This is a genomic window from Anaerolineales bacterium (genome assembly GCA_015075625.1).
Taxonomy (GTDB): Bacteria; Chloroflexota; Anaerolineae; order Aggregatilineales; family UBA2796; genus UBA2796.
In genome coordinates this window covers 1,153,431-1,211,101 of the sequence record JABTTZ010000002.1, presented here as the reverse complement: position 1 = coordinate 1,211,101, position 57,671 = coordinate 1,153,431, and the positions used below count along the sequence as shown (strand labels likewise).

Genomic DNA, 57,671 nt, shown 5'->3' with positions numbered 1-57,671 from the left:
GCATAAAAAAGACAATGAGCGTTTTTTGCCCTTTGTAATTGCTCAAGGAGACGCGCTCGCCTTTGTCATTGGAGAGGACAACCTCTGGCGCAGGGGTTTGGGGGTGCAGTTGATCATTGTTCGTCATAAAGTCTTTCCCCTAGGGTCTTATTGCTGGATCAATGATCTCAAAAGGGGCGGCTGACTGCCCATAAATAACTTGTAAAAGTCACCCCCGTGACGTTTTCATAGGCGGATTAAGTGCGTGCGTCTCTCTGCGTATGTCCCCGGCGCTTTAGCGTCGGGCTAAAAACAAGGTTTAATCTTTCCCTGATCTCAGCCCCGCCCATTAGGGCGGGGATCATCATGGTACGGACGCTCTAAGCGTCCCTCTTTGCCGCACGCACGGCGGCAGCCGCATCAATCACGCCGGCGTTTTGGCGCTGAACAGGTATGTTGGGGAGCGGCGCTGCCGTCGCCATCAGAATCTCTTTGATTGCCGTTGGTGTCAGACGAGGATTTGCCTCAATCATGAGCGCCGCCACGCCCGCTACCACCGCCGCCGAAACAGACGTGCCATCCACATGCTGATGGGTGGAATCGATGATTTTGTGCGCGTTGATCCGTGCTTGGAGCAGAGCGTAGGTCTTTTCATCGGGCTTGAAGGCTTGCCCCCGCGAAAGGCTGAGATCGCCATAGCCAGAGAGGAGCATCTGATCGATGGTCGCCTTGTCCCGCGCCCGCAGCATCATTGCCAGCCAACGCGCCTCCCGCGCCATGCTGGAACCGGGTAGGATGGGCGAGGCAACCCACGCCGCCAGCGCGGAAACTTCCGGTTTGGCGGTCTTGTCGTATGCCGTCCCATAGTTATGGTGGTAGAGCGTCCACTGCGTCCGATCCAATTGGTTGTGGTCGTCGTAACCGCCGACGGTGATCGCTTCGGGGGCGCTGGCGGGCGGCACTAAACTGTGGGCGTTCGCGTTCCCCGCCGCAATCGTGACGACCATCCCTGCCTTATGCAGATCGTGGACGGCACGGTGAAGGGCATAATCGGGATCATCATTCGGATCGTCGCCGCCTACCGAGACATTTACCACCCGCACCCCAAAGCGGGCATGATGTCGCAGCAGCCAACGCATCCCCCGCAAAATGTCCGGCTCTTTGATCCGCCCTTGCAAGTTGCTCACTTTGATCAGGATTAATTTTGTGTCGGGGGCAATACCCCGATAGAGCCGCCCTTGCGAGGTGCGCCCATCGCCCGCCGCGATCACGCTCGTCATTTGCCCGTGCCACGAGAAATCGCGGTCATGGAAATAGCGTGTGCGCTCGATGATCCGCTCCGTTGTGGCGTCTACATGGGCAAGGACGCGATCCAAAATTTCTGGGTGAGGGGAAAAGCCAGAATCGATGAACGCCATGACCACGCCTCGTCCGGTGAATTCCGGCGGGGCGTTGATCCTTTCCACAACGGGGTGCAGGGTAAAGGTGCTGTCGGTGTGTGGGTAATTAGGCTGAAACATGGGCAGGGTAATGATGATCTCACTTCTCGTCTTAGCCGTGTCGTCGGGCAATCACAATTTGGTTCACGCCAAGCGAACGAGGGGTAAGCGTTGTCTGGGTAAGCACCTGAAGCAGCGCCGGCAGACCAAAGAGGGCGAATTGGAGTTTTGTTGGAATCCCTTTTACGTAGGGGACATCCCACAAACCATCGCCAAAGTGCCGCAAAATACGGAAGCCCGCGTCCTTTGTCCATGTGCGCCATTCGGCTGGCGCTTGCACATTGATATGGGTGGGGTCTTTGCCGATTGCATCAGTGAAGGGGTCTTTCAGACGGCGCAGCGGGTAAATTGGGTTCGGCGTGGCATAGAGCAGCAAGCCCCCCGGCTTGAGGATGCGGTAGACCTCGTGGAGCGTCTGCTGGGGATCGGGCAGGTGTTCGACAAGGTGTAAGGCGACGACAACGGCGAATTCGCCATCTTTGAAGATCGAGAGATCATCGGCGCTTTGCACCATAGCGCGGGCGCGGGGGGCGTTTTTGCGCGTCTCGTGGACGGCGTATTCGGCAAGGTCTATCCCCACGCAGTCGAAGTCATCCTGAAGCAAGCCGATCAGGTGACCCAACCCACAGCCCATCTCCAGCAATTGCCCGCCCCCCTTCGGCGCATAGCGGCGCACTAGGGCGGCATAGTAGCGGCGGGCGAACCAATACATGCTAAAGCGCCCCAAGGGGCGATCTGCGTAGTTATGGCTTTGGAAGTAATGCTCGCCGTATTCCTCAATCGGGATACGGGGATTGCCATTCGGTGTTATCTCGCCCATCATGCTCATTCGTTAGCTCTTGCCTGTAGCCTTGTAAGTACGAGTCTGCGTCCGCCGCTAAAGCAGCGGGCTAAATGGATCACCCCTTTGGGGCTTGGTGAGATGCCCACCCCCTTGCCACGCACCCCGTAGGGACGCTCCTTGGGCGCCCGTCTGACCTTTATCATTGGGGACGGATTGCACACACAGCCTACTCAAAGCGGATGCGCGGGTCAAGCCATGTGTACATGACATCGACCATGATGTTCCCCAAAATGAGCAGCACCGAGTAGAAGATAGTGACTCCCACCAAAAGGGTGTAGTCCCGCGCCGCAATGGAATCGACAAAGGTGCTGCCCAAGCCGGGTACGGCGAAAATCCGCTCCACGATGAGCGAACCCGTGACCGCCCCAGCAACCAGCGGACCCAAAATGGTGACGACGGGAATCAAAGCGTTCTTCAGGGCGTGAAGGTAGATGACGACGCGCTCTTTCAAGCCCTTTGCCCGCGCTGTGCGGATATAATCATCGCGCATCACTTGCAGCAAACTGGCGCGGGTCAGCCGCGCTAAGCCGGTTGCCAGCCCCGTCCCCAAGACCATGATCGGCAGAATTGCCCGGCTGAGAAACTCTGGGTCAAAGAGATTCGGATTTCGCCAAACGGTGGGGTTCACCCCCGGCAGGATACCTAACTTGTTCACGAAGATGATGATCAGGGCGGGTCCTAAGATGAGCGTTGGAATTGCCCCGACGACGACGACCAAAAAGGTGATGGTGTAATCCACCGAGGTGTTGCGGTAGACGGCGGTCAGCACGCCAAGAGGGACGCCAATGAGGAAGCCGATGAGGACGGAATACATCCCCAAGCGGAAGGAGGTGGGCATCAGATCGCCAATGATTTCCGTCACAGAGCGGAACTGCTTGTTCGCCGCCATCGAGGGACCAAAATCTCCACGCATGACGTTGTTCAGATATTGAAAAAACTGGCTGCGGAACAGATCAGAGTAAAGGACGTTACGGCTTTCTAAGCAGCGCGTTGCCTTGCCCTCGAACTGCTCGGTAGATTCCTTCCGTTCGGTGACGCCGCGCACAAGCTGCCAGCCCTCGTAGACATCCTCAATCGGCTGCACCACTTGATCGGCAGGGGAAACGCCGCGCCGCAGCATCTCGCAATCGGGCAGCGCATCGGAGCGGACAACTAACGTCTTGCCATCGTCAGGGCTTTTCCCATCGCTCGGCAAATTCAGCAGAAAGGGCATATCCAGCCCAAAACGGGCGTTCAGCAGGGCGATATCCCGCGCCGAACGGCTTTTTGATCCCGTGTTATCGAACGGTCCGCCGGGGACGGCACGCATCAACCCATAGTTGATCAGAATAATCCCAAAGAGGACGGGAAGGGCGACCAAAATTCGGCGCAAGACAAACTTGATCATCCCTACGCCGGTGAACAATTTGAGCGTGGAAAGCAGCCCACGCAAGATCGAGTCGATCATGGCGCTAACTCCCTGCCTTCAAGGTACTTTCCAGAAGGTAGCCTTGCTGAACCCCGCAGGCGACCTCAACATAAACGAGAGGGTCGTCGTCGTCAAACTGGTTGCGGGTCGATTTCAAGACGGTCACCGTGGTGTTTTCTTTACAATCGCCTAGCGGGGCGGTGCTGGCATCGGGGACGCTGTAGAGTGGCGCTCCCTCGCTTGCCGACACCGAGGGTTTATCGCCGCGCTTGTATTTGGCAAGGTTCACTTCGGCTGCCCACCCCTCCCCCTGACACTGTACCTTGTAGTAAATCAGGGGATCGGAGGGGTCGCTAGGGTTCTTTGAAATATCCAACACTTTCACATTCGTATTGGGGAAACACGTACTGGCGCCGGGAATCCCTGGACGGAACGGACCCGCTTGGGGCGGCAGGGAGACGGCAACCATTTCCGAAATGTTGATCAGAACGGCGGTATCGCCAATCTTGAACTTCGTATCGAGGGCAAGCGGGGTGGGCGTTAGCGAGGGGATGGGCGTGTCTGTGAGGGTGATAAACAGCCTGTCGTTGGCAGTACAGGCAAGAATCGCGCTCAGCAGCATTGTCAGGGCAAAGGAGAGCGCAAGGGTGGCTTGGTATTTCGTTGGTTTTAGAAACAGCGGTTTCAAGAGCATCGTTGGTTAGCTTCCCCGCAGACTTGGATCAAGAGCATCACGCAGACCATCACCGAGGAAATTGAACGCCAAAACAGTTGCTACAAAGACCAACCCAGGCGCAAGGATCAAATGGGGCGCAGAGCCAAAGCCCCGCGTTTGGGCGTCTTGGATCATCGCCCCCCAACTGGGGGTTGGCGGGTTGATCCCAATTCCTAAATAGCTCAGCGCCGCCTCGGTGAAGATAAAGCCGGGAATGGCTGTGCAGGCAACCACCACAAGGGGTCCCATAATGTTGGGCAGCACGTGAAAAATGATAATACGGCGGTTTTTGGCGCCCATCGCACGGGCAGCCTCCACATATTCGCGGTTTTTGGCGGAGAGCGTCTGCCCCCGTGCCAGCCGCGCCACCCCGATCCAACTGAGCATCCCAATGACGATGAACAGGAAGAACAGCCCGCCCATCGAACGGTCAAGGGCGATTAACCCCCGAAAAATAGGCGATGCTTTATCCGGTTCGGCGGCAACCGATTTGACAAAGGTTTGGATCAAGATGATGAAGGCAAGGTCGGGAAAAGCGTACATAAAATCGACAAAGCGCATCATCAGGTTATCAATCTGCCCGCCGTAATAGCCGGCAATCAAGCCATACATGACGCCGAGGAACATGCTTGTTGCCGCCCCAACCAGCCCCACCGCCAGCGACACCCGCGAGCCATACACCACACGGCTAAAAACATCCCGTCCCAAACTATCCGTTCCGGCGACGAAACACCACTGGGGGTTTAGACGGCGAATGTCTTGGGTGCAGGTCATGGGGTCGGCGTAGGACATCCCCTTCCCCTTGTGCTGAAAGATGGGGTCGTCCACAAAGCCCACTGATTTCAGAAAATCTGCGCCAATGGAGACCGTGAGCAAAAGGACAATGAAGATGAGCGACAGCACGGCGAGTTTATGGCGCTTGAACTGCTGCCATGCGTCACCGAGGGGGGTTCGGGTCTTGACTTCTTCCTGACGAAGTGAGACGGGTTTTGCCGAGGATGCCACCGCCATAGGGCTGCCTTTCCATTAGACGAACACGCGAGTCGAACCAGCCAGCAGGTGGGGGGTGATCCGCATCCGATGCATTGGTTAGGGTGCGGATTGCCCCCTTGTGATTAAGGATAGTGGCTTAGGATGCCAAATGGCAAGCGACCCAATGCCCAGGCGCAACCTCACGCAGTTCCGGCTCATCGCGGAAGCACGATTCGATGGCGACGGGGCAGCGCGTGTTGAAGTTGCAGCCAACGGGCGGATTCGCTGGACTTGGCACATCCCCACGCAAGATGATCCGCAGCCGGTCTGCCTCCGATTCGGGATCGGGAACGGGGACGGCGGAGAGCAGCGCCTGTGTATAGGGATGGCGCGGGTTGGAGTACACCTCGTCGGAGGGTCCTATCTCGACAATCTTGCCTAGATACATCACCGCCACACGGTTACAGATGTGGCGCACCATACTCAGATCATGGGCAATAAAGACGTAAGTGAGGTTGAATTCTTTTTGAAGGTCTTGCAAAAGATTGACAACCTGCGCCTGAATCGAGACATCGAGGGCGGAAATCGGCTCGTCAGCGACAATCAGCGAAGGACTGAGGGCAAGGGCGCGGGCAATCCCAATACGCTGGCGCTGCCCACCGGAAAACTCATGCGGATAGCGATTGACGTAATAGGGGTTCAAGCCCACTTTTTCCATCAGGAATTGAACGCGATCCATGCGTTCCTTCGGCGTCCCGATGTTGTGAACAAAGAGCGGCTCAGAGATGATCCGTCCAACAGACATACGCGGATTCAGGCTGGCATAAGGGTCTTGGAAAATCATCTGCATGTTGCGGCGCATTTTGCGCAGTGTCTCGCCCTTCATCGTGGCAAGTTCAACCCCATCAAATTGGACGCTGCCCGCTGTTGGGCGGTAAAGCTGAAGGATGGTGCGTCCGGTGGTTGATTTTCCGCAGCCGCTCTCGCCCACCAAGCCAAGCGTTTCACCTTTGTAGACATCAAAATCCAGCCCATCAACGGCTTTGATCGCGCCGACCTCGCGCTGGATGATGAACCCTGCTGTAATCGGAAAGTGTTTCTTCAATCCCCGGACGCGCAGCAGCGGCTTCGTCCCTTCCTCAATCGGGGGGCGTGTGGTGGTGGTAGGTGTTGGGTTAAGCACGGCTCGGAACTCCCTGTCGAATATCAACGTGGCACGCGGCGAAATGGTTGGCTTTCCCGCCTTCAACAGGCAAAAGGAGGGGCGTCTCGGTTTCGCATTTATCAACTTTGAACACACAGCGCGGGGCAAAGGGGCAGCCCACAGGCTTCTTGCGCATATCCGGCGGCGAGCCTTCAATGGGCGTCAGCCGCTCACCGCGTTTGTCAATGCGCGGGATCGACCCCCGCAGCCCAAGTGTATAGGGATGACGGGTGTCTTTGAAAATTTCGGTGACGGGTCCGCGTTCGACAATCGTCCCCCCATACATAACCTGAATGGTATCTGCCAAGCCCGCGATCACGCCGAGGTCATGGGTGATCCAAATCATCGCCATCCCCAATTTATCGCGCAGGCGCTTCACAAGGTCGGTGATCTGCGCCTGAATGGTCACATCCAACGCCGTTGTCGGTTCGTCGGCAATGAGCAGTTGGGGGTTGCACGAAAGCGCCATAGCGATCATCGCCCGTTGGCGCATCCCGCCGGAAAATTGATGGGGGTAATCGTCAAGGCGTTTGGCGGCAAGCGGAATACCGACCATCGCCAAGAGTTCGGCGGCACGGTCACGCGCCTGTTTGATGTTCATACCGAGGTGCAGTTGAAGCGCCTCGGTAATCTGTTTACCCACCGTCAGAACGGGGTTGAGCGAGGTCATTGGGTCTTGGAAGATCATGGCGATCTCTGCGCCGCGTACCTTGCGCATTTCCTCTTTGGAAAGTTTTAGCAGATCGCGCCCACGAAAGAGAACTGTCCCCGCTTCAATTTTTCCCGGTGGGCTTGGGATCAGACCGAGGATGGAGAGGGATTGAACGCTTTTGCCGCTGCCGCTCTCTCCTACAATGCCGAGGGTTTCGCCTTCGTTTAGGGTGTAACTAATCCCATTAACGGCGTAGACTTCCCCCTCTTGGGTATGAAACCGCGTCGTGAGGTCTTTGACCTCCATCAAAACAGCCAATGTAACTACTCCTTGCTGGATTGCATGTAGCGACTAAGTATGAATACTTTTAGAAACATGCAGGAATTACCATTTCGGATGGTTGGCGGATTTTAATGCGCCCCGCCATACCCCGCAAGGGGTTTCCCGAAAAGGGCGGTGAACAGTAACTGTTTACGGTGATTGGCGAATTCTCTGCATCCTACCCCTGAATGAGGTACATTTAGAGGCGTTTTCGGCACATTTTTGATAGGAAAGAAGATTTTTTATGGTCAATCCAGCCCCGCACGACCCTACCCCCCGCGAGGTGCTGCCCGATTTGCGCATTGTCCCCATCGGGTCGCTTGTCCCCCACGAAATCCACGACGATCAGCGCTCCGCGCCGTTGATCAAACGGATTGAGGCAAGCGGCGTCTGGCTCAACCCGCCCATCGTCGCCCCCATGGACGATGAACGCTACGTCATTTTGGATGGGGCAAACCGCCACCACTGCCTCAAAACACTTGGTTACCCCTATATCCTCGTCCAAGTGGTCGATTACGAATCGGGGTTTGTCAAATTAGAGACGTGGCATCACATCGTCAGCGGCATGTCGTGGTTCGAGTTTCTGCGGCGGCTGCGTGAAGTCCCCGCCCTAACGCTGAACGGGATGGATTTGCTCACGGCGCGGGCGGCACTGGCGCGGCGAGAGGTCTTGGCGTATACCGTCCTTGCCGATAACCGCGCCTATACACTGGCAGCAGAGGCAGTGACCCTCGCAGACCGGACGCGGGTTCTCAACGAGATTGTCGATGCCTATAAAACACGCGGGGTTCTCAACCGCATCAATACCGATCAGCTTAGCACAGCGCGAAAGCTGTACCCCGATGCAGTGGCGATCATTGTCTTTCCCCGCTACGAACCACCAGAAATCGTCGTGGCGGCGCGGGATGGCGTTCACCTTCCACCCGGAATCAGCCGCCATATCATCTATGGACGGGCAATGCGTCTGCACTACCCGCTCAGCGCACTGCGTGACGATGGCGAGACGTTAGAGGCGAAAAATGCTGCCCTTCAACTGTGGGTTCAAGAGCGCACCGCCGCCAAACGCATCCGCTACTACGCCGAACCGACGTACCTGTTTGATGAGTAATCTCGCTGTCATTAGGCAAAGAAAGCACGATGAACATTTCGTTTTTTGATCAGCACGATGTCCCCCAAGCCCGCAGTGCGATTCGCATTGAATCCCTCACGGCGACGCCCTACCCTGATGGGTGGCGGGTGAAGATCACCCTCAACGTGACGCCCTTTCAAGAGCGCCCCAGTCTTGAGCTTGAGGTATGGCGGGGGGAGGATCGTATCGCGGAGATGAGCATCATTGAGACGATGCATAAGGCGATGGAATTCACCGTTCACATTCGGGGGGTCAGTTCCCCCTTTGGGGACTACAAGGCGGAGGCGGCGCTTTACTACGAGGATCGCCTTGCCCCGCAGCACCGCCTTAGCACAGCGTTCACCATCTCGCCGGAGGTTTTGGCGGCGCTCAGACCACAATCAAGCGCAAGGCAAGACGTCGAACCACCAGAGGACGAGGACGGTACGCCCTAGCCGTCGATTAGGAAGAACCCCTATCCGCCATTCCCCACAGGCGGGCAAATGGCGGATACCGTGCGCCCCTACAGGATGCCGGGAATGGGGCGGGGCGAAAGCCCACGCGCTAGGACTAGCCGCCCTTTCGGGGCTTGGAAAAACAGACCACTGTTATTTACTCACCTTAGGCACAGACCCTCACCCCCTAACCCCCTCTCCCGCCACGCGGGAGGAATCTGCACTTTTGGCCCTCAAACTGCCCCTTTCGACGAATACGGGGTGAACAAACCCAACTGCGTAAGGTGAGTTATTTATCCTAAGCCCCAACGGGGCGGTCAGCACTAGCCCGCTGCTTTAGCGGCGGGCTAGTGGGGGAAAGGCTAGACTACCTGCGAAAGCGCCCCCAACACCACCGGCAGAAGTTGCTTCTTCCGAGACACCAATCCGGGCGCGTCCAACGTCCCATCGTCCAAGCGGACGTAAGGCAGCGAGGCGATCAGCCGCGACGGGGCGGCGACGATCAAACGGCTGTTGCCGCGCACGACATCGGTCACCATGAGCATACTCATCGCCAGTTCTCGCGTTTGGCTCAAATCCTCTAGGGCGCTGCGCAGCGCGGCAAGGTGATCGGCAATCTCGCTGAGGTTTGCCGTCTCCACCTGGGCAATGCCCACCCTGCCCCCGCCCACCTCGTAAAATTTTAGATCAGCGTTGATCATCTCCGCCGCCACCCGTCCGCCCATGCCAGCGCCCGCCGCCAACATCGCCTCGCCCAAGTCGTAGATCGCTGTCTCGCCGCTCAAGCCCGCCATTGCCGCCAGTTTTCCAGCGGCGGCGCGATCCCGCTCGGTGGTTGTGGGCGAACGAAAAACGAGTGTATCGGAGAGAATCGCACATAACAGCAAGCCGGCAATCGGGGCGGGAAAGGTCAGCCCGCGCTCCAACCCCCGCTCAGCAACAAGGGTTGCGCAGCAGCCGACGGGTTCGATCAGGAAACGGATGGGCATCGCCGTCGGCATCGTGTCCAAACGGTGGTGATCCAACACCTCCACGATCTCGGCGTCCTCTAAACCCGGGACCGCCTGCCCAAGTTCGTTATGATCGACCATGACCACCTTCCGGCGCGGCGGGGCAAGCAGCGCCGATTTGCGGCACATGCCAGCATAGCGCCCTTCCTCATCGGTGATGATGAATTCATCCTGATCGGCACGCATTGCTTGGGCAATCACATCGCGGATGCGTTCATTCGCCTTCAGCATGACACCGCCGGGGTCAACGGTCTGCTCCGCCGGACTGCCTAGTGTGTTGGCGAGGGCGATCACCGAGGTAGAGCTAAGCGCTTCGGCAAGGCTGCCAAACAGCCCCGCCCCAGAGACAATGCCGACGGGGATGCCCGCCGCGTTATGAATCGGGACAGAACGCCGCGTCTTGGCAATCGTCTGAATGGCGGTCAGCAGGGTTGCCCCCTCGTCAAGCGGGGGAATTCGCTCAATGATTGCCCCCACCCGCCCCCACACATCCCCCACAAGGGGCGGCGGCTCTACCCCGAAGCGTTTCAAGACATACGCCGTTTGCGGGTTGACCTCGCCCGTTCGTCCGGGGCTGTAACGCCCGCCTTCGCCCCCGTTCAACACCCACGCATAACCTACCGCCGAGGCAATGGCGTCGGTGTCTGGGTTGCGGTGTCCAATGACCAAAATCGGCTCGCTGCTCAGCGGTTTATCCACAATGAGTTTCCTACTTTCTCCCTATGATTGAGCAATCGCCCTACACATCCTGATTGGCTTAGGCTATGATTCTAATCTGAGATGGACGAAAAAGGATAGGATTGCCACACGGATGAAACGACTTGTCTTAGCCGGACTCCTCGCTGCCCTTCTGATTGGGACATTCGCCCTCGGCGGGGGCAGATACCCCACACAGGCACAATCCCCCACGCGGGATCGCTGCCGTGACGAGTTGGGAAACGAGATTTGCACCCATTTTCTAGAAATTGATGGACGGGTGAATCCGGCGGACGCGCTGGCAACCATCGCGGGCTACTGTCGGGCGGGCGGGTCGGTAGAGGTGTGGGGCATTTACGCCAGTGTTGGGCAATACCTGTTCACCGCCTCCCAAGCGCAAATTGTCGATGCATTGGCAAAAGCCCAGGGGCTAGGGACGCCGATCACCGTGAATGCGCTGAATGGGCGTTCCCTCTCGGCGCTGCCATCGGCTCTGCTCCAACTCTACGGGGATGGCTATGCCTATACCTTTTCGGGAGAACTCTGCGGGATTCCCGTCCCCCCACCTTCAAAGAATACGTCTGGGGTGGTCTTTCCCCCACAGGAGACACCGCTTCCCCCGAAAGCCAATGTGACGCCGCTGCCCACCCTTCCGGCAACGTCCTTCACCTACTTGCGCTCACTGGGGGGACAGCCAATGCTGGTGCTGCCGCCGGATTTCAAACTGCGGACACAAAACTACGTCCTGCTCAATTACCGTTCCCAACCCGTGATTAGCCAAGAAACCTATTTGGGGCAGATTCCTTCTGGAACGGTGCTGCGTGTCTTGGCGCGAGAGGCAACGGGCGCCTGGCTGTTTGTCCTATATGAGGGGGAATACGTGTGGGTGGCGCGGGCTTATACGATGATCCCCGATGAGATCGCCGCCTCGATTCCACTCTTGGTGGTGGAAGAACCTAATTAGGGCGATCTGATTCCCCCCCGCCCCCGTGCTAAAGCGCGGGGCTTAGAAGGAAATTTTTTTGTTACACCCTAGCGCTACACTTGGGGTTCGGTGAAACCCTCAAGATACTGCTCTAATTCTTCGCGGGTCACTGGTTTTTGAATGTAGCCTGTAGCGCCAGCAACCTTTGCCCGATTGCGTTCGTTATCACGCATGAGGGCGCTAAAGAGGACAATACGCCCCATATACCCACCTCTTCGCAGCCGCGCACAGGTTTCGTAGCCATCCTGAAGGGGCATCATAATGTCTAAGAGAACCAAATCAGGTAAAAGTTCATTGGCAAGGCGTTCGCCCTCTACACCATCTTTTGCCTCATAAGCTTCACATTGCATGTTTTTCAACATACGTTTCGTCACAAGGCGGATTGCGGGGTCATCATCGACCACAAGAACACGTCGTTGCGTCATAGCATATTGCCCCTAGCTGTTCGCGTTGCTGCTGTGCTACCAGAATTGTACCCTAATTCTACCTTCAAGATACCCTAAATCGTTCGGTTTGAATCTCCCAAACATATTTCAGGAGTATAGAGGTTTCTTAACAAGTGGAAGAACACACGGCGTTCGCTAACAGTGTTCTTACTTGTGTCCGCCTCTATGTGCGGTTAAGATACCTAAACTTCACGGGCGCGGTAAGGACGCCCCAATGACGCTCATGACGCTTACCTATGACGACGCCCTTGACTACCTCTATGGGTTGATCAATTACGAACTCCAGCGCCCAGATCGTTATGCGCCGGATGTCGTGAGCTTGGATCGCCCCCGTGCCTTGTTAAGCGCCTTTGGCAACCCGCAAGAAACCTTCCCTATTCTGCACCTCACTGGCACAAAGGGTAAGGGGTCGGTCAGCGCCATGTCTGCCAGCGCATTGGCAATGTCTGGGGTGCGGGTGGGGTTGTATTCCTCCCCCCATCTGCAAGATTTTCGGGAGCGCTTTCAGATCAATGGCGCATTGATTCCCCCCGCCACCCTTGCCGATCTCGTCACACGGCTGCGCCCGGTGATTGAATCGATCCCAGGGTTGACGTGGTTTGAAGTGATCACCGCCATAGCTTTCCTTTATTTTGCCGAGGCAAAGGTCGATGTGGCAGTTATTGAGGTGGGTTTGGGCGGGCGTTTAGACGCCACGAATATCGTCCGTGCGCCGCTCGTCAGCACAATCACCAGCCTCAGTTACGATCACATGCATCTGTTGGGAAACACCCTTGCCGAGATCGCCTTTGAGAAGGCGGGTATCATCAAAGCCGGCGTCCCTGTCGTCAGCGCACCCCAGCCGGAAGAAGCCCTGGCGGTGATCCGCCGTATTGCCGCTGAACGAAACGCGCCGCTCACCGTCGTTGGCGATGATCTTCTTTTTTCTCCAACGGGCAGCGATGAGTATGGGCAAGCCTTCACCGCCAACCGCCCCGGCAGCCCACCAACACCCTATTGGACGCCGCTCTTGGGCGCACATCAGGCGTTAAACGGCGCGGTGGCGCTGGCGACACTCTCTCAATTGGGCGCTCTGTCCCCTTCACCAGAGGCGGTTCAGCGCGGCTTAGCCCTTGTGAACTGGGCGGGGCGTTTAGAGGTGGTGCGCCGCACCCCCTGGCTTGTCCTTGATGTTGCCCATAACAGCGCCTCGGCAGACCGCCTGCGTCATGCCTTGCTGACGAATTTTCCCAACGCTAAACGGCGGATGCTGATCTTTGGGGCGCTTAAAGATAAAGATGTGCGCGGCATGTTTGCCCATTTACTCCCGATTACAGATCATCTCATTGTGATGGAGGCGATCACGCCCCGTGCTTTCGCTACCGCCGATTTGGTGGCGTTTGCCCGCGAAAGCGGCTTTACGGGGACAATTGAATCCCGTTCGGCGGCGGCGGAAGCGTTGGCATATGCCGAGTCCCTCGCCACTCGCCCCGACGATTTAGTCTGCGTCACCGGATCCCTTTCCGTCGTTGGGGAGGCACGCACTGTCCTAAAGTTGACACCTGCTCGTGCGTCCTATCTTGATGAACCCATTGTCAAAACACGGCAAAACACAGCACGAATCACGCACGACGATAACAAGGTAAGGTAGCGCCATGCAGCGACCCGAAATGAATGATTTTCACAATATTCGCAATGCCAAGCCCGATAAAGACGGCTTCATTGAGGCAATTCTCGTCCCCTTACGTGGGCTGGTTCTCTACCCGAATATGGTCACCCCGCTGTTCATTGGGCGCGAACGCACCTTAGAGGCGATCAAAGAGGCGCAGAAACAGGGGAAAACCGTCATTGGTGTAGGGCAGCTTGACCCCGACCAAAACGACCCAACCCCCGATGATCTCTACTCCGTAGGGACAGAGATTGCCCTTGGACGGCTGATGAAGATGCCCGATAACTCGATCAGCGTCTTGGCGCAGGGGCGGCGGCGGGTAAAGGTTGTTGAAATCACCAAAGGCGAGCGCTTTCTGATGGTGAAGGCACGCCCCATCCAAGGGCGCGTCCCCCGTTCGCCTGCTGTCGATGGGCTAATGCGGGCAGTGACAACGATGTTCGAGAAATGCATCCAGATCAACCGCAACCTCCCAGAGGAGGCGCTGATCTACGCCATGAACATCAGCGAACCGGGCTGGCTGGCAGATTTGATCATCAGCACCCTCAACTTGAGCCTGGACGAACGCCAAGAATTCCTCGAACTCTTTGATTCCCGTGATCGATTGGCGCGGGTGAGTGAAGTTTTAGGGCGAGAATTGAACGTCCTCGAAATTGAGGAGGAGATCAACGCCCAAGTTCAGATGGAGGCGGATCGCAACCAACGCGAGGCGTACCTCCGTGAACAAATGCGCGTGATCCAAAACGAATTGGGCGAGGGCGACCCTTTCCAGCAGGATGTGGACGAACTGCGTCGCAAGATCGAAACCGTCGGGATGCCGCCGGATATTCAAACGAAGGCGACGAAAGAATTGGATCGCCTTGCCATGATGCCCCCCATGGCGCCAGAGGTTGGCATTATCCGCACTTATGTCGATTGGCTGGTGGAACTCCCCTGGACAAAGGCGACGGAGGACAAGCTCGATATAACCTACGCGGCGAAAGTCCTTGAAGAAGATCACTTTGGGCTGCCGAAGGCAAAAGAGCGTATTCTCGAACATATTGCCGTGCGCAAACTTGCCCCTGAAAAGATGAAAAGTCCCATCCTCTGTTTTGTCGGACCCCCCGGAACGGGGAAAACCTCCTTAGGGCGCAGCATTGCCAAAGCGCTAGGGCGGGAATTCGTCCGCGTCAGTTTGGGGGGCGTCCGCGATGAAGCGGAGATTCGCGGACACCGCCGCACCTATATCGGGGCGCTGCCGGGGCGTGTTTTGCAAACCATCCGCCGCGCTGGGACGATCAATCCCGTGTTCATGCTCGATGAGATCGATAAACTTGGGCAAGATTTTCGCGGTGACCCCGCCTCGGCGTTATTGGAAGTTCTTGACCCAGAGCAGAACTACGCCTTTTCCGATCACTACCTCGAAGTCCCTTACGACCTCTCGAAGGTCATGTTCGTGACAACGGCGAACTCGCTTGATCCCATCCCCCCCGCGCTGCTAGACCGGATGGAAGTCATTGAGTTCAGCGGCTATACCGAAGAAGAAAAGCTAGAGATTGCCCGCCGTTTCATCCTCCTACGCCAGATGGAGCAGCACGGGCTGCCCGAAGGGGATGTTCACTTTGAAGAAGCAGCGATTCGGGGGATGATCCGCGAATACACCTACGAGGCGGGCGTCCGCAACCTGGATCGGCAGGTGGCAACCATCTGTCGCAAATTGGCGCGGCGCCTGGCAGAAGGCAAGCGTATTCCCAAAAAAATCACCGCAGAGACGCTCAGCCGCTATTTGGGACCCGCCGAATTCTTGGGCAGCAAAGCGGAAGATCACGATCAGGTTGGCGTCGTCACCGGTGTGGCGTGGACAGAAGGCGGCGGCGACATCATGCCAATTGAGGTCACGCTCATGAACGGCAAGGGGACGCTCACCCTCACCGGACAGCTTGGGGATGTCATGCAGGAATCGATCCAAGCCTCGATGAGCTACATGCGCAGCCGCGCCAAAGACCTCGGTATCAAGGAAGTTCGCTTCGATAAGACCGATATTCACGTTCACCTGCCGGAAGCTGCCGTCCACAAAGACGGACCCTCGGCGGGTATCACGATTGCGACGGCGCTTATCTCCGCCTTCACCCGTCGCAAGGCGCACAGCAACCTCACCCTGACAGGGGAAATCACCCTGCGTGGGCGTGTCTTGCCCGTCGGCGGGATCAAAGAAAAACTTCTTGCCGCCCACCGCGCCGGCATTCGGCGGATGATCATCCCCGAACGGAATCAGAAAGACCTTGTTCACATCCCGAAAAAGGTCTTGGCGGAAATGACCATCTTCCCCGTGACGACGATGGATGAGGTCTTGCGCTATGCCCTCTATGTGACGCCCGACCCGGCGCCGCTGGAAAAGCCCGCCCGCAAGCCGCGTGCGGCAAAGAAACCACCGACAAATGGCGAGAAAAAGACGCCCGCCACAAAACGCACGCCGCGCAAGCGCCCGCCCGCCACCCCTCCGGCGACGGCAGAAGGGTAGCCCCCTTGCCCTTGCTCGGTATGATTCTCCCCAAAGGCAAAGGGCGATCCACGCGGATCGCCCCCGCCCACACTCCGACGGGGCGCAGCCAACGCCCAACGCTGCCCACCCTGTTTGGGGCGGCGGCGGCGGTAATGCTCGCCTTGTGCGCCTGTAATCTGATGGGCAATGGGGCGGTAGCGGTGCTGGTGACGCCCTCCCCGCTGCCCACCGAAACACACCCCCCCACGCTCACCCTGACACCTAGCCAGACACCAACGGCAAGCCGCACCCCAACCGCCACCCTGACGGCAACGATCACGCTCACACCCTCGCCCTCGGCAACGCCCACCGCCACCCTGACGCCAAGCGCCACCTTCACGCCGAGTCTGACGCCCACAGTCACAAACACGCCCTTTCCCACCGTCGCCCCCCAAGCAACCGTCGGGTTGGCGATTGATCAATTCGCCCGCGTCACCATTGATCCGGCTGTGGTGAACGGCATTGGGCAGCTATGGCTTGCCTTTGCCAACACAAGCCCCAAAGAGGGGACGCTTCAACCTGGGACACCTGTTGCTGGCAGCAATGTGACGACGGTCAACATCGCCTCGCCCGATGGTGGGCAAATCTACACCGTGACGGAACTTCCGGCGACAACCAGCGGGCGGATTTTCTGGTCGCCCGACGGGGCATATATCGCCTACTTTTTGGAAGAAACGGGGCGCAGCGGCTTGTATGCGTTGGACATTCGCAACGGGATCAGCATCCGCCTTTTTGCGCTGGAGACGCTCAATCCGCGCAGCATTTTGGACGAGCCGTCATGGTCACCCGATGGTCGGCAGATCGCCCTCGTCTTGCCCACCGCCTACGATGTTGATATTTTTGCCGTCGGTCCTGATGGGACGAATTTCCGTAATCTGACACAGCACGGGGCGTATGATTTTTGGGGGCGTTTCTCCCCCGATGGGCGCTACCTCGCTTTCGTCTCAGATCGCGCCTTTTGTCCAACGTGGACGCCCAACGCGCCCGGATCGTGCTATACGCCCGATGCTTTCGCCCCCGATGGGGGAAACCCCTACCTGCTTGATCTTGCCAGTGGGCTGATCATAAAACTGGCGGATGTGTGGGTGCGCCAGCCGCCAACGTGGATCAATAGTGCGATGCTCTCCCTTGTTGGTGGGGATCGCAGCACCCCCTCGTCGGGGTCTACACTTTACATTGCCGATGTCCAGCGCGGCGTCACCCGTCCAATCACCAGCACCGCCCCCAACGGCATTCAGATTGCCCGCGAAACATGGACAGCCGATGGTAGTTACGTTGTCTATCAAGAGTTGGGAGCGGATTCGGCGCTGGTCGTGCGCGATGCCAACGGGACGGAAATCGCCCGCACAACGGCATTTGCCTTCCCGCGTTTTGCTTTTGCCGCTGCGTGGTCACCAGATGGATCGCGTCTTGCCCTTGCCGGACGGAACAGCGCCTGCCCCTTTGGCTTGATCAGCCTTGAGCGCTCTTTGCAAGGGGTGACACGCCCGCCAGCAGCAAATCCGGGCGCGTGCAGCCCGTTCATCTCCCCTGATGGCAGCATCATCGCCTTTACTGGGGTCAGCGGCGGCACGGGCAATACCGATGGACGCTTTGATGTGTATTTGGCAAACAGTCGGGGAGCGGCTATCCGCAACCTGACCGGGCGCTTAGGTGGACAGGTGGTGCTGCTCGGATGGATCAATGCAGTACCCTCACTGGTTGGACTACAACCAGCCTTCTTACTAGAAGGACGGGCGTCGTCCGTTTTCCCTTGATCACCACCGCCTGCCCATCGGCACGTATATTGTGATAAGCGGGGCTGTCAACCACTGAGGGGGTTAATCTCGTTGAAAAATGCTGTAAGCGCAAATGCGGCAGAAACGTCGGAAAAAAGCCGTCCCGCAGCGCGTGGGGAAGGGGTATCCTCGCCCGCGCTCTCAAAATCGAAGCCAAAGGGTGGGCGTCCGCTGCTCAGCAGTATTCAGATTGTCTTTGGCTCCATCTTGGCGATTAGCCTGCTCTTGGCGATCAACTTCAGCGGGCGGATTGCCGCTGGACGGAACATCACACGGGAACGGGCAGAGTTGGATCGGCAGATCAAGACGTTGGAGGCGCAAGCGACGGCACTTCACGCCGAACTTGGCTATGTCAGCAGCGATGCTTATGTCGAAGCGTGGGCGCGGCAGCGCGGCAATATGGTGAAAGCGAATGAACGGCTGATCATCCCCGTCCCTCCTAAACAGACGGCTGTCCCCTTTGCCACCCCCACCCCGCCCGCCTTTGAACTGACCCGCGAGCCGGACGTTTCTAACGTTGATCTGTGGTGGGGGCTGTTCTTCGATTCGCCCGCGCCGGGGAATTGATTCCTATTGCAGTACCCTCACTGGTTGGACTGCAACCAGCCTTCTTACAAGAAGGACGGGCGTCGTTCGTTTCCCTTGATCGCCACCGCCTGCCCATCACCAAGTATATCGTGATAAGCGGGGCTGTCAACCACTGAGGGTCAATCTCGTTGAAAAATGCTGTAGGTGTCCGTCACAACGATTTGTAAAAGAACCCCAAGCCCCAACAACCTCGAAGTGAATTACCCCCGCAGGGTGGCAAAAACGACGATCCGCTTGTCATCAACGCGGTAGGGGTAGCAGGAAATGAGCGTCACTTGGCGGACGGTGGCGCTAGAGCTTAACACCCATGTATCCGTTGGCAGGACAATCGTATACCCCCGTGCATCCGCGCCAGACTGAACCACATAGGTGTAATCTCGCGTCCGTGTGCTGACGATGATTTCATCGCCAACGGAAAGTTGATCAAGGTGGCGGAAAATTTCCCCATAAATATCATTGTGGGCAGAAAGCACCATGTTCCCGGCTTGTCCGGGATTAACGCTGCCCAAATGATGCCCCACACCTAATTTGAGCGCCTCCCAATCATCGCCGGCAACAACAGCACTATCGACATTCAGTTTTGGAATACGGATGCGGATTGGCGCTTCGGGGCTTGGTGTGGGGCGCGTCACGGGCAGTTGTGCCGTGTAGGAGGCAAACTGATCGCGGTAAGCGGCGGGGACTTCCTCTAGGTTAAAAATGGCTTCCCCTTCGCGGAAAGTATGCCCCGTAGGGAGGACAACGGTGGCAATACTGAACACAGAGGTCGGTGTTGGGGGAATGTATTGGGCGCGTGCCGTTGCCTCATAATCTTGCTGAATTGCCGCCGACTTCGCCGTGATGTCTTGAAAGCTCTGGAAAAGCCCCACAAAAAGGGCGATCAAGCCGATTACCGCCGCTACCTCCACCAGCAGCAAGCCGCGATTCCACCACACGCGCCAATTAATGTCCGGCGGTGACTCATCCAGCCATGCCTCTACATCATCCTCAAATTGGGGGGTGTCCTCGGTTTCCTTTAGGGGACGGCGGCGACGTTTGGGCGGTGGGGGGGGCGCTGCCGCATGTTCAGCCGCACCGTCATCATAGCGGGGCGTATTCAGGGCGAGATCAGGGGCAAGGCGTTCCCGCTCCTCGTCTTCCTCAACAGGGCGCACGGGTGCGACGCGCCGTGCCGCTCGCTCCCCTTGCTGAAGACGATTCAACCGCTCCTCGCGCTTTTTGAGGGCGAGGACACGCTCTAACTCGGCAATCGAAAGTTCATCAACAGGACGTTTATCGCGCACGAATAACCTTCAACAACACGACCATTGATGGGAAGTTTACCCTGTTGGGGTACTTCCTGTCATGGGGGGTGTTGGCGTCAGCGCCGATGTTGGCAGCGAAGGCAGAATGGCGTACATTGGCGGCGCACTGACCACTGTCGATCCCGAACCCGATGCCCCTCCTGTGGGTGTCTCTGCCGAAGCGGGCGCAACTGCCGAGGGTGCCGGATGTCCGTTCGCCTCTTTTGCGGACTCGTTAGATACCTCTTTGACGGAGGCGGGCGCAGCAGCCGATGTTGGGGTTGCACTTATGGCGTTCACGGCGGCAACGGGCGCAGACGACGGCGCGGCAATATTTGCCGTAGGGATGGCGGGGCGCGGTGTGCTAAGGGGCACGTCCGTAATCGGTACAACAGGGACGGTGCTGGTTGTTGTTTTGACCACCCCAATGCCCGTAGGGAGCGTGGGTGCGGTGGCGGGCGTCCGTGCGCCGCGATAGGGACGCGGACCGTATTGGTCAATGACCATCTGGCGCAGCAGGGTCACATCGTTATCGACGGCTTGCAAGCGCTTGAACAGTTCCATAAAGCCGTGTGGTTTGACAAGGAACACATCAATGCCCACACCAAAGGCACGATCAATTAGGGTGCGGTCATCATGCATCGTCGCCATGATCAAAATGGCTTCAGGGTTTTCGTCGCGCATTTGCTGGATCAGATCAATACCGAGGGCGTCGGGGAGTTCCTGATCGACAAGGGCGAGGGCTAATTGGGGTACTGCTCGCGCTTTCGACAGCCCTTCAGCCGCCGTCCCCGCGCCAAAAACCTTAAATCCCGCCATTTGCAGCAGGCGTTCTAGAAAATCACGGTTGGCGGGTTCATCATCGATGACGACGGCGTACCCGGCTTGAATAGTGATCATCGGTCTCTCCAAAGAAAGCGTTTGAACAATTTAACTATGCGTTTTGAAAGACAGTTCCAAGACACCTCAATGGGCGCGTTTTCATTATTTTGCCTGTGCTGAGGGACACATCGGTAAGAATGCGTCCCATATCAAAAGAACTTACCCGGGCGAAGCGGGGCTTTCTGGCGCTTTCACTTCAATCTTTTCTGATTTCGGTGCGTCGGTGGCTGTTGCCACCACTGGCGATACAGATGCCACTGGCGGCGGTGCTGGTGCAGCCACTGGCTCTGGGGTTGGCGATGCTGCAACAGGGGGAGTCACCTCTGAGGGTGGTGTCAGCGGTGTTGGAACTGATGCTGCGGGCGCTGGCGTACCTGAGGCGGCGCTGTTCTCTCCCGCTATAGTTGGCGTTGTTGGCGTTGGCACAGCGGCGGCGGGCATTGCCGTCACAGGTGCAGCGGGCAACTCACTCCCCGTTGGCGGGGGGGTGGCGGACGGCGGCGTGGCAACCTCAGCGGTTGGCGCAGCAGGGGGCGCGGCGGCGGCTGTTGGCGTTGGGAACTGCTTGGAGGATGGCGCGGCGCTGCGGGTCGTAAGCGGACCCGTCCCCCGCCGAGGGGCGGCGTTCGTATCCCCCTGAGGGGCGTCCCCTTGCGTCTTTAAAATCGCCTCATAGCGTGCCAAGAGCGCGATGAAATCCGAGATCGGCAGCGGCTTGGGCAGATAGTCGTTGCAGCCTGCGGCAAGGCATTTATCGCGGTCGCCCATCATGGCGTAGGCAGTCACGGCGACAATGGGCGTCTTTAAGCCGTGCGAGCGCAATTGACGCACAACCTCCAGCCCATTGATCACCCCCGCCAATTCAACATCCATCAGGATGAGGTCAAACACCTCGCGCTTGAGCGATTCGAGGGCAATCTCGCCCTCCGTGTAGGAAACGACGGAGTGATTCGCCATTTTCACAATCCGCTCGACAAGGGCGAGATTCGTCGGGTTATCTTCTACGTAGGCAATTCGCATGAGCCTGTACCCCGTGTGACTTCCGATTCTCAGCCTTGCTGGGCAGCGACGGCTTCCGGTTGGTAGATGGGCAAAGTGAAATAAAAAACGCTCCCCTTGCCAAGTTCGCTCTCCGCCCAGATTTTGCCATTCATCAAATTGAGCAGTTGTTTAGAGATTGCCAAGCCCAAGCCTGAGCCAGCACGTCCTTTTTGGCGTCCTGCCGAGCCTTGCCGGAATTCCTCCCAAATCTTCCCAATATCTTGGGGGGCAATGCCGATACCCGTGTCTCGTATCCAGACGAGGACGTTGCCATCGCCGTTATCGCGTGCGCCTAAGGTAACCTCCCCAGAATCGGTGAATTTGGAGGCGTTGCTCATCAGGTTCAAAATGACCTGCCGAATACGGAGCGGGTCCGCGAGGACATCGGGTAGGACGGAGGGCGTTTCCCGTTTGATCTGGATGGGCTTGCCTGCCACCAACCCTTGCGCCGTTTCCAACACACCGCGAAAGACCGTATCAAGGGAGACGGGTTCGATCTCAATATCGAGTTTTCCGGCGTCCACCCGCGACAGGTCGAGAATGTCGTTGATCAGTTGGAGCAAGTGCTTGCCGCTGGTGAAAATCTGGGTCAGGTCGGTGCGGTAGGCATCAGGGAGCGAGGTATTGTTGTACATCATCGGGAAGTTGAGCATCGTCTCGCTAAAGCCGATGATGGCATTCAAGGGCGTGCGCAGTTCATGGCTCATGTTGGCGAGGAACTGCCCTCGGAAGTTCTTTGCCTCAATCGCCGCTGCCTTCGCCGCCTCAAGGTCAAAATTCAACTGCTTTAGGTCGTCGGCAAGGACTTTCTGGCGGATGTAGCTGCGCTGGACTTCTTCTTGGGTATCAAACAACTGCTCTTTGATCTTGCGCTCCTTCCCATAACTGGCGAGCGCCCACTCGGCAATCCCGTAAATTTCCCCTGCCGTTTGCAGTGCCAACCCCGCCGCCACAAGGATCAAGACGACGGCGAACGCCTGATGCCCCTCCATCCGAAAGGGTGAGCCAAGCGAAGGGATGATAATGACGATAGCCAGCGCCAGCGCCAGGGCTATGAGCGTGCTGCGTGCTGAAAGGAGCAGCCCCACCAGCAAAATGACGATGGGCAAGATGAAGGGGATCAGATCGCGGCGGATGGCACTAGGACCCGTCGGCGGGAGGATCATAAGTGCCACCGCCGCCATAATCCCTAGTGTGTAAACCCACCCCGCCACATCATAACGCCCCCGCCGTAGGAATGTTCCGCACAGCAGCGAGCCGCCAATGACAATCCCAATCGGCAGCAGCACTTCAAGGACAACTGCCTGCTGCAAGGCGGACATAATCAACGCCAGCCAGAGGAGCAGCCCCGCCCCGCCCACAGTCACTTTCCACAGGATGGAAAGGCGGTCTACCCGTGTTTGCTTGGTAAAATCGTAATCGTGAGACGCGCTTTCATAAGTCATAATCGTTGCTCTTGGGACGCGAAGCGCCGCCTATAAAATCCTTAGCCCGGTGACAATAGTATAATCGATTTCTGAAGGGACTGTTATGCATCTTGCCGAATCTTCGGGAAAATTTCATAGATCAAAACTATCCAAAATGGATCTGAGATGGTTTTGTGATTTGGCACAAACGAGTTTCCAACGCCCTTAAGACGGAAACCCGACCTATCGTAAACCCTTGATCAACAAAGGAGTCTGCCCTGAATGCGCGTCTTTATTGCCCACGCTCCCGGTGATAACCGCAGCGCCCACCGCTTGGCGCTTGACCTGATGAAACGTGGTTTGGATGTCTTTGTCGAAGCCCCCGACACAACGGGCGAGCTAACCCCCGAACAACGCCGCGAGGCAATGCGTGAGGGGATGCACAATGCCGATTCAATTGTTGTGTTTGTCTCGCCTGCCGCCCTTGTCTCGCCGGAATTTCGCGAGGAAGTGGAGCGCGTCCTCGCCAGCGGGAAGCCGCTTTACTGTGTCAGCCGCCAAGAGGTGATGCTGACGAAAGCCTTTGCCGAACTGCGCAAGCACCCAGAGTTTCGCATTGGGCTTGCCGATTACGAAGACGGCGTGACAGGGCTGCTCAGCGTGTTTGGCATTGACCCCACGAAGATCGTCAAGGATATTCTCTCCGAATATGATGTCGATTCATGGATGCCGGGGAAATGGTTCGTCAAATTCTACAATCCCAAACATTACATGAGCGGCATTGCCGAATACACCTTTCAGCCCAACCGTGACGCTGAGGCAGAAATCCAGATCAGCGATTTGACGGGGCTTTGGGTACACATGCACATGCATGGGAATTGGTCCTTCAGCGGGGATCGGCTCAGTGTTGCTGGCGAATCGAAAATGGCGATGTTCATTCAGGAATCCCCCCTCCCTCGGCAAATGCCTTACGTCCTCTCGTTGAAGATTCTCGAACTGACGCGGGAGCGCTTTCAGGGGGTCTCCACCGCCGGAGATCGCGTCTTGTTCTACCGTGTTGCCGAGGACGAGCAAGACGGCGAAGAGGACGGCGACCTGTAACACCGCCCTTCACGGCAAGGCATTCCTCGGTGTATCATGACGACGCATCGGCAGCCTTTACCGAGGGAGACTTTCCGTGTCATCACAAGCGATTACCCCGCGCAGCGAGGATTATTCCCGCTGGTACACCGACGTGATCCAGCGCACCGATCTTGCCGATTATGCGCCTGTGCGGGGGTGCATGATCATCAAACCCTATGGCTATGCCCTGTGGGAAAACGTCCAACGCGAGCTTGACCAGCGCTTCAAAGACACAGGGCATCAGAACGCCTATTTCCCCCTCTTTATCCCAGAGGAATTCATCACGCGGGAAAAAGAGAACTTCGAGGGCTTCAGCCCCGAATTGGCAGTCGTCACCATTGGCGGCGGTGAACAGCTTGAACAACGCCTAATCGTCCGCCCCACCTCGGAGACGATCATCGGGCATAGCTTTGCCAACTGGATTCAGAGTTACCGCGATCTCCCGCTGTTGATCAACCAATGGGCGAACGTCGTCCGTTGGGAGATGCGCACGCGCCTGTTCCTCCGCACGATGGAATTCCTCTGGCAAGAGGGGCATACCGCCCACGCAACCGAGGCAGAGGCAGAGGAAGAAACGCTCCGTATGTTGGGCGTTTACACCGATTTTGCCGTGAACGAAGCGGCGATCCCCGTCATTCCGGGGCGCAAGAGCAACCAAGAAAAATTTGCCGGCGCGCTGCGCAGTTACACGATTGAAGCGATGATGGGCGACAAACGCGCCCTGCAAAGCGGCACCAGCCACAACTTGGGGCAAAATTTCGCCAAAGCCTTCGAGATCAAATACACCGATTTGAACAACCAAACGCAGTACTGTTGGACAACCTCTTGGGGGCTGTCCACGCGCATCATCGGGGCGATCATCATGGCGCATGGCGATGATCAGGGCTTGCGCCTGCCGCCGCGCCTCGCCCCCATTCAGGTGATTATCGTCCCCATCTACAAGAGTGACAGCGAAAAAAGCGCGGTAATGGCGGCGGCAGATGCCGTCTTTGCCGAGTTGAAAGCTGGCGGCGTGCGCGTGAAAATTGACACCCGTGAGGAATTGACGCCCGGTTTCAAGTACAACGATTGGGAGATGCGCGGCGTCCCCCTGCGCTTGGAGGTGGGTCCGAAAGATGTGCAGAACAACACCGCTGCCCTTGCGCGGCGCGATGTGCCGGGGAAGGCGGGCAAACAATTCGCCCCGCGTGAGGGGCTTCTAGCGCGGGTGAACGACCTTCTGCGTGAGATTCAGGCGAACCTGCTGGCACAAGCGACGACCTTCCGCAACGCGAACATCCACACGGTGGAGGGCGATTATGGGAAGTTCCGCGAAATCTTGAAAGATGGTTGGGCGTCCACATGGTTCAGCGGCGATGCCGACGCCGAGGCGAAGATCAAAGAGGAAAATCAGGCGGTGTCGCGCTGCTTCCCGCTGGAACAAGAGGGCGGGTCGGGTCCGTGCATTGTCACTGGCAAAATGACGACAGAACGGGCGCTCTTTGCCAAGGCGTATTAGGGTCTTAGAGGGCTTAGAGGGGGCTTAGGGCTGTCTGCGAAGGGCAGCCTTCAGAAGAGGGTCTTTCCCCCTCCCCCGCAAGGGGAGGGGGTTGGGGGTGAGGGCAAACAGCGTACCATCGCACTAAAGAAAAGATAGGCATATTAGGCAAAAAGGGAGAAGCGTAGGACGTTGAAAGGGAAGGGAAAGAGATCAAAGGCGTCGGTGGGATTCGAACCCACGAATAAGGGTTTTGCAGACCCTTGCCTTACCACTTGGCGACGACGCCGTGCAGCCTTTTCAGGTACGTCATGGGATTTTAAGCCCCTTCCTTCTCTTTGTCAATATCATCCCCTTTGTCAATATCATCCCCTTTGTCGTCATCCCTTTCGGGGAGGGGGGTAAGCGATCCAAAGGTAGCGGCAAAGGCGTGTCCGGGGTCTATAAATTCCCGCAATGTACACTCTGGACATAGACCATTTATGCACAACATCTCCACACCGCAGACATAACACACAGTTTCTATGGTCATTTTCTTCTTCCCTTCTGCTCTTTGTCAATCCAGTCCTCCAATGGTATCGGGGTGGTGAACCAGTCTTCCTTATCGGGAATGAAGTTCATCACCCCCACCTTTACCTCACCATCCTCGATGATCAAGGCGACGGGTAAGCCGTCCTGACGTTCCGCCTCGGTGATCAATTTGAGGATTACCTCATGATCAGACTCAAGGGCTATCTGGTCTATGGTGTTCACTGAGACTCCTTATCGGGCTAAATTTGGCATGGAATTCGGCAAGTTCAGGTTCGGTGAACACCGCGTAATAGTCCGCTGTGACACCAATCCCGCTATGCCCCAATAACCTACTCAATGAGGACAGATCACCCCCATTCCTCACATATTCGCGGGCAAACCCATGCCGGAAACTGTGTGGGTTTACACGCCCCTGTACACCCGCCTTTTCTTTGAGCCGTCCTAGAATCTTTGCAAGACCCGAATAGCTTAGGGGCTGCCCCCGACGCTTTTTCAGGCTGCAAAATACAGCGCCTCCAGCAGGGCGCATCTCAAACCACTTGATGAGGTGGTAAGCGGTGAACGTGCTGAACGGCACGATGCGGGGGCGATCCCCTTTCTCTACAACCCGCGCCCGTAGGTGTTGCAGATCGCAATCCTCAACGGTGAGTCCCAGCAGCCCACCCGCTCGGCAGCCTGTATCGCACAGAAAGGCGATGAGCGCCCGGTCACGGAGACCTTCTGGACTGTCATCGCAGGCATTGAAAATCGCCCGTAAGTCATCCAGAGAGATTGCTTTTGGTTCAGGGCGCGGACGTTGGGGCAGCCTCACCCGATCCATCGGGTTCTGGGCAATGTCATATTCCAAACATGCCCACCGCCAAAAGCGGCGCAATGCTCTCATATAACCGTGCAAGGTATGAATTTTCACTTGCCCCGACCCATGCCCGGCTGAGAGTTTTTCCCGCCCGCGCAAGACGATGATCCATTCCCTTATCATGCTTGTTGTCACCTCCTGAATGTGAAAATCACCTCCCACATGCGATACGAATTTTGAGAGACGAACGCGATACCATGCAATGGTGGCGGTCTTTAACCCATCCGCTGCGTTCGCCACCTGAAATTCGTCTACCGCCGTTTGGAGGGTGAGCATGGCTTACTTGAAAAACGCTCGTTTCGCTTTACTCACCACATCCTCGCCGCTCGCGGGCAACGGTGGTGCGATCATCGCCGGAGCGGGGGTGGCGGCGTTCACCGTTGGGGAGATTACCGCCGCCCGTTGCCCGCCCATGTATGCCCGCAATGCTGCTCGGATGGTTTCGCCGACGCGGTTAGCTTTCGCCGCCGCTGCGAGGTACTTAATCAAGTCCGCGTCTACCTCATCTTTCAGATAGACTCCAAAATGTTTCAGCATCATTACCTCCTCGTCCATCGTGGTGTCCGAACTTCTGTCTGGATCATGATCAGCCTCCGATCAAGGCGAAACCGCCCAAGACGTTGGCACGGCGTGGGTTTGGGGCGACGATCACCGTGAGGGGTACTAAGGCTTGCTCCAAGCCCGTTCGCAAGACCTCAGCACCACCGCCTGTAAGGATGATCCCTGTCAAGTTTTGCCCGGACATGCTACGGGTGATGAATCCGGCGACTCGTTCTACCAATTGGCAGATCGCCGTCGCCCGGTGTTCGCCGATGGGATATGCCCGTCCGTTGATAGTGATCGCGTCGCAGGTGAGGTAGGGATCAATGTCTTCTGGGCGAACCTCGTTACCCGCCGCCGCGTGCAGCTTGCGCGAAACCGCCGCTGCAACATATCGCATTCCCGCCGCCGCGTCGCTCACCGACAAATCTGGTGCGTAGTCGCCGTCACGAAAGGCGATCACGTCAAAAGTGAGGTAGCCCCCATCCCCCACGTACCACAATCCCGATTGCACGATCTGATTTTGGGTTGCAGTGGCAATGTATGACCCCGCACCCTCTGGGATGATTTGGAGATTCCCATCTTCGATTTTTACTCTGAGTTCCGATCCCCGCGTCGTACCGATCTGGTAATCGCCCGCAAGGGATTCCTTAACCCGCTGCACGACATCTTCATTGGCAAAAATGCCCGCCGGGATCGACAAAACCACGCGGGGGTAGAAAATGCCCTCGCCTAGCCGCACCCCATAGGCGCGATGAAGAGCATAGGTGAAGAGGCGCTTGTACCATTCGCTGAAGTAACGATTCGTGGCGGGGAAGTCTTCTAGGGAGCGTGCAGCGTAGGTATAAGCCCCCGCTCCGAACGCCCACCATACGCCGCTGATATTGATCACGTCATCAAATGGGAGATCGTTGAAGCGAGTGGCGTCTGATAGCCGCCCCTGAACGGAGCGCCAATCCGCTGATATGCCCCCATCTGCCATGAGGTTGCAATACCCATTTCCGAGATCAAGGCTGATAGCCTGAATTTCGGTAGGATGGGGAAGGGTTCTGGCTGCCGTCTGTTTCTTGCCCATTTCGATTACTCCTGTCATATCCTGTGACACTATCCGACAATCTGTGACACGCCGCGCCATAAGGCGTAGAGTGACCGGGTTGATCCCTTTCATACGTCCCTCGTTTGTTTAGTCCGCAGCGTCCATGCCCGGCTGCTCACCGAATCCGTTTGCCCATAAGAGCATCGCCCGGCGTTCGGCTTGATCGTCCTCGTCAGCCTCATAGCGGTCATACGGGTTGGCGAGGTAGGGGTTGGGCGTGGGCATGTCTGCAATCGACACCAACACCGCCTGTCGTCTCATGATTTCGGACGGCGAGGGGTAGGCGATCTCACGACCCGAACGGCGCTCCAGGACGCGCCGAATCCACGCGCCCCGGTTGGCGACCTGCCCGCGCTCCGATTCGTTGATCACCTGAGTCACATCCTCAGGCGTCCACTGTTGAGCGATAAGGTCGGCTTCTGTGGCACGGACTCCGGCTTGTTTGAGTGAAACGAACACTTTGTAGCGGGCGCTCATGAGGGGGTCTGATGAGGATTTTGATGGGGTTGCGCTTGAGGGGTGCATTGATTGCGGCGCGGGGGGCGTCGTGAGAGAGGGTGTTGAAGGGGATGTGAGGGGGATGAGTTGCATCAGTTGACGGGCGGCGGATTGCCCAGCAAGGTCATACCACAACGGCTGACCCCCGGCGCGGCGGGCAACCGTCGCCCGCACCCACGCGCCCACTGATGATTTGATTTTGCCCTGCTGATCGAGTCTGTTTGCGTCGGTGATCGCTGACTCGATGGTTTGGGGGTGGTACTGGACGGCGATGATCGCCGATTCTTTATTGGTGACGCCGATCTGTCTCAGTTTGCGATATAAGACTTCCTGCGTGCGGGTGTAGGTTTGGGATTGAATTTCTGCATTGGTTTCTACAGGGAGTGCGCTACGCGCATGGTTGGTTGGGTTCACATCTTCATGACTCTTGTTCTTGAATCCATGACTCTTGTTTGCGTCGAAGTTTTGTCGTGACCCTGTAGCGAAGTTTTGATCTGATCCTGTAGCGAAGTTTTGATCGCGGTAAGAATCAACCCCGAAAACAAAGATATTTCGGGGAACGTGAAAGCGCCGACTCCGTTTGTTGTGGTCAAAATCCCAAGATACCAGTCCAGCGCTTCTCAGGCGCTTATACATGTAGCGGCTGCCCGACGCGCTGGCAAGTCCCACCTCTGCCGCGCTTGTCCACGATCCCGGGTGACACTCGCCGTTTTTGTCGGCACGAAAACCCAAGAGAACCAACGCTGCGATCATTGCCCGCGTCACCTTGAATTTCCTATGTCCCTTCGCCCGTTCGGTGGCGACGATCCCCCGAATAAGATCGCGCAAGCGCCGGGGGTACACTTTTACGTATAAATCTTCTGGGTAGGAGTCCACAAATCCTAAGAGGCTGCTCACAGCACGTTCATCTGCGAGGGGTAACTCCCCGTCGGGATTTGATGATGTGGTATAATCAGTCATAGTGTTTCCTTGGTTGCCCGGCGTTTGCGCACCGGGCGGTTGTTCTGTGCTAGTTTTCAGTTTGTTGTTTTTGGGCGCGGAATTGTTTCAGATTTCGTCGCCAATTCGCCTCGTTTGCGGCGGTGCGTTGTCCCCCGCGCCGCCCGCAGATCGGGGCGGATCGTGATGAACATCCAAGTTGCGGGAAAACTTCCCACAACGCGGGCAGCGGGTATGGTTCATATTTCCTCCTCCAATGTTGCCATCTCCGATACCCTGTTCAGCAAAAGAACTTCGTCCAGTTCAAGGCTTGCATCCGCACGATACAGGACAAATACAACGTTCACCGATGTGGCATCCATACATTGGGAGGTATGGATGATCTGCCACCCGGATTCAAGCCGATCACTCAGTTCGGTTGCCCGAATTTGGATAGACTCTTGAAAACGTTCGTCAAGCACCGGATCGAGTGTCGCCGTGATGGTTTCGTGATGCGACATTTTCCGAAATGTGGGTAGTAAAAGAATTTCGATTGCCATATTTCCTCCATTCAACGATCTGATACTGTCCAGAACCAAACCAACAAAAAGACGTTCAAGCCGATCCACCATACGATTAAGGTGAGCATCGATGTAGCATCAGCTCTTGGGGTTTCATGAGTGATCTCCGAAAATATGGTTCATGAGCGAGAGGGTCATCTGGCAATCGCCAAGCGCGGAATGGGCGTGGATCGGTGGCAATCCCATCTGGCTTATTGCCTCAGTCAGCTTGTGCCATCGATAATTTCGGTGATAGTGGTTCCAATCGCCTCTGAATTCTGCGTATCCCAACATCGCACATTCATAGTGCGCTATGCTGATCCACCCGTTTTTGAGTCCGCAGACCATATCGGAGGATTGCAGCATCTCTACATCGTATTTGGCGTTGTAAATGATCACATCGCGATCTATCAGCGCGTCCTTCACCTCACCACAAATTTTCTGCCACGACGGGCAATCAGAGACATCCTTATCCCTGATTCCGTGAATTCGTGCGGCGTCCTCAGGGATTCCGTTCTGTGGGCGTATACGGCCATTGAGGAGGATGTTTCCCCGGTAGTCTATGATTGCGATCTCAACAATTTCTGCACCCCAACCCAACCCCGTCGTCTCTGTGTCCAGAACGACGAAATTTTGTGCATCCCACAAGAGTTTCAAACTTTCCAGTGACATCAATCCTCCTAACCCAATTCACAGGGAAATGAAAGCGGTCTTCTTGCCTGAAGTGACGCTCTGTTGACAAGTTGCCATTGCGTCCGTTTGGGTTTTTCCTCTCCGAAATCAATCTCTATCGGAAGATCGATCTCCCCCATCACCGTCTTCGGTGAACCAGTGATCACGCTTAGGCATCTCGCTGAACGCCTTTCTGAATACCGAGAAAATGCGTGAGACGATTATTAGTCCAAGCGTAATACCTAGGCTGACAATGAGCGGAGTTAGTATGATTTGTGGTAATATCATTCCTCGCGTCCATTCCGGCGCGGCGGGCGAAATAACACAAGTCCATATTGATCGGCAATGGACGCCGCCGCCGCCGCCGCTCGCCGCCGGGCGGATGGGGGCGTATGGACTGGATCGCCTTCCTCGTAGTGTTGTGTGAAGGTGTAGCCCCGATACTCCCATTCTAAATGAATCTCAGTGTCAGGCATCGCCTCCTCAATTTCCTTTTCGGTTGTATCGGGTAACTCTTGGTTCATAATCTGCTTTCCCTTTCACATGATGACCGACTAGTGGGGTGCTATCGGGTTGTCCTCGCCGCGATCCTTGCCAGTAATTCAGTTCAAGAAGTAGCCCATTGCCCCGTAGGTGTGCTTTGACTATGCCTGATTTGTTAAGGTTGCCCGTCACGGTTATCCCTCAAATGCGCCCCCGCAAGCCCACAAAACGCCCTCACCCTAACTTCGTTTTGCGGGCTTGTGGCGGCTCATTTGTCCTCACCGGGAATCATTCCTTCACCCCGTTGCACGGTTGCCACGCGCCTGTAAACGACCCGTAGCCCGCGCCTTTTCATGAAGTCTTTCACTGTGTTGTCTGCGACGTTCAAGACCAACGCCGCTTGGCGAATTGAGCCATATTCCTCAATCAGTGCAGAACATCCGCGCTGCGGTTCGTGGCGAGTGTTTCCGTCCCTTTGACGATCATGAAGTGTCCTTTGAAATAGACGATCTCGGCGCCCTGATAACGCCAGTCATGTCCCCAGCGCTCGGCATATTCCTGCCCTAATCGCAGCATTGTTCGGTTCAATTCCTTAGTTTTCGTAGCCATTTCCCTCTTTCCTTTATGAATCCATGCCAGCCCACAAACCCCCTCACCCGTGAGGCTTGTGGGCTGGTGTCGACTCACATCCACAGCACAGCGAGAATAAGCACTAGCGCGGTCAGCAGTGCGGCAATCAGAGTCCAATAGATGCGTTTCAATGAGTGCCGCAGGTGGTTCATTTTTCTGATCCAGATTCGTTACTTTTAGTAAAATACTCATCCAAAAAAAACATGATAGCACTGCGCAATACCTCTGATTCCCTTACTCCAAGAGATTCAGTGATACTGCGTATTTTCATCCGGGTGGCGGATGGTAGACGCACCATCACCTGTACCATCCGCTCTGTTTTTTTCATCTCCCGCAACGTCAGGACTTTCATCTTATCTCCAATTGTTACATTCAGTAACATAATACGATTTGTTTCAATAAATGTCAACTATCTGTAGTTCACTTTATAGATAGAAAATCGTATACTTTTCGTAGGAAAATGATGTAATGGTATGTATGGACGCAACTGAGTTCTTGAGGGATAGGCGCAAACTATTAGGGATTAGTCAAGATGAATTAGCGGCACGTCTGTCCAATTCGGGGCAAGAAACAAGCCACGCACGGGTCTCACATTGGGAAACCGGACGAAACAAAATGCCGCTCCATGATAAAGGCTTTCGGGTAGCGCTTGCAATTGCATTGGAGATGGATACGAACGAACTCATGGAGGCATTGGGCTACGTCATTATAGAGGACGAACGTAGCGATAAGGCGCGTTTGGCAGCAAACCTTGTGGATCAACTCCCTCCCGATGTACAAGATGTTGCAATCGATCAACTCACGTCGCTGTATAACAGATTTGCGGTGAAGGCGGGAAGATAGCCATGCCAACCTTGATCGAACGGATCGCAATGGGCATTGGGCGGGCGTCCGAAAAGATCGCCCTTGCCGAGGATGAAACGGATCGTGCCTATTGGGTAGGGGTGCGGGCAGGACTAGAAGCTGCCCTTAAAGAAATTCGCCGCCCACAATCGGATACCTCAGAACAAACTGCCGCCCCCATCCCTCAACTACCCCGCCCTCACGCCATTTTTACCCACAAGTCACGATACTTGAAGGGGGAACGAGTCATCCCCACCCCCCCCGAACCACCTTATATCGTGCCACCACCGCAGCGCTGGGAAAAAGAGAAAGACGCTTACCTGAGAGACAAAGAGCGAGAAAATGATCGCCTAAGCGAGATACACAATGGGCGCGTTCGGGATGCACGGCAAAAGAAGCGGTAGGGGCATTAACGATGCACGTCAGACTACGATCCATCGGTATATGGTCTGCTATGCGGGTAGGGTGCTTTTTTCATGCCTTGTTCCTGTTACTGATTGCCTTTCCTGTGTCTGGATGGGCGATTGTGTCCTTTCAAGATAATCGGGCTGGGGAATTGATACTCCTGGCGGTGGCGGTGGTCTTAGGTGGGGGGCTGATTGGGGCGCTTGTTTTCGGCGCGGCGGCGGCGTCCTACAATTGGGCGGCGGCAATGGTGGGGGGAATTGAAGGTGACTTGCGGAAAGTGAGCGCCCGTGTGGAGGTGACAGAGTCATACCGCCCGCGTTCGTTTCAGACCATCATCCCTATGGACACGACGATCACCCCACCACGCAAGATGAAGGTTGCCCCTCGTGATGGTCAAGCACAACCCGAACCACCTATGACGCCAGAGGAACGCCGCAAGTTTCATGATCGTCTCTACCGAATCGAACGCTACTATCGGATGCAGCGGCGGCGGTTGGAAATTCGGGATGAATAAAACGCAGCGAAAGTAACCCGCAGTTTAATATACCCCTAAAATTACCCTCGCCGCGTTTTCTTATACCGCAAGGCTTACATGTTTCGGGAAACGCCCCTCAAAACCCCGTTTACCCGCAATGTACGATGATTAGTAAGTTGCAGATGTTCCGATAATATTCCTCATCGGGAGATCACTCCACAGTAGGGCGGCGGCTTGTGAACCCACCCGTTGGTAGGTCTGAGACGGACGATCTCGATTGACGCGGCACGATCCGATACCTGCATAGAAGGTATGTCGGCAACGCCCCAAAGATCAGCGGATAAAGACACATCACCGCAAAGACGAGAATTTCATTCATGACTCAGCCCTCACTCACATAGCCTGACGCCACAGCCAACGCATAGACATCCACCGCGCCCGCGTCCCTGAGCGCCGCCGCCGCCGCGATCATCGTTGCACCCGTCGTGATCACATCATCCACTAAGCAGACTCGCCGCCCACGCACGAGATCAGGGATTGCCCAAAAGGTTGCCGTTGCCGCCGTCCGGGACTCTTTCGTCCGCTTGCGCTTTTGCTCAATCCCCACGCCCATACGCTCCAATGCATAGGACGCACAGGGAATACCGGACTCTCGACTTGCAACAGCAGCGAGAAGGTCAGCTTGGTTGTACCCCCGCGTGCGGTACTTTTCTTCTGAAAGTGGGATCGGGATGAAGAGGTCAACATTCCATGCAGCGCGGCGAAACTCATCAGCAAGCCGTCGCCCTAGCCATTCTGCCCCGGTGGGATCGGTTTTCAACGCCCAGATTGCATCGGCAACATCATGATCCCGTTTATAGATCGCCGTTGCGCGACGTTCCGTGATCCCCGGTAAATCGCGCCCGGTAGTTTCGTCCTGTGTTGCCTGTGCCGGGGCGGGGACGGGCATATCCACAACCCGCCAGCCGGAATCGGTGGGGTCGGGGTCGGTAGCGGGGGGAACGGGCGGTATATCTTCAATTGTGCTATGCAAGACAAGGCGATAGCCACTGCCTTCCCGTTTCACAGAGTAGATTGCCCGCCCAACCTGAATAGGCGTGTCAGTTTTGACGATTGTCTGATACACGTCTTTAAGGTGAGTTTCAGTCAGGGCAAAATCTCGGAAATAAAATAGATTGCCCCGCGCCGAAAGTTTCCCGTCGCAGTGGGTGATCGTATGGCGGATGATCCCATCCGCCAGGGGGACAATGATCAGCCCGTCAAGGCGAATCAACCCGGCATGTTTTCCACAGGCAATGGCGACGGCATGTTGCACATCGGCGTTCGTAATCAGCGGCGCTTGAAAGTCCTGACGGTTAGAGTCCACCGCAAGGATCATCCGCCCCGGCACATCATCTATCAAAGCAGCATGGCTTGTGGACAGAACGATCATAGATGCAACAATGGAATCTACTTTGCCAACCATCCGTGCCATGTTCGCTTTTAGTTCGGTGGGCATCACCTCTTTTTTGGGGGTTTGGGTAACGGCAATCAAGTGGACTCCCGCCGCTCGCCCGGTGTTGCCGATTGCCACCATCAGCGACTGTGCTTTTTTAGCCGCCTTCCCCGCCTCGATTCCCAGCAAGCGGGCAAGTTCCTCAATGACGATCACGATGCGGGGCAACCGGGCGTCGGGGTGCAATGCGTTGTATTCGCTGATATTCTTCACCCGATCAGAGGCAAGTAGTTCCGTGCGTCGATCAATGAGGCTAAGGGCGTCATGCAGGGCGTCTATCGCCTCATCAACTTTGTGGATGATCGGACGCATGAGGTGCGGCAGCCGCTCATAGAACTGGAGTTCAACAATCTTGGGATCGATCATGATGAATTGAATATCCGCCGGGGTGAGATGTATCGCCCACGACGCGATGATTTGGTTCATCTCGTTTGACTTCCCAGAGTTCGACGCGCCCGCAATAAACCAGTGGGGCTGTTTCTGCAATGAAGAGGTAAGAACAACGGAATTTTTTCCAACGCCCACGATCAACGGTGCATCTAGCAGCTTATCCACAGGGAAATATTCGCGGATCGCCTCGTATTTGATCAGCTTAGGCAGTACGCCCGCGCCCTCTTGCCTATAGACAATCAACCGCGCCCCCTTTGTCGGGTTGTCATTTGACTTGACGACGCGCTCTAGGGCAAAGCCCAATTCCTCTAGGGTTTTCTCGGCGACAATTTCCGCCGCACTTGTTTTGTAGGGGAGCATATCGCGGGAACGCATAAGACCCCTCCGCCGCACCAACAGCTTGTAAACGATCCGATATTCGTCAAACCTGACCTTTTCGATCTTGACCTTCACGACGCGCCCACGCCGCCGTGCCTGTTCATCATTGCCCCGTGATTGCCGGGGATTCCAGCAAAAACCCATTCGTGCCAACGACTCAACAATGATCCCCTCATACAAACGTGCCTCTTTGTAAATTTCCGCCCGACGGAGGGCATAAACCTTTTCCCGCTCAAGGCGATCAAGAGTAGCCCGCCGCCGCTCCATCAGGCGACGGGAAGAACGCCGGGGAAGGATGATTCCCAGAAAGGGTGAAAGGGCGATCATCCATCCCGGCATAAGGCGAACGCGGGCGGGCGCGGTGGTCATGCTGTGATGTTAACAATCTCCGATTTCAGGGTGTCAAACCACAGCACCGCGTCTGAGGGTGTGGGCGCAATGAACAACCATGACGATCCAGTGTTCAGGTAGTACCCTACGTCTGGGGGCTTGCGCCGCATACGTCTAGCAATCATCAGGGAGTCCTTTATTCCCTTTTGATCTCGATCCTTGAGCCATTGTTCACGGGGCAATACGAGAAAACGTCCATGATCCGGCACATCGTCACCGGGATCAAAGAATTTCACAATGGGTTGATCTGGTAGCGGATCGTCGGGATATTTTGCTGCCATGAAATCTTTGTAGGCGGCAACGATTGTGTCAATGTCCATGTCCATATGTGACTCCTTCATTCAATTCCACGAGATAGATCGCCACTTCGTAGTAATCGCCGCTCTTGACGGCGATTCGTTTATTAGGATAGTGGGTGAGAATCCGGGCGATCTCGGATTTTTCATCCCGGCGAGACATCGGATTGAGGGCAAACATGAGCCATGCCCGGCGGTAGCCTTGCGCGGGCAGGTCATCAAAATCATCTTGATGAAACTTCATAGCGACTTTTGTCGTTTCAGTGAGGGATTGATTCAGGTCTGAGGCGTGCGGACGCAAACGATAGGGATACCCCTGTAGGTAGTAGCCCAGATTGATTGTCGTATGAACGGCGGTGTTGTAAATCACATCCCCCATCTCCCATTTTGTTCTGACGGGTTGTACCCATGAGCGCCAATCATCACGCCCCGTCACCGCGTAATGGGAGATCACCCCAATGATCAGCGCGGGGATAAGGATCGCCCCCATGACGCGGCGGTTTCCCCGTGACAAGTGGTGCAGAGCATATGCCCAAACGAGGGCGATCAAGACCGCGCTGGGGAGGAGTCCCCGCGAAAGATAGATCGGTTTCCAAACCCATGACAACACCGCCGCCAGGAAGGGCGCACCGAAAATCGCTGCAAGGATGATCAGTCCACGCCCGCGAAACAACCATCGCCGCGAAGCATAGATGCCGATCACCGTCGCCATGAGCGCCCCGCCATACAGGTGAATTTGGAACATATCGGCGATCCGCGTTCCCATTGTATTCGTCATGGCGGGTAGGATTGCCGCCGGGAACGTCAGTGACGGTATCCAAAAACCGTCCGCAACATCGCCTGTTTGACTCAACATTACTGGTAGCCATGGAAGGTAGGCGGCGGCTATCACTGCAACACGAATCACGCCTCCGGTGCGATGATGGGTAAAGAACATGGCGACGGAGATCGCCGCTATGTAGAACAAGCCATAGTTTTGAGTGTAAGCCGCGCCCACGCCGCCGATGAGGAATAGCCCCCCCGACTTAGACACTGCTCCCCATACCGTGACCAAAACGAACACCACAAGTTCGGGGTACATCCGGGCGTCCTGACTGTAGTACAGCAGCCCCGGCAGGACCGCCGCGATTAGCCCGGCGGTAAGTGCTGTGCGGCGCTCAAAATGAATAGCGCGGGCGATCCTATGAATCAGCACTGGAGCGAGACACCCAAAGAGCGCTGGGATCAATCTAAGGGCAAATTCAGAGTCACCGAAGACCCTCACAACACCCCATGTCAAAATGTAAGATAGCGGCGGATGAACATCCCCCCGGATTGCCTCGATCATGGATTGAAAATCTAACTTTGATACCCATGCGGTGAAGGACTCGTCATACCACAGCGACTCTGATCCCAGATTCACAAATCGGAGCGCAGCGGCAAGGGCGATCAACAGGATCGGGGCGGGAATATGAGAAAGGCGTTTAAGCACGAAACACCGCCGCGATCATCAGAACTGCAAGGTAAACGTAGTATGTCCGCATGAGCCAGCGCCCCGTTTTCTCAGTGTCCGCCGGGGCAACCCACTTCACAACATACAAAATGATAAGCGCCGTGACTACCAGCATAACGATAGTCCATACCCCGATCTCACGATCACTCATTGCCTGTTGCCATCGTGTAAAGTCGGTAAAGTCCATCATAATCCCTGCTGATATTTGAGGGCTACGGCAACGTCCTGACCCTTTCCCGTGAGGGAGAATGAATAGGTAAGATTTCCGCGCGAGGCGGCGCGGAAAGCGGTGATATAGCCTTCATTGCTTAAGCGGCGTACAGCGCGGCGGCAACTCATCATGGATACATTCGCCTCACTCGCCAATCTCCGCAGCTTTAGGTTGTCTGACGACGGCAAGCGTGACAACGCAATCAGGACACTCTCCATTGAAACAGTCATCAGGCGCTTCCTTCTAAATCCCACACCTGCATGGTATCAGGACTGAGTACTTTTGTGTTCATTATTGAACGCAAAAAAAACTCAATCAACGATCCAAGAGGGGCAGATACTGAGATAATCAGACTATGCGTCGCCTGTCCTCTCTCTCCCTTGCCCTTTTGTTCTTGTTGCCCCCCGTCGTGACAGCGGGGGCGCAACCCCCAGTCGATCCGGGATGGACAGGAACTATCCTCGTAGAAGTTGCGTCCGGGGCGGACGCAACTCTTCTGCAACTGCTCTCGGATTCTCGGCTACGGCAATCCCTTGCCCGGCTGGGCAATTTGTCCGGACGCCCACAACCCGCAGAACTCCTGCATTGGATCATCTCTGTGGATCGCACAAAGGCACTTATAGAGGGTCGATGGTTTGCAGAGCCAACGGCGGATGATATTTACGCCGCATTCTCACAAGTCGTGGAGATTGATCCAGTGCTGATTTCCGATGGGATCGCCGTGACGCTTTTCCAGTCGAAACAAGATGCACGGGCGTACTACATGGGATTACCGGAGGTGTGGATTGGTCGCACGCCGCCGCCCTAGCCGTCTCGTGATCTGGGTGCTGATCGCCCTCTTTACGATCAGCACGATCAGCGTCGCCACACCCGCCCACGCCCTTACCTACAGTCAGCGCGTTCTCGCAATCCGTGCGGCGGCGCTCATGGGGTACTGGGCGCTGAATGAAACAAGCGGCTCACTAGCAATGGACTTATCAGGGAATGGAAACAACGGCACATATCAGGGAACAACCCTGAATGGGGCAATACACCCTGATGGACTCAGCGCGCCGCTTTTCGATGGAATCAATGATTGGGTGTTTATTCCAAATTCAACAACATTGAATCCGTCCGGACAACTAACAATCTCTGTTTGGGTCAATGCCACAGAGACAACGTATTGGAGGGGGATCGTCGCCAAAACGGACGGCGCAACATGGAACACAGGATACGGGATATTCCTTCCCGATACAGGGGAGATTAATGCATATCTGACAGGCTATAGCAATGGGATCAGTGCAAACTTTTCGATTCTGTCTTCGTGGGTACACCTTGCCTATACGAATGATGGATTTACCCAGCGCCTTTACCAAAATGGAACATTAATCGCCGAGAGTGGCTATGTGGGCGGGGCGTCCACTACGGACGATCTCTATATAGGGGTTCAGCCGGGGGGTGCTGGGTGGTATGGATCAATCGCCCGCGTCGCATTATGGAATGAGGCACTAGACGCTGACGAAATTTCTGAATTAGCCGATCCCTCAACCACGACCATTGCCCCCGCTGCCAATTATACCGAGACGCTCACCCTCGCCAGCGGGCGGGAAGTAGGACTTATCTACACCTTCACCGTTGGCGAGATCACTGTTGGGCTTCTCGTGTTTGCAGTCTTGATCGTTCTGATGTTCCGGGGGCGACGGTGATCACGTTTTCCTTGCTTTTCGCCCTTCCTGTGCTGTGCGGGATCGTCGCCTTGATTGTTGCGACGTTAGTTCGGGTTACATGGGATGCAATCAAAAGGGTATTCGGGCTGTGAGCGACTTACAGGAAATGATCAGCTTGATTTTCGCTCCGGTTGCCGGGCTTGTTGCGGCGATCACTCTGGGAAGCCTGATTGTGTTCGCAATCGCAGAAATGATTCTGACAACCTTTCAGGACTAAAGGGGGTGATGCACAGCAAGGCTATAGATCGGTTTCGTTCGTCCGTGATTTAGTGATTCATGAGGTGTGATGATGAGTTCGTTTAACTTCGATTTCAACACGATGTTGGCAACGGCGGCATCGATGTTCAATGCCTTTGCGCCGTTGTTCTTGGGGATCGCTGGGATCAGCCTCGGTTTGGGATTGGTCGTAAAGGTGATCAGTGAAGTCCGTAAGGCGATCTAGACTATATGCGTAACCCGAAACATGCCCTCGTTTTCGTCTCCCTGTTGGGGGCGCTACTCGCGGGCATGTTTTTGGTTGGGGCAAGACCGACTTCGGCGCAATCGGGTGTGGACTGTCGTTTTTTCAATTGGAATTTTACTGGTAGCGCACCGTCAGGCGTCACGGTGTTGTCGGGAACGATTGGTGGGGACGGCATTTACCCACAAGCGTCGGGAGATGACCGTTTCATAGAGGTACATATTCTCTGTGACGACGCACTGCTAGGCGATCCTCGCACCGTAGGGTTGAATTGGAACTCGCCGCAGGGCTGGATCGTTGCGCCCTATTGGGTACGACAATACAACAGCGCGGATGTGCTGTTGAGTGAACATCGGGGCGGTTCGGGAGCAGTAGGCGCAGATTCATTCTATTATTCTCGATCACATCAAAATGGCAACCATTTAACTAAAAAGTTTATTGTTACGTTCTCGACAGGGGGGGGCAATACATGGAACAATTTCAGATTCACTTATTTCACGATCTACGATCCATCGTTCACGCCGACCCCGACATTCACGCCGACCCCGACATTCACGCCGACGCCGACATTGACACCATCGCCGTCGCCCACCGGAACACCGTCCGCGCCAATCGTCACCCGCCCTAGCTGCTTACTTTTTCCGTCAGGAGCGCAATTTACAGCATCAGTGTGGTCAGTGTCGGGTGGTGCAACGATTCAAATAGACGGTTTACATCTACCACCGGGCGGCGTCGCAAGGTATGCGGGCAATCTCGACACAACCAAAAAGTACAACATCAAGGTTATTTACGATTCTAATCCCGCCCCACCCCAAGAATTTATATGGAACGTGGCGGGATCGAACGTTATCGGACGCACTACGACTGACGGGGCGCAACACACAATCGAACTTAACGATCTGAGTTTCTTTGAGGGTGAACCTTACTTCATTCGGAGCGGCTATCGATTCAGCGGGAAATTTACCGACATATCGTTTGAATCGGGGGCTGAACAACCTGAAGCTGGGCTTGTCATCAACTATTGGTGTATCAGCGAAATTGAGTCTTCTGAGGAAGTGAGGGATACCAAATCAGAGGAATGCTTTGAGTGCATCTATGAACCCAAAGATGTGATTGGTGTGGCGGGGCTGCCTCACATTCAGCACATCGTTGAGAACATACTGAACACAATCGGCTGGCTGTGGTGTTCACTTCGCAAATTTTTAGAGTGTCAATTATGGATCATCTTAGGGCAAATCGGGAAAGCGATCCTAGACATATTGAACTGGATCATCGGCTTTGCAGAGTGGATCGTTGGCACAATGGGGGAGATCATTCAATTCGTGCTGAATGTTGTGGCGCGATTCGCAGAGTGGCTATGGGGGCATTTCCGAAACATCATACAGGGAGTGGGGAATTTCCTTATCGGGATTTTGGAGTGGCTTATTAATGCTGCATCTAGCATCGTGAACTTTTTCAGGACAATATTTGAAACATTGGGATTGGTCATTGGCGCGGTGTTTCAAGTGATCGGAGCGATCATCAATGCGGTGTTGTCATTCTTTGCAACTGTATTGCAATGGATCGCCGAAATCTTCGGGTTGGGCGACGTGATAATTATGTCTCTAGAGTCTGGGTTCAACACAGGTGCGCCCGCGCCACTCGGCGGTGCGCCACCGCTTGGCGATTCCCCGCCCCTGACAATCTCCCAGTCATTTTCATGTGTAAACCCTGAAGGCGTCCTATATCCTGTCTGCCTCGCCTTCTATGTTCTAGACAACACGATTTTTCAGGGTCCCGGCTACTACATATTCATTGTGATTATCTCGATCATCAGTATTGACACCATCGTTTGGGCAACGAACCTTATCAGGGTGGGGATACTGAACAATGAAATGTAATAAATTGTGGGGATTAATCGCCCTAGTCAGTCTGGTCAGTGGGGGATTACTCTTTGTAATTCCCGCCGCACGCGCCCATGCACAGGGTTTTTACTGCATCACAGATACTGCCGCAAATGCGACAATGTGGGCGGCGGCGGTTGGGACATTCCAAACAGCGGGATCATCACCCTATGGAGTGGAAGGTTTTCATGCTGTAGGGGTTGACCCCAATTCCGAAAATGTGCGCATTGTTCGCGTCTATCAATACAATAAGATCGTGCGTATTGATTTTCGCGTCTATTTCACAGCACGAACAGAAATACCTGTCAGGTTTGAATTCACCCCGATGGTTGGCTATGTGCCACGTTCGCAGTTTGTTGTTCAGCAATCATCCTACCAACTCTACCAGTGGAATGTCTACACGCAACAATTTCCCGCCGTCGATTCAACCGAACTTCAAGTTGATGTTGTGCAGACATCTGCAACACCTGATACCGCGCAGGCGTTTGTCGTTATTGTGGATCGTGTTTGCTTCCAAAACCCATCCAACGAGGTAACCCGGACTCCCACACCACCTACCCAAACCCATACACCCACCGCAACATCACAATACACTCCCCCACCAACAAACACGCCACGCCCTACTACGACCTTAACGCCCTCACTTACGAGGACGCCTAATCCACTCACTCCAACAAAAACACCCTCCCCATCGCCGGGTGCGGGAACGCCCACAGCATTGCCACAAGACACCCTCGAACCACTTGTATCAGGGCATTTTCCTACCCCATCGCCACAATCGTCTGATTTGAGATTCCCCTTCCCAGTGCCGCGCTTCCCTAGCCCGGCAATGGTTGCTCCTTCGGCGATCCCGGCACGAACAACCGAAACGGCAATGTTGGCAACGGCGTATAGCGGTGACGTGCTGGGGGTTGCCTTAATTCCGGTGGACGGGGCGCTCACCTCGGTTGCCCAATATTCAGGCGCGGTCAAGGCGTGGTCTACACGGGTTTTTCTTGATGCACAGGGAACGCCCATGGCAGATTTGCGCAATCAAGCGCATCAAATCGGGGGGAACATCGGCGGTTTCTTTTATGTCTTGCGCACAATGCGCGAGTCAATTGGTCAAACGGGCGATCTTGTGGTGATCCTTTTGCTGGTCATAGGATTCAATATTCTGGTCAGGGTTATCGTTTTTGTCATCAGTTTCGTTTTCTTCATGTGGCGTGCGCTCATGGTGTTGATCCGTCTTGTATCTCAGTCGCCCGGCGCAGCAGTGTTCCTTATTGCGCTCATCTTTGTGATTGTCATCTTGATCGCGGCGAGTGCCACACCCGGCAATTTCTCTGAGGCAACCCCCGTCGCACTTGCCACGCGAACGCCCACAGGGACGATTACTCTCACTCTCACCACAACCCTATTGCCAATCGTTCCCACTGCGACAAGTCGCTTTATCGGCTTTCGACCAACGCCAACGGCGCTAACACTGTCTACCGTGCCGTTCGTGGTGGGGGATGCATTTGATGGAACATCGGCGGATTACGCAATTAACACATACCGAACGCTAAACACTATGTCGGGAGGGTTGGTTGATTTCATTGCGTTCATTGCACTTGTGGCAATTGCCCTCGTGGTAGGGGTCCGGTTGGTACGGATTCTCAATGCATCGAAGTGACCCATGAGCAAACCAGAACCTAAATACGCATGGGCAACGCCCGGCGAAGACCCCACCGAGATGGATTTTCCCCTAGAGCGGCAAACCGTTTCGGGGTGTCTGGGAAAGGTGTTTAATTGGATGGTGTGGGTTATGGCGTTTGTTGGGTTGGTAAGCCTCTATCTATCTACCCGTCGCCCTGATACGCCGCTTGCTGATATTCTACCTACACCACTCATTGAGATTGCCCCCACTAAGAGCATCCCCGCCCCAACATTGGGAACATCTATGCCTACCCCCTTGCCCTCTCCAACCCCAACTGAAACACCTATCCCGCCCGGCGCGATTGCCACATGGACTCCGGGTCCATGGATGCTTACCAGATGGTCGGCAACCTATGAGGCAATCTATGGCACACCCACCCCTTCACATACGGAAATACCATGAGGAACTTTAAAAAACGCCATGAGAATCATCCGTTACTTTTTTCCCCGACGCACGCTGCGAGATCGCGTGCCACCCGTAACGAGGGGTTTCACCCCCACCGATGGGACAATTTACGGACGCCCCGTCAGCGACGCCCATACCGCAATCCGGCATTTAATCGCTTCCCGCGCCGCAAGAAACTCAGATCATGCTTGGTTTTTATTGTCGAAACACCCTTCACTTACGATCCCTGAGATTATTTCTCTATATCGTAGGGAGCGGCGGCGCGGATCGATTGTGCGGCGGCTGTGGCGACGCTTACGCGCCTTATGGATTATCTCCATTGTTACCCTGATGATCCCCGCCCGGGCGAACGCCCAAGACCCGCGTCAAGGGATCGTCAGGGATACGGTCAAGGTGAGGGCTTGCCCGCGTGTGGAGTGTGAACAAATTGGGGTGTTAAAGATCGGTGGGCGCGTCATCTTCGATGCAAGAGATGAAGCTGGGAAATGGCTATTCTTCCAGTATTGGGGTACGCCCGCATGGGTAAGCACATGGTTCATTGATATTGCCGATCCTATGATGCTGCCAACCTATGACGACAATCCACCATCCCCCGCCACCCCGCCGCCCGGACTTTCGATCACCCAATACACCATGGACCCGATTGTGCCACGTCCGGGCGAATGGTTCATCCTAAAGCTGACGATTGTAAGCGCCTCTGATGTGGGCGCGTTCGCAGTTGCGGGCGCGAATGGGGATCAGTTCCTGTGGGCATCTATACCAAAGTTCCCGGCAGGGGAAGGAACGGTTTCAATTCAGGCTAAAGCACTTGATCACACTGGGGAACACACAATCCCCCTCGTTATCGATCCTGATATGCAGTTGGGGCAACCGTTGCCCGAACACGAAATGACAGTGCGATATTGGGTTGATCGCCCCCGACTTGTGGAGTCCCGGATAGAGATCATCCCCAACACGAATTATGATCTTCACGGAGGAACGACAGATTTCTACCTTGACGGCACAGGGATACATGCCACAGGTGGGGCGCAACTAGCGATCATCTCCAACATCGTCATGACCGATGTTCATTTTGATCTTTTGGAAGGGGTCAAGGGCGAACATGTACTAAGAGATTCGTTCAGGGCGGGGAGCGTAATAGGCATCCTGACAAGTGAAGGGCGTCGGGGGGCAATTGAGGTAGTCGCTGTGGGTGAAGGAATAGATGCTCGATTTGCGATCTACCCCAAATAAAAACCCCCTCTACTTTGAGGGGGCGTAAATTGAGAGCTTTGCAGACCCTTGCCTTACCACTTGGCGACGACGCCGTGCAGCCTTTTCAGGTACGTCATGGGATTTTAAGCCCCTTCCTTCTCTTTGTCAATCCATTGCTCTAGGGGGATGGGGTTGGTGAACCAATCGTTCGCGTCGGGTATGAAGTTCATCACCCCCACCTTCACCTCACCATCCTCGATGATCAAGGCGACGGGCAAGCCCGATCTTTTGCGTGGGAGGCAGGTATTTATAGTGGATGATGTCATAACGACTGGAGCGACGGTAAATGAGTGCGCACGGCAAATGAAGGTGGTAGGGTGCGGGAAGTATATACCGCCGCATCTTGGGTAGCTATGCGCTATGTTACCCGTTTTCTCTCACCCAATGCGCTTTGGGGGATAGTTTCCAGATCCAAGTAACGCTTGACGCGCCCTGATGCGGATTTCGTTATTGAGATTTAGCATAAACACGGTTACGCGCCCCTCTGGTGACAACGGAATAATGTGTGTGTCATCCAATTGGAAATGCTCTTTCCACCTTTGTTGGCGGGGATTATACAGCATGGCTATTTCACCTGTTTCTGGGTCGAATGAGCCAAAATCACTGCCCTTAGCGCGATTACAATCTAGGCAGGCAAGGCAAAGATTCTCAAGGGTGGTCTCGCCGCGATAATGTGATCAACTTCATGTGTGTACAAACTGTCAGATTGGTGAATCAAGCAGTATTCACAACAGCCTTCCGCACGCTCAATGACCTGACGACGCAAGGCTTCAGGGATGTAGGTCATGTATTTTGGATCGCCTTATGCGCTTTCGCCTTGAGCAGAATCATTAAATGATTCATCTGGCTGGCTTCGTCCAATTCCGCACGTTCCTCTGGGGTCAGGTATCCCTCACGATTGGCATCCAACAAATAGCGTAAGCGGGTTTGTGCGGCTTCTGATGCGTGAAAATCAACCACATGCTGCGGTGTAGGCGACGAAAGCAAGAAAGTCAGCACTTCTTCCTGAATACTGGCAGGCGGTGCATAATTCATCATCTGAATATCTTCCTCATTCACTTAGGGCAAGACAGACAAAACAAACCAAGAGACGTGTCATGAAGTCATTGTAGCATCAAAGGTTAGCTATAAAGCACTTTTTTGTGCCAAGAGGTCGGGCAATAAAAAGCCCCTCGTTTGAGGGGGTCAATTGAGAGCTATAATGCTCTCTCAATTAGCGATGGGGAAAGTCCTTTGCAGACCCTTGCCTTACCACTTGGCGACGACGCCGTGCAGCCTTTTCAGGTACGTCATGGGATTTTAAGCCCCTTCCTCCTCTTTGTTAATCCATTGCTCAAACACCCCCTCGCCACGAAGAAAGATCAGCACCATCTATGACGCTTATCCTTGCCATTGAAACAAGCTGTGACGAAACCGCCGCCGCCGTCATTGAGGACGGGACGATCATCCGCGCCAACATCGTCGCTTCTCAAATTGATATACATCGGCAATACGGCGGCGTGTTTCCAGAGGTTGCCTCGCGCCTTCACGTCGAGACGATCAGCGGCGTTGTCGCCGCCGCCCTTGCGCAAAGCGGCACATCGCCAGCGGCGCTAGACGCGCTCGCCGTGACGCATGGTCCCGGCTTGGCGGGGTCGCTGTTGGTGGGGGTCAATTTTGCCAAAGGCTTGGCGTTTGGGTGGGGGAAGCCCCTTTTGCCAATCAACCACCTTGAGGGGCATCTCTACAGTTTATGGCTGACGGAACATGCGCCAACCTTCCGCTTTCCCCTGCTGTGTCTGATCGTCTCCGGTGGGCATACCGATGTGATCCTGATGCATGGGCATGGTGATTACACCCGCCTCGGACGGACACTAGACGACGCGGCGGGCGAAGCGTTCGATAAAGTCGGGCGCGTTTTGAATCTTCCCTATCCCGGCGGACCCGCCATTGAGAAAGCGGCGCGGGAAGGCGATCCCACCCGCTACCCTTTCACCCGTTCCGTATTGGGGGCGGATCACCCCTACGATTTCAGTTTTTCTGGTTTGAAAACGGCGGTCATGCGGGCGGTGCAGCCCCCTCCCGCATCAGGCAAACGCATACGTGGCGAAGAGTCAATGAGCAGTGGGGCGTTACGCCCAGAGGTGAGCATCCCCGATATGGCGGCAAGTTTTCAGGCGGCGGCGGTCAGCATGCTTGTTGAGAAGATGGCTGCCGCCGCCCGCGACCATGCAGCGACGGCGATTCTGCTCTCCGGCGGCGTCAGCGCCAACACCGCCCTGCGCGAGGCAATGCGGGCGGAGTCGGCGCTGCCCGTCTATTATCCACCCCTCGCGCTCTGCACCGATAACGCGGCGATGATTGGCGCGGCGGCACATCAGCATTACCTTCGCGGGGCGCGGGGCGATTTCAGATTTGATGTCCAGCCGATGGCGGGCTTGGGCTGAGGGGGATTCGGGCGATCTTCTCTATCCCCATTGTTATTACATCCTCATAGTAGAGGATAATCGCGCTCTGCACGGGCGATCTCCGTCGCCGTTGGGACGCTGGCAATCCCCCGCCGCGTAACGCTCTGTGAGGCAAGAAAAACAGCCCACTGCCCCGCCAGTGCCGCATCCCCACTGCGTTCTAGGACGGTCAGAAAGACGCCGGCAAAAATATCGCCCGCCCCTGTTGCATCGACAGCGATGACCGAGGGCGCAGCAAGGCTGAGGGAGGGACGTCCCCGCTGGTAGATGGTGCAGCCCGCCGCCGCCCGTGTCACAATCAACAGCCGCGCCAAGCCTGCATAATGCGCCTCTAATGCGCTATCCCGCCCGATGTCGTCCTCGCTGAGGATGACCACATTCAGATAGGGCAGCCAGTGTTCTGCCGCCGCCCATGCCTTCGCCCTTACCGTTCCCGCCGCATCCCACCCGCGCATCCAACCCTGGGGGGTGGCGGCAAGGATCGCCGCTGGAAAGCGTTCGCACAGCGCCGGATCAAGCTCATCGGCAAGGGGGGCAAGGTGGACAATCCGTGCTGTTTTCCACTCCGCTGGAAGGTGTTCTGCGCTGAGTACCTCGGCTCGCCCTATCAATCGCTGACGGCGTGTATCACCTGTATAGTCATTGACAAAAATTGTACTTTCGGCGGCAGGGATACAGTGCGTCTCAATGCCTAAAGGAAACTGCCCCCAAACTGGATCATCCACTCGCCCGCTGGTGAGGATGGCAACCTGCGCTCCCAGCGCTTGTGCTGCCGCCCCTGCATAAGCCACCGTCCCCCCCAGAATTGCTCCCTCAGGGGTTTCATCATGGGCAATATGCCCAATCAACAGATAATCTAAACGGGGCATAGGCAGTTTCTTTCCGGTTGAGTTGCGAGTGGAATCTGAATCGGCTACACTGACAGTCACCGTCCCGCACCACCATTCTACCAAGCTAAAACCCTATGCCGAGTTCCTATCTCAGCCACCTGCAATGCCCCGTCTGCAAGGCAACCTATGCCCCCAATACAATTCCCTATACGTGCCCCGCTTGTGGGGAGGTTGGGGCGTTGGATATGGTCTATGATTATGCCGCCCTCCGCCGCGATCTGACGCCAGCGACGATCAGCGCCCATCAGGAATGGACAATGTGGCGCTATCGTCCCCTCTTGCCCGTTATCGATGATACCTACATTCCCCCTCTGCCGGTGGGGTGGACGCCCCTTGTCCCCGCCCCGCGTTTGGCAGAGCGCTTCGGCTTGGCGGAGGTTTGGCTAAAAGATGACGGACGCAACCCAACGGCAAGCCTGAAAGATCGTGCCAGCGCGATGGTCGTCGCACGGGCGCGGGAGATCGGCGCGGACGCCATTACGACGGCAAGTTCGGGGAACGCGGCGGCGGCGTTGGCGGGTGTGTGTGCCAGTGTGGGGCTGCGTCCGGTTATCTTTGTCCCCAAGACTGCCCCCCAAGCGAAAGTGACCCAATTGCTGATTTTTGGGGCGCGCGTCTTCCTTGTTGATGGGACGTATGACGATGCCTTTGACCTGAGCGTGAAAGCTGCCCACGAATTTGGCTGGTACTGCCGCAACACAGGGATGAACCCCTATACCACAGAGGGCAAAAAGACCGCCGCCTTCGAGATTGCCGAACAGTTGGGGTGGTACGCCCCTGATGCCATGCTCGTCAGTGTTGGTGATGGGAACATCATTGCCGGGCAATACAAAGGCTTTTACGACCTTCATCAACTGGGCTGGATCGATCACATGCCCCGTCTGATCGGCGTTCAAGCAGCGGGCAGCGCCCCCTTTGTACGGGCGTGGGAGGCGGGGCGCGATCCGGCGACCATGCCCCTTGAGCGCCCCAAAACCATTGCCGATTCGATCTCGGTGGGCTTCCCCCGTGATCGCGTCAAAGGAATGCGTGCGGTGCGGGCAACAAACGGGGCGTATCTGGCGGTGAGCGATGCGGCAATCCTCGCCGCCATTCCCGATTTGGCGCGGGCGACGGGCGTTTTTGCCGAACCCGCCGCCGCCACTGCCTACGCCGGCTTGAAAAACGCTCTAGAACATGGCATGGTCAGGCGTGGGGAGCGCGTTGTCGTTCTCATCACAGGCAGCGGGTTGAAGGATATTGCCAGCGCCATACGCAGCGCGGAAAGCGAGGGCGCAAAGGCAGAGACAATCCTACCAACATTGGCGGCAGTGCGCGAAGCTATGGAGAAAAATCCCTTATGAAACCCGGTGATCGCATTGAACATTACACGCTGCTTGAACAAATCGGGCAGGGCGGGCAAGCCGCTGTTTGGTCAGCCGAAGACGACCAACTGAAACGGATTGTCGCGGTCAAAACGATCAGCCTACTTGCCCCGCTGGTGGGGGGGAGTGAGGGCAGCGCGAGCGGCACGGCGGCGGGCAGTTCGGCTGCCACTGTCAGCGCTGATGAACAGGCGCTCCGCTTTCGCAGCGAGGCAAAAATTATCGCGGAATTGGAACATCCTTACATTCTTCCTGTCTATAGTTTTGGACAAAAAGATGACTGGCTGTATATCATCATGCGCTACATGCCCGGCGGCACGCTGCGCAAGCTGATTGACAAACACCCCCTTGACCTCCCCCGCGTCATCAAATTGCTAGAGCCGCTGGCAGACGCGCTGGACATGGCGCACGAACGGCGCATCGTTCACCGCGATATTAAAAGCGTGAACATCCTCCTTGATGGGCAAAACCGCCCCTACCTTGCCGATTTCGGGCTTTCCGTCACCTCTGGCGATGCCTCATCTGGCAGCGCGTCAGGGACTTTGGCGTACATGGCGCCTGAACAACTGCGCAGCGAACCCGTTGATCACTACGCCGACCTCTACGCCTTCGGGATTTTGCTCTACGAATTGTTCACCGGCAGCGTCCCCCGCATTGGCAGCGAACATTGGAATATCGCTCAGCTAACCCGCCGCGAACCGCTCCCCATTCCGTCATACCTCAGTGAGCCGATTGCCAATGTTTTGCGGCGGGCGACGGCGTTGAACAAAAGCGAGCGCTACGAATCGGCAATGGCGACCATCCAAGCCCTACGCGACGCCCAAGCCGATGTCGCCATGTTGGAAATTCAAGGCGAAGGGCTTGCCTTTGACGTAACAAGCGTCCTTGATGATGACGGCTTGATCATGATGCTCCCTACCGACGATCCAGCGATGCAAGCCTCCATCGACGCCGTGCGGATCGTGGATGAAGCGCTCACTCGTTGGGCGGATGGCGCGGGGCGTTTCCGTTTCTACGAGGAAGATTTCAAATACGCCGATTCCTTTTACCGCATGGGCGACGAGATTGGTATCGAACTGAGCGACTCGGCACGGCGGCTCATGCTGCGCGGGGCATTAGAGTATGGCTTTAACCTTGATTATTGGTGGGGCGAGGGCGGTACAACGGCAGATCGGCGGATGGTTGCCCTCCAATCGCTCAGCAGCGATCTTCCCGCCGCCCGCCTTCGCGCTTTGGAATGTCTTGCCTTATTGCCCGATTCATCCCCCCCCGCCATCCCCATTCGGACGGCGACCATCATCGCCAAAGAGCCAGAGCCATCGGTGCGCCTTGCCGGAATTGAACTGCTTCGGCGGCGGGCGGGTGAGGCAAAAACATGGCGCGAGGCAGCCTACACCCCAGAGATTGATCAGGTTCTTGCCGACCTTGCCGTAAAAGACCCCGATGCGGCGGTGCGCCGGACGGCTGCCCGTGCTATTGCCTCGCTCCGCTCAGCCAGCGCCAGCCGCGCTATTGCCGCCGCCACCACGGAAGGAAAGCCTGCCGCGTTCGAGGCGCTGACGATCATCCGTGACCTCACGCCGCACCTCCCTAGCGGGATCGCCAGCGGGGTGCGCGGACGGGTGTTCGCCGCTGTCAGCCTTCGGCAGTTTTTCCAGCGCGGCTTGTTGGGGCGTTGGCTCAGCGCCTCAGGGGGCTTTATTGTGGCGTGGGCAATCGTCCAAACGCTGCAATATGGCACGCCCGAATCGCGCCAACTGCTCTTTGCCCAAGCAGTGGGCAACGGCTTGGCAAGCGGGGCGCTCTATGGGGCGCTCTTTGGCGTGGCGATCCTCTTGGCGGCGGAAATTCCAGCGCGTCTGCGGGCGTGGAATCGCCTCGCACGGACGGCGCTCGGCGTGATCCTCGGCGGGGTGGTGGCTGTCCTTGCCTTTTACATCCTCCGCCGCTACTACTATTTCGATCCAGAGGAAATGGATAGTTGGGCGTGGTTCTTAACCACCTCTGTCGGCTTCATTGGCGGCTTCGCTCTGCTCTCTGGGCTAACCCGCTGGAGTTTGGCACGTGCCGCTGGCGGGATGGTCGGGGTGGCAGCGGCGCTTTATGCCTCTCATGAGGCAATGCTGCGCGGCGATATTTTCGTCCCGCTCATTTACTTTGTGGAAGAATCGCCCAACCAGCCGCTTTATTTCGCCCTCTTTATGGGCGTGGTGATTGCCTTCTTTGCCTTCCTGCCCGATTTTTTCCGCTGGATTGGCGGGAAACTGCGGGGGATCGCCGGCGGGTAGGGGAGGGGCGCATTATATGCGCCCAGAATCATAGCCGCCCTCCCCCAAAGGATTAAAACAAGCAAGAAGGGTGAGCGTAGGGTAAACGGCACTCGTCAAAAGCCGATTCTGACGCTATCATGGCGCGGTTTTTCCTCTACCGGAAATTTGGAGTGTCGCTCACGGTGTTTCACAAACGTCACACTGGACGCGCTGCGCTGGCAGCGGGTCTTTTCCTTGTCCTACTGGGTCTTTCCCTTCTGTCGTTCTTAACCGCCGAGACTGCCAGCGGGCAAGCGCCGCCAACGAACACAAAGCGCCCGACGCTGCTGCCGACGAACACGAAACGCCCCACCAGCACGCCCGTCACGCCGACGGCAACACCCACCCTCACTCTAACGCCCTCGAACACCCCGACGCTCACCCCGTCGCCCACCTACACCCCCTCCCCCACGCCGACGACGATAGGACCGGTCACCTACCCAGAGGGCTTTAATTCGCTCACCGGGCTGCCCTTTCCGAGCGTTGAGGCGCAAAACCGCCGCACCCTGATTGTCAAAGTCTCCAACTATCCGGCAATTGTCCGCCCCCAGAGCGGCGTCAGCTTTGCCGATGTCGTCTATGAATACGAGGTGGAAGGGGGCGTTACCCGCTTTGCGGCTATCTACCGCAGCGAAGGGGTGGAACATATCGGACCCGTCCGCAGCGGGCGTTTGCTAGACCTTGAACTGGTCGTTATGTATCAGGCGCTTTTTGCTTACAGCGGCGTGAACGACAACATTAAAGCGATGATTGGGGAGGCAGTCTGGAAACGCTGGACGCTCACCCCCCAGTTTGGCGATAACTGCCCCCCCTTCTGCCGTTTCCCCAAAGCGGGTTTGCCCTTTGAGCATACTCTGTATGGAAATGCCTTTCAGATGTGGGAGGTGGCAGATCGACGCGGGATCAATGAGGGCTTTCCCGCACGTGGCTTCGCTTTTGACGACACGCCCGATCTCACCGACAAATATATCAACGACATTGCCATCAAGTGGTATGGCGATCAGGATGCTCGCTGGCAATACAATCCCAACGACGGCAAATATTACCGCTGGAACACGGGCATTCCGCATATCGACGCCCTCACCGGCGATCAACTCGCCTTCGACAACATCGTGATCGTCCAAGCGATTCATGTGGATCGCCCCGATGTGTATGAGAGCGAGAGCGGGGCAAAGACGGTGGAAATCCAACTGTGGGGCGATGAAAAAGCGTGGGTTTTCCGCGATGGGCGCTGGTATCAGGGGATTTGGATTCGGCGCAACCGTGAACGCGGTTCGATTGGCTTCTACAACAACGATGCCAATCGCAGCCCGATCCACCTGAAGCCGGGCAAAACATGGATTGAGGTCGTCCGCTGCTGTGATATGTACGGCGTGAAGGTTGATTACACCTATGCCGATGTGAACGCAACGGCGACGGTTGCGGTGGGTATTGCCACGCAAAAAGCGCCCCAATATTCGCCGGAAGTTCTCACCCAGCAAGCGCCCATTGCCAACATGACCAGTACCGCAAGCGCCGCCACCGCTCAGTTTAATGGTGGCATCCCACGCGGCGGAAATTCTAACCTGATTCCGCCCGTGATCACCGGCACACCAACGGCAACCCCGCAAGTGGTCGGGATGCTCGGAAAATAGGGGCGACCTTGCCCGCCGCTAAAGCAGCGGGCTGAGGCTGACCGCCCCGTTGGGGCTTGAAGGCAAGAGGTTAGCTCAGGGTGGTTTGTCTTTCCAAGCCCCAAAGGGATGATTACTCCTAGCGCGGGGCTAAAGCCCCGCGCCGCCCCAAGAGGAAGAAACATCACACCGTCAGGATCACCCCTTCATCCCCACGCAAGGCGAACACGGTGAGGTCAACCGCCCCCTCTTTGCGATCCAAGAACGAACTGAGGATGAGCGCTGCCGTTGGGAACGCTGGCAGATTGATCGCCACGTCCTCCCCTGTGAAATTGAGCAGGATCAGGCGGCGTTCCTCGCCATAAGCGCGGAGGTAGCCGAACACCCCATCGGGCAAGCCATCCAGCGGAGTATAAACGCCCTTCGTCAGCGCCTCTGAGCCGCGCCGCAGGGAGAGCAGTGTTTTCGTCAGCGTCAACATCGAACGGTCATCGCCTTCTTGGGCGGCAACGCTGATCGTCCCTGTATTGGGGCTGGTGGGCAGCCAGGGGTCAGCCTCCGGCGCGGTGAACCCCGCATTGGGCGAGGTGTCCCACTGCATCGGCGTCCGTTCGGGGTCACGCCCCAAGCCCAAACCGGGCATTCGCAGCCCCCAGGGGTCTTGTTCCTTCTCCGGGGGGATCACACCATCAAGCATCCCTAGTTCGTCGCCATAGTAAATCGTGGGCGTCCCCCGCAGCGTGAGGAGGAGGGTCATCGCCATGCGTGCCTGCCCCACCCCCCGCCGCGAGGCGATGCGGTGTTCATCGTGGTTGCCGAGGACGTAATTTGACCAAGCGTCGGGGTTCAGCCGTTTGAGCGCCCCTTCTACGCTGTCCACCATCGTCCGAACTGCCGACGCCTTCCAATCGATGTTCACCAGCCCAAAATTGAAGGGCATATGCAGTTCATCAAGGTTTTTACCGTAATACTGCGCCCATTCGTCCCAATCGAAGATGTGGATTTCCCCCACCGAATAGCGCGGACGCTTCGCGCTGTAGGAATCCAGCAGCGCCCGCATCTCGCGGTAGACGGCGTGAACATCGGGGTGACCCTTATCATAGAGGTGGATCAGGCTGTCATATTCACCCAGCGGTTTGTACGGGTTGCCCTCAGCGGTGGGGTTCAGCGGGTTATCGCGCATTTCGGGGTCTTTCATGATGAAATGCGCCACATCGATCCGAAAGCCATCGACGCCGCGCTCTAGCCAAAAGCGGAGGGCATTGAGCATCGCCTCTTTCACCGCCGGATTGCGCCAGTTCAGATCGGGCTGTTCTTTTAGGAAGGAATGAAGGTAGAACTGCCCACGTTCGGGGGCATAGTCCCACGCCGAACCGCCGAAATGCCCAAGCCAGTTGTTGGGGGGCGAGCCATCCGCTTTGGGGTCTGCCCACACGTACCAATCCGCCTTCGGATTCGTCCGGGACTGCCGCGATTCCAAAAACCAGGGGTGTTGGTCGGAGCTATGGTTGGGGACGTAATCAACAACGATACGTAGATCGCGCTTGTGCGCTTCGTCAACTAGGCGATCAAAATCGGCAAGCGTGCCAAACTGCGGATCAACATCGCAATAATCGGCAACATCGTAGCCAAAATCGGCTTGGGGGGAGGGGTAAAATGGCGAGAGCCAGATCGCATCAATGCCCAACCTTTTTAGGTAATCCAAGCGGCTGATGATCCCCGGAATATCGCCAATGCCATCCTTGTTCGAATCCATAAATGAGCGCGGGTAAATCTGGTAGATAACGCCCGTCTGCCACCATAGCCATTGTTTCTCGGACATACCATTTTCCTTTGTTTGTGGTGAGGTGAGATTGTATCGCTGATTCGCACAGGAATCGTGGTACTTAAAGGTGTGTTTGTCATGACGATCTGTGCATGGCAATTGTCCATCCCCTCGTTTACCGTTCAGAGGTGGGGAAGAAACAGGCAAGACCGCTGAGTAGTGGGAGGAATTGCTTATCCGGCGGATAAATCATCCCGATAGGCAAGGCGGGCGGCAAGGCGTGTTTGCCGTTCGATCAACCGCGCATGATAGGCATCATTTAGCGGGGCAAGGTGCATCAGGTAAGCATCTTCGCCCGTCTCGCGGTAGTAGTTTTTCTGCCGCCCCACAATGACGAATTCGTGCTTGTGGTAGAGGGCAATTGCCGTCGCATTGCCCACGCGCACCTCTAGAATGGCATACGCCGCCCGCTGTGTCAACGCCCGCCGCAGCATGGCAATGAGTAGAACATCCCCTAAACCCTTACCCTGATCCGCCGGGCGAACGGCAATCGTGCTGATGTGTGCCTCCCCTTCGATCAGCCACATCCCTCCATAACCAATGACCACCTCGCTCTGATTGGGAATGGCGGATGGCGTGACGAGGGCGATCATATAGGCGTGCGGGTTGTCGCTAATCTCAAAGGTATATGCCTG

General features: G+C 56.2%; 58 protein-coding genes and 1 tRNA gene (2 of these 59 cut by a window edge). 24 read left to right on the top strand and 35 right to left on the bottom strand.

Annotated features, from left to right (window positions below):
- The 8 genes from HS103_13820 to HS103_13785 form a co-directional block, all read right to left on the bottom strand.
- On the bottom strand, positions 1–127 hold the start of the coding sequence (locus tag HS103_13820) for a redoxin domain-containing protein (protein ID MBE7513879.1). The gene continues 359 nt to the left of window position 1, outside the view; only the first 127 of its 486 coding nucleotides appear in the window; it begins with the start codon at positions 125–127; the stop codon falls past the left edge of the window.
- A gap of 232 nt (positions 128–359) precedes the next feature.
- On the bottom strand, positions 360–1,550 hold the full coding sequence (locus tag HS103_13815; GenBank protein ID MBE7513878.1) for a S8 family serine peptidase: 1,191 nt from the start codon (positions 1,548–1,550) through the stop codon (positions 360–362).
- Positions 1,531–2,301 (bottom strand): methyltransferase domain-containing protein, encoded by a 771-nt coding sequence (locus HS103_13810; GenBank protein ID MBE7513877.1) that lies wholly within the window; start codon positions 2,299–2,301, stop codon positions 1,531–1,533. Before HS103_13810 ends, HS103_13815 begins: the two co-directional genes overlap by 20 nt.
- Before the next feature lie 187 nt (positions 2,302–2,488).
- Complete coding sequence (locus HS103_13805) at positions 2,489–3,769, bottom strand: ABC transporter permease (GenBank protein ID MBE7513876.1); 1,281 nt, start codon at positions 3,767–3,769, stop codon at positions 2,489–2,491.
- A 4-nt stretch (positions 3,770–3,773) separates the two neighbouring features.
- Positions 3,774–4,424, bottom strand: a complete 651-nt coding sequence (locus HS103_13800; protein ID MBE7513875.1) for a hypothetical protein — start codon at positions 4,422–4,424, stop codon at positions 3,774–3,776.
- A gap of 6 nt (positions 4,425–4,430) precedes the next feature.
- The gene (locus tag HS103_13795) at positions 4,431–5,456 is read right to left on the bottom strand and encodes an ABC transporter permease (GenBank protein MBE7513874.1); all 1,026 of its coding nucleotides are present in this window, start codon (positions 5,454–5,456) and stop codon (positions 4,431–4,433) included.
- Positions 5,457–5,574: 118 nt separating this feature from the next.
- Positions 5,575–6,561, bottom strand: a complete 987-nt coding sequence (locus HS103_13790) for a dipeptide ABC transporter ATP-binding protein (GenBank protein MBE7513873.1) — start codon at positions 6,559–6,561, stop codon at positions 5,575–5,577.
- 31 nt (positions 6,562–6,592) lie between these two features.
- Complete coding sequence (locus HS103_13785) at positions 6,593–7,591, bottom strand: ABC transporter ATP-binding protein (GenBank protein MBE7513872.1); 999 nt, start codon at positions 7,589–7,591, stop codon at positions 6,593–6,595.
- Between the two features lie 247 nt (positions 7,592–7,838).
- Here HS103_13785 and HS103_13780 point away from each other — a divergent pair, with 247 nt between their 5' ends.
- Both HS103_13780 and HS103_13775 read left to right on the top strand, forming a co-directional pair.
- Positions 7,839–8,702 carry a ParB N-terminal domain-containing protein gene (locus HS103_13780; GenBank protein ID MBE7513871.1) on the top strand — a complete coding sequence of 288 codons (864 nt, stop codon included), beginning with the start codon at positions 7,839–7,841 and terminating at the stop codon, positions 8,700–8,702.
- A gap of 29 nt (positions 8,703–8,731) precedes the next feature.
- The gene (locus tag HS103_13775) at positions 8,732–9,157 is read left to right on the top strand and encodes a hypothetical protein (protein ID MBE7513870.1); all 426 of its coding nucleotides are present in this window, start codon (positions 8,732–8,734) and stop codon (positions 9,155–9,157) included.
- Positions 9,158–9,519: 362 nt separating this feature from the next.
- Here the strand turns inward: HS103_13775 and HS103_13770 are convergent, their stop codons facing one another.
- Positions 9,520–10,866 (bottom strand): DHH family phosphoesterase, encoded by a 1,347-nt coding sequence (locus tag HS103_13770; GenBank protein ID MBE7513869.1) that lies wholly within the window; start codon positions 10,864–10,866, stop codon positions 9,520–9,522.
- Between the two features lie 112 nt (positions 10,867–10,978).
- Between HS103_13770 and HS103_13765 the strand changes: the two genes are divergently transcribed.
- Positions 10,979–11,827, top strand: coding sequence for an SH3 domain-containing protein (locus tag HS103_13765; protein MBE7513868.1), 849 nt, complete (start codon positions 10,979–10,981; stop codon positions 11,825–11,827).
- Positions 11,828–11,901: 74 nt separating this feature from the next.
- Here HS103_13765 and HS103_13760 read toward each other — a convergent pair whose 3' ends face one another.
- Positions 11,902–12,273 carry a response regulator gene (locus HS103_13760; GenBank protein ID MBE7513867.1) on the bottom strand — a complete coding sequence of 124 codons (372 nt, stop codon included), beginning with the start codon at positions 12,271–12,273 and terminating at the stop codon, positions 11,902–11,904.
- Between the two features lie 235 nt (positions 12,274–12,508).
- Here HS103_13760 and HS103_13755 point away from each other — a divergent pair, with 235 nt between their 5' ends.
- The 4 genes from HS103_13755 to HS103_13740 all read left to right on the top strand — a co-directional run bounded on the left by HS103_13755 (position 12,509) and on the right by HS103_13740 (position 18,808).
- The gene (locus HS103_13755) at positions 12,509–13,924 is read left to right on the top strand and encodes a bifunctional folylpolyglutamate synthase/dihydrofolate synthase (protein ID MBE7513866.1); all 1,416 of its coding nucleotides are present in this window, start codon (positions 12,509–12,511) and stop codon (positions 13,922–13,924) included.
- 19 nt (positions 13,925–13,943) lie between these two features.
- A complete protein-coding gene (gene lon / locus HS103_13750) occupies positions 13,944–16,442 on the top strand; it encodes an endopeptidase La (protein MBE7513865.1) in 2,499 nt (832 codons plus the stop codon).
- A 5-nt stretch (positions 16,443–16,447) separates the two neighbouring features.
- Positions 16,448–18,220 (top strand): PD40 domain-containing protein, encoded by a 1,773-nt coding sequence (locus HS103_13745; GenBank protein MBE7513864.1) that lies wholly within the window; start codon positions 16,448–16,450, stop codon positions 18,218–18,220.
- Between the two features lie 72 nt (positions 18,221–18,292).
- Positions 18,293–18,808 (top strand): septum formation initiator family protein, encoded by a 516-nt coding sequence (locus HS103_13740; GenBank protein ID MBE7513863.1) that lies wholly within the window; start codon positions 18,293–18,295, stop codon positions 18,806–18,808.
- Between the two features lie 221 nt (positions 18,809–19,029).
- Here HS103_13740 and HS103_13735 read toward each other — a convergent pair whose 3' ends face one another.
- The 4 genes from HS103_13735 to HS103_13720 all read right to left on the bottom strand — a co-directional run bounded on the left by HS103_13735 (position 19,030) and on the right by HS103_13720 (position 23,480).
- Entirely contained in the window at positions 19,030–20,112 is a 1,083-nt protein-coding gene (locus HS103_13735; protein MBE7513862.1) for a class D sortase, read from the bottom strand.
- A 36-nt stretch (positions 20,113–20,148) separates the two neighbouring features.
- Positions 20,149–21,012: a response regulator gene (locus tag HS103_13730; GenBank protein ID MBE7513861.1), complete on the bottom strand. Its 864-nt coding sequence runs from the start codon at positions 21,010–21,012 to the stop codon at positions 20,149–20,151.
- A 141-nt stretch (positions 21,013–21,153) separates the two neighbouring features.
- Positions 21,154–22,014, bottom strand: coding sequence for a response regulator (locus HS103_13725; protein ID MBE7513860.1), 861 nt, complete (start codon positions 22,012–22,014; stop codon positions 21,154–21,156).
- Positions 22,015–22,043: 29 nt separating this feature from the next.
- Positions 22,044–23,480 carry a HAMP domain-containing histidine kinase gene (locus HS103_13720; GenBank protein ID MBE7513859.1) on the bottom strand — a complete coding sequence of 479 codons (1,437 nt, stop codon included), beginning with the start codon at positions 23,478–23,480 and terminating at the stop codon, positions 22,044–22,046.
- A gap of 243 nt (positions 23,481–23,723) precedes the next feature.
- On the opposite strand from HS103_13720, the gene HS103_13715 reads away from it, so the two are divergent.
- Together HS103_13715 and HS103_13710 are read left to right on the top strand one after the other, a co-directional pair.
- Positions 23,724–24,542, top strand: a complete 819-nt coding sequence (locus HS103_13715; protein ID MBE7513858.1) for a toll/interleukin-1 receptor domain-containing protein — start codon at positions 23,724–23,726, stop codon at positions 24,540–24,542.
- Between the two features lie 76 nt (positions 24,543–24,618).
- A complete protein-coding gene (locus tag HS103_13710; GenBank protein MBE7513857.1) occupies positions 24,619–26,061 on the top strand; it encodes a proline--tRNA ligase in 1,443 nt (480 codons plus the stop codon).
- A 196-nt stretch (positions 26,062–26,257) separates the two neighbouring features.
- On the opposite strand, the gene HS103_13705 is transcribed toward HS103_13710, so the two are convergent.
- The 12 genes from HS103_13705 to HS103_13650 form a co-directional block, all read right to left on the bottom strand.
- A tRNA-Cys gene (locus HS103_13705) sits at positions 26,258–26,329 on the bottom strand.
- 30 nt (positions 26,330–26,359) lie between these two features.
- On the bottom strand, positions 26,360–26,572 hold the full coding sequence (locus HS103_13700; protein MBE7513856.1) for a hypothetical protein: 213 nt from the start codon (positions 26,570–26,572) through the stop codon (positions 26,360–26,362).
- Positions 26,569–26,793 carry a hypothetical protein gene (locus HS103_13695; GenBank protein MBE7513855.1) on the bottom strand — a complete coding sequence of 75 codons (225 nt, stop codon included), beginning with the start codon at positions 26,791–26,793 and terminating at the stop codon, positions 26,569–26,571. Before HS103_13695 ends, HS103_13700 begins: the two co-directional genes overlap by 4 nt.
- Positions 26,765–27,703: a tyrosine-type recombinase/integrase gene (locus HS103_13690; protein ID MBE7513854.1), complete on the bottom strand. Its 939-nt coding sequence runs from the start codon at positions 27,701–27,703 to the stop codon at positions 26,765–26,767. Before HS103_13690 ends, HS103_13695 begins: the two co-directional genes overlap by 29 nt.
- 3 nt (positions 27,704–27,706) lie before the next feature.
- On the bottom strand, positions 27,707–27,967 hold the full coding sequence (locus tag HS103_13685; protein MBE7513853.1) for a hypothetical protein: 261 nt from the start codon (positions 27,965–27,967) through the stop codon (positions 27,707–27,709).
- Between the two features lie 46 nt (positions 27,968–28,013).
- Entirely contained in the window at positions 28,014–29,060 is a 1,047-nt protein-coding gene (locus HS103_13680) for a ParM/StbA family protein (protein ID MBE7513852.1), read from the bottom strand.
- A 90-nt stretch (positions 29,061–29,150) separates the two neighbouring features.
- The gene (locus HS103_13675) at positions 29,151–30,521 is read right to left on the bottom strand and encodes a hypothetical protein (protein ID MBE7513851.1); all 1,371 of its coding nucleotides are present in this window, start codon (positions 30,519–30,521) and stop codon (positions 29,151–29,153) included.
- A gap of 218 nt (positions 30,522–30,739) precedes the next feature.
- Positions 30,740–31,039: a hypothetical protein gene (locus HS103_13670; protein ID MBE7513850.1), complete on the bottom strand. Its 300-nt coding sequence runs from the start codon at positions 31,037–31,039 to the stop codon at positions 30,740–30,742.
- 114 nt (positions 31,040–31,153) lie between these two features.
- Entirely contained in the window at positions 31,154–31,711 is a 558-nt protein-coding gene (locus HS103_13665; GenBank protein ID MBE7513849.1) for a 3'-5' exonuclease, read from the bottom strand.
- A gap of 284 nt (positions 31,712–31,995) precedes the next feature.
- Positions 31,996–32,235, bottom strand: coding sequence for a hypothetical protein (locus HS103_13660; GenBank protein ID MBE7513848.1), 240 nt, complete (start codon positions 32,233–32,235; stop codon positions 31,996–31,998).
- Between the two features lie 385 nt (positions 32,236–32,620).
- Complete coding sequence (locus HS103_13655; protein MBE7513847.1) at positions 32,621–32,803, bottom strand: hypothetical protein; 183 nt, start codon at positions 32,801–32,803, stop codon at positions 32,621–32,623.
- A 169-nt stretch (positions 32,804–32,972) separates the two neighbouring features.
- A complete protein-coding gene (locus tag HS103_13650) occupies positions 32,973–33,233 on the bottom strand; it encodes a hypothetical protein (GenBank protein MBE7513846.1) in 261 nt (86 codons plus the stop codon).
- A 68-nt stretch (positions 33,234–33,301) separates the two neighbouring features.
- Here HS103_13650 and HS103_13645 point away from each other — a divergent pair, with 68 nt between their 5' ends.
- The 3 genes from HS103_13645 (at position 33,302) to HS103_13635 (ending at position 34,589) form a co-directional block, all read left to right on the top strand.
- On the top strand, positions 33,302–33,667 hold the full coding sequence (locus HS103_13645) for a helix-turn-helix transcriptional regulator (GenBank protein ID MBE7513845.1): 366 nt from the start codon (positions 33,302–33,304) through the stop codon (positions 33,665–33,667).
- Positions 33,668–33,669: 2 nt separating this feature from the next.
- On the top strand, positions 33,670–34,071 hold the full coding sequence (locus HS103_13640) for a hypothetical protein (protein MBE7513844.1): 402 nt from the start codon (positions 33,670–33,672) through the stop codon (positions 34,069–34,071).
- A 122-nt stretch (positions 34,072–34,193) separates the two neighbouring features.
- The gene (locus tag HS103_13635) at positions 34,194–34,589 is read left to right on the top strand and encodes a hypothetical protein (GenBank protein MBE7513843.1); all 396 of its coding nucleotides are present in this window, start codon (positions 34,194–34,196) and stop codon (positions 34,587–34,589) included.
- Between the two features lie 343 nt (positions 34,590–34,932).
- Here HS103_13635 and HS103_13630 read toward each other — a convergent pair whose 3' ends face one another.
- Genes HS103_13630 through HS103_13610 form a run of 5 tightly spaced genes read right to left on the bottom strand, consistent with a single transcriptional unit; the run spans position 34,933 to position 39,432 of the window.
- Positions 34,933–37,182, bottom strand: coding sequence for a hypothetical protein (locus HS103_13630; protein MBE7513842.1), 2,250 nt, complete (start codon positions 37,180–37,182; stop codon positions 34,933–34,935).
- Positions 37,179–37,523, bottom strand: a complete 345-nt coding sequence (locus HS103_13625) for a hypothetical protein (protein ID MBE7513841.1) — start codon at positions 37,521–37,523, stop codon at positions 37,179–37,181. The genes HS103_13630 and HS103_13625 overlap by 4 nt, the downstream gene beginning before the upstream one ends.
- Positions 37,513–38,970, bottom strand: coding sequence for a glycosyltransferase family 39 protein (locus tag HS103_13620; protein MBE7513840.1), 1,458 nt, complete (start codon positions 38,968–38,970; stop codon positions 37,513–37,515). Before HS103_13620 ends, HS103_13625 begins: the two co-directional genes overlap by 11 nt.
- Positions 38,963–39,142, bottom strand: coding sequence for a hypothetical protein (locus HS103_13615; protein MBE7513839.1), 180 nt, complete (start codon positions 39,140–39,142; stop codon positions 38,963–38,965). Before HS103_13615 ends, HS103_13620 begins: the two co-directional genes overlap by 8 nt.
- A gap of 35 nt (positions 39,143–39,177) precedes the next feature.
- Positions 39,178–39,432: a GntR family transcriptional regulator gene (locus HS103_13610; protein MBE7513838.1), complete on the bottom strand. Its 255-nt coding sequence runs from the start codon at positions 39,430–39,432 to the stop codon at positions 39,178–39,180.
- 125 nt (positions 39,433–39,557) lie between these two features.
- On the opposite strand from HS103_13610, the gene HS103_13605 reads away from it, so the two are divergent.
- The 8 genes from HS103_13605 to HS103_13570 all read left to right on the top strand — a co-directional run bounded on the left by HS103_13605 (position 39,558) and on the right by HS103_13570 (position 46,939).
- Positions 39,558–40,010, top strand: a complete 453-nt coding sequence (locus tag HS103_13605; GenBank protein MBE7513837.1) for a hypothetical protein — start codon at positions 39,558–39,560, stop codon at positions 40,008–40,010.
- Positions 39,988–40,887, top strand: coding sequence for a LamG domain-containing protein (locus HS103_13600; protein ID MBE7513836.1), 900 nt, complete (start codon positions 39,988–39,990; stop codon positions 40,885–40,887). The genes HS103_13605 and HS103_13600 overlap by 23 nt, the downstream gene beginning before the upstream one ends.
- A gap of 307 nt (positions 40,888–41,194) precedes the next feature.
- On the top strand, positions 41,195–41,350 hold the full coding sequence (locus HS103_13595; protein MBE7513835.1) for a hypothetical protein: 156 nt from the start codon (positions 41,195–41,197) through the stop codon (positions 41,348–41,350).
- Between the two features lie 5 nt (positions 41,351–41,355).
- A complete protein-coding gene (locus HS103_13590; protein ID MBE7513834.1) occupies positions 41,356–43,248 on the top strand; it encodes a hypothetical protein in 1,893 nt (630 codons plus the stop codon).
- Positions 43,238–44,905, top strand: a complete 1,668-nt coding sequence (locus HS103_13585; GenBank protein MBE7513833.1) for a hypothetical protein — start codon at positions 43,238–43,240, stop codon at positions 44,903–44,905. The genes HS103_13590 and HS103_13585 overlap by 11 nt, the downstream gene beginning before the upstream one ends.
- A 3-nt stretch (positions 44,906–44,908) precedes the next feature.
- Positions 44,909–45,331: a hypothetical protein gene (locus HS103_13580; protein ID MBE7513832.1), complete on the top strand. Its 423-nt coding sequence runs from the start codon at positions 44,909–44,911 to the stop codon at positions 45,329–45,331.
- An 18-nt stretch (positions 45,332–45,349) separates the two neighbouring features.
- A complete protein-coding gene (locus HS103_13575) occupies positions 45,350–46,567 on the top strand; it encodes an SH3 domain-containing protein (protein MBE7513831.1) in 1,218 nt (405 codons plus the stop codon).
- A gap of 147 nt (positions 46,568–46,714) precedes the next feature.
- A complete protein-coding gene (locus tag HS103_13570) occupies positions 46,715–46,939 on the top strand; it encodes a hypothetical protein (protein MBE7513830.1) in 225 nt (74 codons plus the stop codon).
- A 432-nt stretch (positions 46,940–47,371) separates the two neighbouring features.
- Here the strand turns inward: HS103_13570 and HS103_13565 are convergent, their stop codons facing one another.
- On the bottom strand, positions 47,372–47,626 hold the full coding sequence (locus HS103_13565; GenBank protein MBE7513829.1) for a hypothetical protein: 255 nt from the start codon (positions 47,624–47,626) through the stop codon (positions 47,372–47,374).
- A gap of 335 nt (positions 47,627–47,961) precedes the next feature.
- Between HS103_13565 and tsaD the strand changes: the two genes are divergently transcribed.
- Positions 47,962–49,014 (top strand): tRNA (adenosine(37)-N6)-threonylcarbamoyltransferase complex transferase subunit TsaD, encoded by a 1,053-nt coding sequence (gene tsaD, locus HS103_13560; GenBank protein MBE7513828.1) that lies wholly within the window; start codon positions 47,962–47,964, stop codon positions 49,012–49,014.
- A 44-nt stretch (positions 49,015–49,058) separates the two neighbouring features.
- On the opposite strand, the gene HS103_13555 is transcribed toward tsaD, so the two are convergent.
- Complete coding sequence (locus HS103_13555; GenBank protein ID MBE7513827.1) at positions 49,059–49,904, bottom strand: hypothetical protein; 846 nt, start codon at positions 49,902–49,904, stop codon at positions 49,059–49,061.
- A 95-nt stretch (positions 49,905–49,999) separates the two neighbouring features.
- Here HS103_13555 and HS103_13550 point away from each other — a divergent pair, with 95 nt between their 5' ends.
- The 3 genes from HS103_13550 (at position 50,000) to HS103_13540 (ending at position 55,232) form a co-directional block, all read left to right on the top strand.
- Positions 50,000–51,268 carry a threonine synthase gene (locus tag HS103_13550; protein MBE7513826.1) on the top strand — a complete coding sequence of 423 codons (1,269 nt, stop codon included), beginning with the start codon at positions 50,000–50,002 and terminating at the stop codon, positions 51,266–51,268.
- The gene (locus HS103_13545; protein MBE7513825.1) at positions 51,265–53,577 is read left to right on the top strand and encodes a protein kinase; all 2,313 of its coding nucleotides are present in this window, start codon (positions 51,265–51,267) and stop codon (positions 53,575–53,577) included. Before HS103_13550 ends, HS103_13545 begins: the two co-directional genes overlap by 4 nt.
- Positions 53,578–53,741: 164 nt before the next feature.
- Entirely contained in the window at positions 53,742–55,232 is a 1,491-nt protein-coding gene (locus HS103_13540) for a DUF3048 domain-containing protein (protein ID MBE7513824.1), read from the top strand.
- A gap of 163 nt (positions 55,233–55,395) precedes the next feature.
- Here HS103_13540 and HS103_13535 read toward each other — a convergent pair whose 3' ends face one another.
- Both HS103_13535 and rimI read right to left on the bottom strand, forming a co-directional pair.
- Positions 55,396–57,033 (bottom strand): alpha-amylase, encoded by a 1,638-nt coding sequence (locus HS103_13535; protein MBE7513823.1) that lies wholly within the window; start codon positions 57,031–57,033, stop codon positions 55,396–55,398.
- Positions 57,034–57,209: 176 nt separating this feature from the next.
- Positions 57,210–57,671, bottom strand: the 3' portion of a protein-coding gene (gene rimI / locus HS103_13530; protein ID MBE7513822.1) for a ribosomal protein S18-alanine N-acetyltransferase. 117 nt of this gene lie beyond the right edge of the window; the window shows 462 of its 579 coding nt (coding positions 118–579); its start codon lies beyond the right edge, outside the window; it ends in the stop codon at positions 57,210–57,212.

What these genes read in the sequence shown, in the direction of transcription:
- HS103_13605 (MBE7513837.1), top strand. Translation starts at nt 39,558, where the DNA reads ATGCGTCGCCTGTCCTCTCTCTCCCTTGCCCTTTTGTTCTTGTTGCCC.
- HS103_13685 (MBE7513853.1), bottom strand. Translation starts at nt 27,967, where the DNA reads ATGATGCTGAAACATTTTGGAGTCTATCTGAAAGATGAGGTAGACGCG.
- HS103_13725 (MBE7513860.1), bottom strand. Translation starts at nt 22,014, where the DNA reads ATGCGAATTGCCTACGTAGAAGATAACCCGACGAATCTCGCCCTTGTC.
- HS103_13545 (MBE7513825.1), top strand. Translation starts at nt 51,265, where the DNA reads ATGAAACCCGGTGATCGCATTGAACATTACACGCTGCTTGAACAAATC.
- HS103_13765 (MBE7513868.1), top strand. Translation starts at nt 10,979, where the DNA reads ATGAAACGACTTGTCTTAGCCGGACTCCTCGCTGCCCTTCTGATTGGG.
- HS103_13690 (MBE7513854.1), bottom strand. Translation starts at nt 27,703, where the DNA reads ATGCTCACCCTCCAAACGGCGGTAGACGAATTTCAGGTGGCGAACGCA.
- HS103_13595 (MBE7513835.1), top strand. Translation starts at nt 41,195, where the DNA reads ATGATGAGTTCGTTTAACTTCGATTTCAACACGATGTTGGCAACGGCG.
- HS103_13795 (MBE7513874.1), bottom strand. Translation starts at nt 5,456, where the DNA reads ATGGCGGTGGCATCCTCGGCAAAACCCGTCTCACTTCGTCAGGAAGAA.
- HS103_13675 (MBE7513851.1), bottom strand. Translation starts at nt 30,521, where the DNA reads ATGACTGATTATACCACATCATCAAATCCCGACGGGGAGTTACCCCTC.
- HS103_13755 (MBE7513866.1), top strand. Translation starts at nt 12,509, where the DNA reads ATGACGCTCATGACGCTTACCTATGACGACGCCCTTGACTACCTCTAT.
- HS103_13670 (MBE7513850.1), bottom strand. Translation starts at nt 31,039, where the DNA reads ATGGCAATCGAAATTCTTTTACTACCCACATTTCGGAAAATGTCGCAT.
- HS103_13660 (MBE7513848.1), bottom strand. Translation starts at nt 32,235, where the DNA reads ATGAACCAAGAGTTACCCGATACAACCGAAAAGGAAATTGAGGAGGCG.
- HS103_13800 (MBE7513875.1), bottom strand. Translation starts at nt 4,424, where the DNA reads ATGCTCTTGAAACCGCTGTTTCTAAAACCAACGAAATACCAAGCCACC.
- HS103_13655 (MBE7513847.1), bottom strand. Translation starts at nt 32,803, where the DNA reads ATGGCTACGAAAACTAAGGAATTGAACCGAACAATGCTGCGATTAGGG.
- HS103_13720 (MBE7513859.1), bottom strand. Translation starts at nt 23,480, where the DNA reads ATGACTTATGAAAGCGCGTCTCACGATTACGATTTTACCAAGCAAACA.
- HS103_13665 (MBE7513849.1), bottom strand. Translation starts at nt 31,711, where the DNA reads ATGTCACTGGAAAGTTTGAAACTCTTGTGGGATGCACAAAATTTCGTC.
- HS103_13760 (MBE7513867.1), bottom strand. Translation starts at nt 12,273, where the DNA reads ATGACGCAACGACGTGTTCTTGTGGTCGATGATGACCCCGCAATCCGC.
- tsaD (MBE7513828.1), top strand. Translation starts at nt 47,962, where the DNA reads ATGACGCTTATCCTTGCCATTGAAACAAGCTGTGACGAAACCGCCGCC.
- HS103_13730 (MBE7513861.1), bottom strand. Translation starts at nt 21,012, where the DNA reads ATGATCACTATTCAAGCCGGGTACGCCGTCGTCATCGATGATGAACCC.
- HS103_13810 (MBE7513877.1), bottom strand. Translation starts at nt 2,301, where the DNA reads ATGATGGGCGAGATAACACCGAATGGCAATCCCCGTATCCCGATTGAG.
- HS103_13555 (MBE7513827.1), bottom strand. Translation starts at nt 49,904, where the DNA reads ATGCCCCGTTTAGATTATCTGTTGATTGGGCATATTGCCCATGATGAA.
- HS103_13780 (MBE7513871.1), top strand. Translation starts at nt 7,839, where the DNA reads ATGGTCAATCCAGCCCCGCACGACCCTACCCCCCGCGAGGTGCTGCCC.
- HS103_13640 (MBE7513844.1), top strand. Translation starts at nt 33,670, where the DNA reads ATGCCAACCTTGATCGAACGGATCGCAATGGGCATTGGGCGGGCGTCC.
- HS103_13580 (MBE7513832.1), top strand. Translation starts at nt 44,909, where the DNA reads ATGAGCAAACCAGAACCTAAATACGCATGGGCAACGCCCGGCGAAGAC.
- HS103_13575 (MBE7513831.1), top strand. Translation starts at nt 45,350, where the DNA reads ATGAGAATCATCCGTTACTTTTTTCCCCGACGCACGCTGCGAGATCGC.
- HS103_13585 (MBE7513833.1), top strand. Translation starts at nt 43,238, where the DNA reads ATGAAATGTAATAAATTGTGGGGATTAATCGCCCTAGTCAGTCTGGTC.
- HS103_13680 (MBE7513852.1), bottom strand. Translation starts at nt 29,060, where the DNA reads ATGACAGGAGTAATCGAAATGGGCAAGAAACAGACGGCAGCCAGAACC.
- HS103_13700 (MBE7513856.1), bottom strand. Translation starts at nt 26,572, where the DNA reads ATGACCATAGAAACTGTGTGTTATGTCTGCGGTGTGGAGATGTTGTGC.
- HS103_13630 (MBE7513842.1), bottom strand. Translation starts at nt 37,182, where the DNA reads ATGACCACCGCGCCCGCCCGCGTTCGCCTTATGCCGGGATGGATGATC.
- HS103_13645 (MBE7513845.1), top strand. Translation starts at nt 33,302, where the DNA reads ATGGACGCAACTGAGTTCTTGAGGGATAGGCGCAAACTATTAGGGATT.
- HS103_13590 (MBE7513834.1), top strand. Translation starts at nt 41,356, where the DNA reads ATGCGTAACCCGAAACATGCCCTCGTTTTCGTCTCCCTGTTGGGGGCG.
- HS103_13565 (MBE7513829.1), bottom strand. Translation starts at nt 47,626, where the DNA reads ATGATGAATTATGCACCGCCTGCCAGTATTCAGGAAGAAGTGCTGACT.
- HS103_13550 (MBE7513826.1), top strand. Translation starts at nt 50,000, where the DNA reads ATGCCGAGTTCCTATCTCAGCCACCTGCAATGCCCCGTCTGCAAGGCA.
- HS103_13610 (MBE7513838.1), bottom strand. Translation starts at nt 39,432, where the DNA reads ATGACTGTTTCAATGGAGAGTGTCCTGATTGCGTTGTCACGCTTGCCG.
- HS103_13570 (MBE7513830.1), top strand. Translation starts at nt 46,715, where the DNA reads ATGGGGTTGGTGAACCAATCGTTCGCGTCGGGTATGAAGTTCATCACC.
- HS103_13615 (MBE7513839.1), bottom strand. Translation starts at nt 39,142, where the DNA reads ATGAGTGATCGTGAGATCGGGGTATGGACTATCGTTATGCTGGTAGTC.
- HS103_13805 (MBE7513876.1), bottom strand. Translation starts at nt 3,769, where the DNA reads ATGATCGACTCGATCTTGCGTGGGCTGCTTTCCACGCTCAAATTGTTC.
- HS103_13775 (MBE7513870.1), top strand. Translation starts at nt 8,732, where the DNA reads ATGAACATTTCGTTTTTTGATCAGCACGATGTCCCCCAAGCCCGCAGT.
- lon (MBE7513865.1), top strand. Translation starts at nt 13,944, where the DNA reads ATGAATGATTTTCACAATATTCGCAATGCCAAGCCCGATAAAGACGGC.
- HS103_13715 (MBE7513858.1), top strand. Translation starts at nt 23,724, where the DNA reads ATGCGCGTCTTTATTGCCCACGCTCCCGGTGATAACCGCAGCGCCCAC.
- HS103_13535 (MBE7513823.1), bottom strand. Translation starts at nt 57,033, where the DNA reads ATGTCCGAGAAACAATGGCTATGGTGGCAGACGGGCGTTATCTACCAG.
- HS103_13625 (MBE7513841.1), bottom strand. Translation starts at nt 37,523, where the DNA reads ATGGACATTGACACAATCGTTGCCGCCTACAAAGATTTCATGGCAGCA.